The organism is Glycomyces sp. NPDC047010 (assembly GCF_040644205.1).
GTDB lineage: Bacteria > Actinomycetota > Actinomycetes > Mycobacteriales > Micromonosporaceae > Glycomyces.
The window spans coordinates 1-57,671 of the sequence record NZ_JBEYVY010000002.1 but is presented as its reverse complement, the minus strand read 5'-3'; the positions used below and the strand labels follow the sequence as shown (position 1 = coordinate 57,671).

52 protein-coding genes, 1 CRISPR repeat array and 1 riboswitch (1 of these 54 running past the window's edge) are annotated in these 57,671 nt (G+C 70.4%); of the genes, 30 read left to right on the top strand and 22 right to left on the bottom strand.

Translation table 11 applies throughout. The features are described from left to right. Positions 1–55: direct repeats of the CRISPR family, unit length 28 nt; it reaches 948 nt to the left of the window's first position. Positions 56–59: 4 nt separating this feature from the next. From AB0A65_RS03720 to AB0A65_RS03710, 3 genes are all read right to left on the bottom strand, one after another. Continuing rightward, on the bottom strand, positions 60–431 hold the full coding sequence (locus tag AB0A65_RS03720; protein ID WP_359945730.1) for an HXXEE domain-containing protein: 372 nt from the start codon (positions 429–431) through the stop codon (positions 60–62). A 686-nt stretch (positions 432–1,117) separates the two neighbouring features. Beyond that, complete coding sequence (locus AB0A65_RS03715) at positions 1,118–1,306, bottom strand: DUF397 domain-containing protein (protein WP_359945727.1); 189 nt, start codon at positions 1,304–1,306, stop codon at positions 1,118–1,120. Beyond that, positions 1,281–2,114, bottom strand: a complete 834-nt coding sequence (locus AB0A65_RS03710) for a Scr1 family TA system antitoxin-like transcriptional regulator (protein ID WP_359945724.1) — start codon at positions 2,112–2,114, stop codon at positions 1,281–1,283. The genes AB0A65_RS03715 and AB0A65_RS03710 overlap by 26 nt, the downstream gene beginning before the upstream one ends. A gap of 354 nt (positions 2,115–2,468) precedes the next feature. Here AB0A65_RS03710 and AB0A65_RS03705 point away from each other — a divergent pair, with 354 nt between their 5' ends. Beyond that, on the top strand, positions 2,469–2,759 hold the full coding sequence (locus tag AB0A65_RS03705) for a hypothetical protein (protein WP_359945721.1): 291 nt from the start codon (positions 2,469–2,471) through the stop codon (positions 2,757–2,759). Beyond that, positions 2,752–3,069, top strand: a complete 318-nt coding sequence (locus tag AB0A65_RS03700) for a hypothetical protein (protein ID WP_359945718.1) — start codon at positions 2,752–2,754, stop codon at positions 3,067–3,069. The genes AB0A65_RS03705 and AB0A65_RS03700 overlap by 8 nt, the downstream gene beginning before the upstream one ends. 68 nt (positions 3,070–3,137) lie before the next feature. On the opposite strand, the gene AB0A65_RS03695 is transcribed toward AB0A65_RS03700, so the two are convergent. Both AB0A65_RS03695 and AB0A65_RS03690 read right to left on the bottom strand, forming a co-directional pair. Next, on the bottom strand, positions 3,138–3,836 hold the full coding sequence (locus tag AB0A65_RS03695; RefSeq protein WP_359945715.1) for a hypothetical protein: 699 nt from the start codon (positions 3,834–3,836) through the stop codon (positions 3,138–3,140). 29 nt (positions 3,837–3,865) lie between these two features. Next, positions 3,866–4,711: a hypothetical protein gene (locus AB0A65_RS03690; protein WP_359945712.1), complete on the bottom strand. Its 846-nt coding sequence runs from the start codon at positions 4,709–4,711 to the stop codon at positions 3,866–3,868. A 148-nt stretch (positions 4,712–4,859) separates the two neighbouring features. Here AB0A65_RS03690 and AB0A65_RS03685 point away from each other — a divergent pair, with 148 nt between their 5' ends. Beyond that, the gene (locus tag AB0A65_RS03685; protein ID WP_359945709.1) at positions 4,860–5,261 is read left to right on the top strand and encodes a hypothetical protein; all 402 of its coding nucleotides are present in this window, start codon (positions 4,860–4,862) and stop codon (positions 5,259–5,261) included. A 157-nt stretch (positions 5,262–5,418) separates the two neighbouring features. Beyond that, on the top strand, positions 5,419–5,901 hold the full coding sequence (locus AB0A65_RS03680; protein ID WP_359945706.1) for a hypothetical protein: 483 nt from the start codon (positions 5,419–5,421) through the stop codon (positions 5,899–5,901). 23 nt (positions 5,902–5,924) lie between these two features. On the opposite strand, the gene AB0A65_RS03675 is transcribed toward AB0A65_RS03680, so the two are convergent. The 7 genes from AB0A65_RS03675 to AB0A65_RS03645 form a co-directional block, all read right to left on the bottom strand. Continuing rightward, a complete protein-coding gene (locus AB0A65_RS03675) occupies positions 5,925–6,494 on the bottom strand; it encodes a hypothetical protein (protein ID WP_359945703.1) in 570 nt (189 codons plus the stop codon). Between the two features lie 46 nt (positions 6,495–6,540). Then, on the bottom strand, positions 6,541–7,485 hold the full coding sequence (locus AB0A65_RS03670) for a hypothetical protein (RefSeq protein ID WP_359945700.1): 945 nt from the start codon (positions 7,483–7,485) through the stop codon (positions 6,541–6,543). A gap of 23 nt (positions 7,486–7,508) precedes the next feature. Continuing rightward, complete coding sequence (locus AB0A65_RS03665) at positions 7,509–7,955, bottom strand: hypothetical protein (RefSeq protein WP_359945697.1); 447 nt, start codon at positions 7,953–7,955, stop codon at positions 7,509–7,511. Positions 7,956–8,103: 148 nt separating this feature from the next. Beyond that, positions 8,104–9,006 (bottom strand): carbohydrate ABC transporter permease, encoded by a 903-nt coding sequence (locus AB0A65_RS03660; protein WP_359945694.1) that lies wholly within the window; start codon positions 9,004–9,006, stop codon positions 8,104–8,106. Next, positions 9,006–9,977, bottom strand: coding sequence for an ABC transporter permease subunit (locus tag AB0A65_RS03655; protein WP_359945691.1), 972 nt, complete (start codon positions 9,975–9,977; stop codon positions 9,006–9,008). Before AB0A65_RS03655 ends, AB0A65_RS03660 begins: the two co-directional genes overlap by 1 nt. Positions 9,978–9,979: 2 nt before the next feature. After that, a complete protein-coding gene (locus AB0A65_RS03650; RefSeq protein ID WP_359945688.1) occupies positions 9,980–11,632 on the bottom strand; it encodes an extracellular solute-binding protein in 1,653 nt (550 codons plus the stop codon). Between the two features lie 146 nt (positions 11,633–11,778). Then, positions 11,779–12,786 (bottom strand): hydroxyacid dehydrogenase, encoded by a 1,008-nt coding sequence (locus tag AB0A65_RS03645; RefSeq protein ID WP_359945685.1) that lies wholly within the window; start codon positions 12,784–12,786, stop codon positions 11,779–11,781. A gap of 350 nt (positions 12,787–13,136) precedes the next feature. On the opposite strand from AB0A65_RS03645, the gene AB0A65_RS03640 reads away from it, so the two are divergent. The 5 genes from AB0A65_RS03640 (at position 13,137) to AB0A65_RS03620 (ending at position 19,218) form a co-directional block, all read left to right on the top strand. Then, a complete protein-coding gene (locus tag AB0A65_RS03640; RefSeq protein ID WP_359945683.1) occupies positions 13,137–17,363 on the top strand; it encodes a putative Ig domain-containing protein in 4,227 nt (1,408 codons plus the stop codon). Positions 17,364–17,563: 200 nt separating this feature from the next. Continuing rightward, complete coding sequence (locus tag AB0A65_RS03635; RefSeq protein ID WP_359945680.1) at positions 17,564–17,968, top strand: hypothetical protein; 405 nt, start codon at positions 17,564–17,566, stop codon at positions 17,966–17,968. A gap of 60 nt (positions 17,969–18,028) precedes the next feature. Next, positions 18,029–18,424 carry a VOC family protein gene (locus tag AB0A65_RS03630; protein WP_359945677.1) on the top strand — a complete coding sequence of 132 codons (396 nt, stop codon included), beginning with the start codon at positions 18,029–18,031 and terminating at the stop codon, positions 18,422–18,424. A 75-nt stretch (positions 18,425–18,499) separates the two neighbouring features. Then, entirely contained in the window at positions 18,500–18,919 is a 420-nt protein-coding gene (locus tag AB0A65_RS03625; protein WP_359945674.1) for a hypothetical protein, read from the top strand. Between the two features lie 44 nt (positions 18,920–18,963). Beyond that, positions 18,964–19,218, top strand: a complete 255-nt coding sequence (locus AB0A65_RS03620; RefSeq protein WP_359945671.1) for a hypothetical protein — start codon at positions 18,964–18,966, stop codon at positions 19,216–19,218. Here the strand turns inward: AB0A65_RS03620 and AB0A65_RS03615 are convergent. Then, entirely contained in the window at positions 19,178–19,645 is a 468-nt protein-coding gene (locus AB0A65_RS03615; protein WP_359945668.1) for a GNAT family N-acetyltransferase, read from the bottom strand. The two genes, AB0A65_RS03620 and AB0A65_RS03615, sit on opposite strands and share 41 nt — an antisense overlap. 86 nt (positions 19,646–19,731) lie before the next feature. On the opposite strand from AB0A65_RS03615, the gene AB0A65_RS03610 reads away from it, so the two are divergent. Then, positions 19,732–21,408 (top strand): metallophosphoesterase, encoded by a 1,677-nt coding sequence (locus AB0A65_RS03610; RefSeq protein WP_359945665.1) that lies wholly within the window; start codon positions 19,732–19,734, stop codon positions 21,406–21,408. On the opposite strand, the gene AB0A65_RS03605 is transcribed toward AB0A65_RS03610, so the two are convergent. Then, a complete protein-coding gene (locus tag AB0A65_RS03605; RefSeq protein WP_359945661.1) occupies positions 21,405–22,946 on the bottom strand; it encodes an oligopeptide:H+ symporter in 1,542 nt (513 codons plus the stop codon). The genes AB0A65_RS03610 and AB0A65_RS03605 overlap by 4 nt on opposite strands. A 189-nt stretch (positions 22,947–23,135) precedes the next feature. Between AB0A65_RS03605 and AB0A65_RS03600 the strand changes: the two genes are divergently transcribed. From AB0A65_RS03600 to AB0A65_RS03570, 7 genes are all read left to right on the top strand, one after another. Continuing rightward, positions 23,136–24,089, top strand: a complete 954-nt coding sequence (locus AB0A65_RS03600) for a hypothetical protein (RefSeq protein WP_359945658.1) — start codon at positions 23,136–23,138, stop codon at positions 24,087–24,089. Between the two features lie 234 nt (positions 24,090–24,323). Continuing rightward, a complete protein-coding gene (gene groL, locus AB0A65_RS03595; protein WP_359945655.1) occupies positions 24,324–25,949 on the top strand; it encodes a chaperonin GroEL in 1,626 nt (541 codons plus the stop codon). A gap of 349 nt (positions 25,950–26,298) precedes the next feature. Next, positions 26,299–28,140: a right-handed parallel beta-helix repeat-containing protein gene (locus AB0A65_RS03590; protein ID WP_359945652.1), complete on the top strand. Its 1,842-nt coding sequence runs from the start codon at positions 26,299–26,301 to the stop codon at positions 28,138–28,140. A gap of 71 nt (positions 28,141–28,211) precedes the next feature. After that, entirely contained in the window at positions 28,212–28,412 is a 201-nt protein-coding gene (locus AB0A65_RS03585) for a hypothetical protein (protein ID WP_359945649.1), read from the top strand. 190 nt (positions 28,413–28,602) lie between these two features. Further along, a complete protein-coding gene (locus tag AB0A65_RS03580; RefSeq protein ID WP_359945646.1) occupies positions 28,603–30,897 on the top strand; it encodes an AAA family ATPase in 2,295 nt (764 codons plus the stop codon). A 369-nt stretch (positions 30,898–31,266) separates the two neighbouring features. Then, a complete protein-coding gene (locus AB0A65_RS03575; RefSeq protein WP_359945643.1) occupies positions 31,267–32,211 on the top strand; it encodes an NAD-dependent epimerase/dehydratase family protein in 945 nt (314 codons plus the stop codon). A 102-nt stretch (positions 32,212–32,313) separates the two neighbouring features. Then, a complete protein-coding gene (locus AB0A65_RS03570; protein WP_359945640.1) occupies positions 32,314–33,330 on the top strand; it encodes a glycosyltransferase in 1,017 nt (338 codons plus the stop codon). Between the two features lie 11 nt (positions 33,331–33,341). Here AB0A65_RS03570 and AB0A65_RS03565 read toward each other — a convergent pair whose 3' ends face one another. From AB0A65_RS03565 to AB0A65_RS03535, 7 genes are all read right to left on the bottom strand, one after another. Then, positions 33,342–34,367 carry a GNAT family N-acetyltransferase gene (locus AB0A65_RS03565; protein ID WP_359945637.1) on the bottom strand — a complete coding sequence of 342 codons (1,026 nt, stop codon included), beginning with the start codon at positions 34,365–34,367 and terminating at the stop codon, positions 33,342–33,344. A 377-nt stretch (positions 34,368–34,744) separates the two neighbouring features. After that, positions 34,745–36,007 carry a threonine synthase gene (thrC, locus tag AB0A65_RS03560; protein WP_359945635.1) on the bottom strand — a complete coding sequence of 421 codons (1,263 nt, stop codon included), beginning with the start codon at positions 36,005–36,007 and terminating at the stop codon, positions 34,745–34,747. Positions 36,008–36,021: 14 nt separating this feature from the next. Continuing rightward, positions 36,022–36,138: riboswitch (SAM riboswitch) on the bottom strand. 78 nt (positions 36,139–36,216) lie between these two features. Further along, a complete protein-coding gene (gene folP / locus AB0A65_RS03555; protein WP_359947160.1) occupies positions 36,217–37,014 on the bottom strand; it encodes a dihydropteroate synthase in 798 nt (265 codons plus the stop codon). 89 nt (positions 37,015–37,103) lie between these two features. Next, the gene (locus AB0A65_RS03550) at positions 37,104–38,186 is read right to left on the bottom strand and encodes a hypothetical protein (protein ID WP_359945632.1); all 1,083 of its coding nucleotides are present in this window, start codon (positions 38,184–38,186) and stop codon (positions 37,104–37,106) included. Positions 38,187–38,204: 18 nt separating this feature from the next. Next, entirely contained in the window at positions 38,205–39,110 is a 906-nt protein-coding gene (locus AB0A65_RS03545; RefSeq protein WP_359945629.1) for an HAD-IB family hydrolase, read from the bottom strand. A gap of 233 nt (positions 39,111–39,343) precedes the next feature. Beyond that, positions 39,344–40,495 carry a DUF5667 domain-containing protein gene (locus AB0A65_RS03540; protein ID WP_359945626.1) on the bottom strand — a complete coding sequence of 384 codons (1,152 nt, stop codon included), beginning with the start codon at positions 40,493–40,495 and terminating at the stop codon, positions 39,344–39,346. Between the two features lie 310 nt (positions 40,496–40,805). Next, a complete protein-coding gene (locus tag AB0A65_RS03535) occupies positions 40,806–41,609 on the bottom strand; it encodes an ECF subfamily RNA polymerase sigma factor, BldN family (RefSeq protein ID WP_359945623.1) in 804 nt (267 codons plus the stop codon). Between the two features lie 387 nt (positions 41,610–41,996). Here AB0A65_RS03535 and AB0A65_RS03530 point away from each other — a divergent pair, with 387 nt between their 5' ends. The 6 genes from AB0A65_RS03530 to hemB all read left to right on the top strand — a co-directional run bounded on the left by AB0A65_RS03530 (position 41,997) and on the right by hemB (position 48,221). Continuing rightward, entirely contained in the window at positions 41,997–42,242 is a 246-nt protein-coding gene (locus AB0A65_RS03530) for a glutaredoxin family protein (RefSeq protein ID WP_359945621.1), read from the top strand. Positions 42,243–42,509: 267 nt separating this feature from the next. Then, positions 42,510–43,214 carry a redox-sensing transcriptional repressor Rex gene (locus AB0A65_RS03525; RefSeq protein WP_106363160.1) on the top strand — a complete coding sequence of 235 codons (705 nt, stop codon included), beginning with the start codon at positions 42,510–42,512 and terminating at the stop codon, positions 43,212–43,214. Positions 43,215–43,230: 16 nt separating this feature from the next. Continuing rightward, complete coding sequence (locus AB0A65_RS03520; protein ID WP_359945617.1) at positions 43,231–44,640, top strand: glutamyl-tRNA reductase; 1,410 nt, start codon at positions 43,231–43,233, stop codon at positions 44,638–44,640. A gap of 16 nt (positions 44,641–44,656) precedes the next feature. Next, positions 44,657–45,589 carry a hydroxymethylbilane synthase gene (gene hemC / locus AB0A65_RS03515; RefSeq protein WP_359945614.1) on the top strand — a complete coding sequence of 311 codons (933 nt, stop codon included), beginning with the start codon at positions 44,657–44,659 and terminating at the stop codon, positions 45,587–45,589. 32 nt (positions 45,590–45,621) lie between these two features. Then, on the top strand, positions 45,622–47,202 hold the full coding sequence (locus tag AB0A65_RS03510; protein WP_359945611.1) for a uroporphyrinogen-III synthase: 1,581 nt from the start codon (positions 45,622–45,624) through the stop codon (positions 47,200–47,202). A 32-nt stretch (positions 47,203–47,234) separates the two neighbouring features. Beyond that, positions 47,235–48,221 (top strand): porphobilinogen synthase, encoded by a 987-nt coding sequence (hemB, locus tag AB0A65_RS03505; RefSeq protein ID WP_359945608.1) that lies wholly within the window; start codon positions 47,235–47,237, stop codon positions 48,219–48,221. Here hemB and AB0A65_RS03500 read toward each other — a convergent pair. Next, entirely contained in the window at positions 48,218–49,255 is a 1,038-nt protein-coding gene (locus AB0A65_RS03500; RefSeq protein WP_359945605.1) for a UDP-N-acetylmuramate dehydrogenase, read from the bottom strand. The two genes, hemB and AB0A65_RS03500, sit on opposite strands and share 4 nt — an antisense overlap. Before the next feature lie 47 nt (positions 49,256–49,302). Between AB0A65_RS03500 and AB0A65_RS03495 the strand changes: the two genes are divergently transcribed. From AB0A65_RS03495 to AB0A65_RS03465, 7 genes are all read left to right on the top strand, one after another. After that, positions 49,303–50,049, top strand: a complete 747-nt coding sequence (locus AB0A65_RS03495; RefSeq protein ID WP_359945602.1) for a hypothetical protein — start codon at positions 49,303–49,305, stop codon at positions 50,047–50,049. Between the two features lie 226 nt (positions 50,050–50,275). Continuing rightward, a complete protein-coding gene (ugpC, locus tag AB0A65_RS03490) occupies positions 50,276–51,370 on the top strand; it encodes a sn-glycerol-3-phosphate ABC transporter ATP-binding protein UgpC (protein ID WP_359945599.1) in 1,095 nt (364 codons plus the stop codon). Between the two features lie 91 nt (positions 51,371–51,461). Beyond that, positions 51,462–52,592, top strand: a complete 1,131-nt coding sequence (gene amrS / locus AB0A65_RS03485; protein ID WP_359945596.1) for an AmmeMemoRadiSam system radical SAM enzyme — start codon at positions 51,462–51,464, stop codon at positions 52,590–52,592. A 21-nt stretch (positions 52,593–52,613) separates the two neighbouring features. Continuing rightward, positions 52,614–53,414, top strand: coding sequence for an AmmeMemoRadiSam system protein B (gene amrB / locus AB0A65_RS03480; protein ID WP_359945593.1), 801 nt, complete (start codon positions 52,614–52,616; stop codon positions 53,412–53,414). Between the two features lie 117 nt (positions 53,415–53,531). After that, positions 53,532–54,986 (top strand): lysine--tRNA ligase, encoded by a 1,455-nt coding sequence (lysS, locus tag AB0A65_RS03475; protein WP_359947157.1) that lies wholly within the window; start codon positions 53,532–53,534, stop codon positions 54,984–54,986. 265 nt (positions 54,987–55,251) lie between these two features. Continuing rightward, a complete protein-coding gene (locus AB0A65_RS03470) occupies positions 55,252–55,611 on the top strand; it encodes an Lsr2 family protein (protein ID WP_359945590.1) in 360 nt (119 codons plus the stop codon). 284 nt (positions 55,612–55,895) lie between these two features. Next, a partial coding sequence (locus AB0A65_RS03465; RefSeq protein ID WP_359945587.1) for an ATP-dependent Clp protease ATP-binding subunit occupies positions 55,896–57,671 on the top strand: 1,776 nt, incomplete at its 3' end.

Here is a 57,671-nt window from a genome sequence, read left to right as displayed (position 1 = left end):
GGACCACTGGTTGCCGGTAAAGCCCCAGCAAGCCCCGCACCCGCGGGGAGTTGTTGGGGTTATTTGGGTTTGCGGTGTTTGGTTAGCCAGAGGAGGTCTATTGGGAGGTTGAGGAGGAGGGCGGTTGCGACTCCGGGGGCGTAGCCGTTGTTGAGGATTGCGAGGGGGAGGTGGGGGATGGCGACGTTTATGAGCATGACTGTGGCGAGGAGGGTCACGGGCCAGGTGCGGTCTCGGCGGATGGCGAAGAGCACCAGAGCGAGGCCGAGGAAGGTGACTACGGTGGTCGCGATTTGGAAGGCGGCGGGTGAAGGCCAGGGGAGGGGGAGGCTGGGCGGGAGGTTGTCGAAGAAGGCGGGGGCGGTGAGGGCTTCTTCGAGGTTGTGGAGCGCGAAGGCGCCGAATACCGTCCACGCCCAGCCTTTTCGCATGGGGCAAGGCTAACGGGGATGGGCGGGGGTTGGGGATGGGGCGCCGCGGAGGATTTTGACGGCTATGCGGAGGGCCCGGGTGAGGCGTTTACGGAGTGGGGGACGGGAGGGCCGGGTGGAGACGTGGGCTTGGGCCAGTGGGGCCGAGGATTCGAGGAAGCGGGACCAGGCAAGGTCGCGGATCACGACTACCTGGTGGTGGCTGGGTGCACCGGGGAGCGGGTCCGGGGCTTCGTCTCGTCGGTGACGGCCTGTGCGGGGGTCGCGCTGGTAGGCGGCGTCGGCTCGCCAGAGCCACGGGCCGGGGTCGAAGGCGTCGTACGGGGCGGTCCGGAATTGGTGCCCCGAAAGGGTCATCCGGGTGGGTGTCGGGCGGTTTTCGGGCAGCGTCGACTGCGGTACTGTCGTGAACGACATTGGAAGTAACTCTCCTTGTGTCATGCCGCCCGGTGGACAAAGTTGGTAGCTATGGGCCACTGGGCGGCGCTTCTGATGAACGCCTTATGTGAAGTTGGTGCGACATGTTCACGGAACGTGTCGGTGCAAGCATGAGGAGTGGTTCTTGGTTTTGTCAACCCCCAGTCGCGGCGTGTCTTCGAGTCTTATATGGACAATGCCATCTAGCAGGCACGAGTAAGGGGCCCATCCGGAAGGATGGGCCCCTTACTCGCGGAATGGGGGACGCGCTACCCGCGCCGGGCGGCGTCGAGGAGGCCGACGAAATCAGCGGTCGCGAGATCGAACACGGGGGAGACCTGACCGAGCTTCGAGTCGCGGACCTGGAAGGTGCCGGATTCGGAACGAGCCTCCACACAGTTGGAGTTGTTGGTGGCATCGCTGCGGGTGCTCTTACGCCAAGCGGTCGCGCTTTGCATCGAGATACTCCTCCAGTGGTGTTGCACGACGCCAGTTCGGCTCGATCGGCCCATGGTACAACTTCACACGCTCTGCTTCCTCGATGCATGAGGTTCGATCTCGGATTTCGGTGAACACGAAGGCCGGGCCTGCGGCCGGGTTTCCCGCTGGGAGAAAGAGCACGAAATGTCCGCGAAGGGTGTGCGGCCTTGCCATGACGCGGAGCTCGAAATTGGCAAGTGCGTTCCACTCGCGCAGGAGCTCCAGTTGGTCGCCTCGGTCGCCCGCTTCGAGCTCGCGCAGCCAGAGCAGAGCCGGTTCTCCGAGAACGATCTGAGATTTGAACGGGTCAGTACGCCCCCGGAGACCCGTGGCGCGGCGCTCTTTGACCTTGCGGCCGAACTTTGCCCTCTCGTCGGTCGTTCCATCGAGGGGCTGGAGAACCTTGAAGTGGAAGGCATCGGTCTGGAACGGGCCGGGGAGCGTATCAGGCTCCCACACAAAGGTGTAGTTGTAATGGCGCTCGCCCTTCTCCAACAGGATCATGTTGAACCTCGGATCGAACTCCAATCCCGTCTGGTCAGCCTTCTTGGTGCGGACCACCTTCTGCACGTGGAGGATCCGCTCCTCGTCCGCGCCACCGAACTGGGTGATGATCTCGCGGACGTCGCCGACTGATGGTTGCCCCTTTCCCTTCAGCCAGTTGGTGATAGTCCCAGGACTCATGTCGAGTGCCTGAGCGACCTCCGCTATCGACTTCTCGCTGTCGATGATGCAGTCGGTGAGGTCCCGGATTCCGTACCAGTTCGAGAGCGTCGGTTTGGCCATGAGATGTACCCCGCATTTGGTGGGAAAAGCGCTGCTGGCCAATCATGATGACATATGAGGTCCTATTGCGAAACCAGCGTCATTGCGGTAAGGGGCTGCGGCGCAAAGAATTTGAGGGGTAAGGGGCGCCGAAAATTTTTGGGAAAAATTTTGGAGAGGTGTTCCGGAAGAAGAAGTAGCAGGTCGTGTCGGGTTGCTACCAGCGGAAACGTCGCCTAACTTGGAGTCACGGGGGTCGCACAAGCGGCTCCTGTCTGGTGGGAAAAGCCGGGAGGCCGGGTCAACGCTCTTGTGAGCGGCGGCCTTCCGGCGCCGCTCGATCGGATATCCGACACTCCCGAATGGAGGGCGAGCATGGCTGAAGAGGCCGAATTGGTGCGGGGCTCGTTCCGAGACGACTATCGGAGCTATACGGTCCGCGCGTCGAGTGCGGACGCACCCGACTCGTTTCAGGTGATCGCCGGAGCGCGCGAGGACATCGTGCTCGTCATCTCCGGCTTGAACTCCGGCGACCTCAAGGCGAGCTGGGGGCAGTACTGGGCGCGGCTCAAGCCGCAGGACAAGATCTGGCTTGAGGAGCAGGCGTTCCGCGTCTTCTACCGCGGCAGGCGCATCGTGGGCGCGGCGCGGTTTTGCGATGGGTAGCGGCGATGAAGGGCCCTACAACCTCCGGTCCGACGGGAAGCCCGGCGTCGACGGGTACCTGGGGGACTTCCGGAGGGGGCCGGCGGTGTTCACGCTGTACCGGCTCGGGCCCGACCATCCCGGCCGGGCGCACAAGATGATCGCGTACCTGCTGGACGTCGATGACGGGGCCGGCGCCCGTGAATGCTGCCGGTTCACCGACGACCCGGAAGACCTCCCCGAATGGGCCGCGACCTGGCTCGGCGACTCGTGGTGCGACTGGATCATGGAGCGCTGCAAGGCCCTCATCGACAACCCCGATACCGGCTGACCTTGCCCTCCCCAACGGCCCGGTCGGGAGCAGGTGGGCTCCCGGCCGGGCCACTTCGTTTGGCTCCCTTAGGCGTTGGTTGCTGGAGGCGTGTCGAGCGGGGACTCGTCGAACTGCCGGAAGTCGGCGTAGGCGACGATGTTGCGCGTGCGCAGGATCCGCAAGGCCCGGTGGCGCACCTTCAACAGCACGTCGAGCTCGTCCGGGGACAACGAGTCGAGGTCGACCGCGGGCGGTTTGCCGGTGGTGCGGAACCGGACGTCCGCGACGATGGCGCCGATCGTGAGGAGGAGCAGCACGATCAGCGGTGCGAGCAGCGTCCACAGGGGCTTGTCCGGGATGTCCTTGAAGAGGACCGATCCGAGCGACAGCACCGCGGCCGCCATCATCATCACCGAGATGCCGCACAGCGTGCGGTCCCACTGCCGGTACGGCGTCAGCGCCCAGGGGACGAGGAAACCGAGCACCGCGACGCAGGTCAGGGCCGAGCCGATGTACGCGATGGGAAGCAGCACTTCGGCATCGGGAATGGAGAGCATCGCCAGCGCCAGCGCGACACCCGCCATGAGGCCCAGAACGGTGAAGATCCGCCCGATCACCGCGCACGCGCGGCCCAGGCCCGTACGCCGGTACCAGCGCTTGGCCAGCGTCAGTTCGACGTAGGCGTAGTCGGTGACGACGCGGTTCAGGCTCTCGATGTCGAAGCCCTCGAAGTTCGGGTGGGTGGTCGCCCACTCGTTGGGCTGTATCGCCGCGGCTTTCGGCATCGCCGGTCTCCCTTGGTATCCGCCGGTCGTCAGGTCTGCGGGCCGAAGTCGCGCCAGCCGGTGTGGCGGCGTTCGAGCACTCGGCGCCATTCGCGCTCGTCGAGGCCGTCGAGCTCGGACCAGTATCCGAGGGGGAACTCTCCGACGCGGATCAGGTCGGCCTCGTCGAGCTTGACCAGGCCGCGGTGGACGACGACCTCCAGCAGGCGCCCGCGTGCGCGGATCGCGCGGGCCCGCTTGTCGGAGCTGCGCGGGCCGCGGCGGGGCGGTTTGCGGGGCCGCTTGCGGTTGTTCGTGCGGCCCTCGGGTTTCGAGGCGAGGCCGAGCACCAGCGTGACGGCGCTGATCAGTGCCGACGCGGGCATCAGGACCGGGAGCCAGGACTCGGCCGTGGCAGGGGAGACGGCGAACATGATGATCGCGGCGGTCGAACCGACCATGTTGAGCGCGTTGACGATCAAGACCGGAGTGCTGCGGCGGCGCGTCTCCCACCAGAGGGTGAACGTCGTGATCGCGGAGAGCGTCGCGACCACGAAGGCGAAGTTCGACAGGGAGAACCAGCCCTGCGCGGCGTCCGTGCTGCTCTCGTTGACGCCGAACGCGACCAGGGCGAGTCCGATCAGCGGCGCCCCTGCCAGCGGGATCGCGAAGAGCACCACCACGGTCCAGCCGACGACGCCGAGCAGGCGCGCCACGCCGGAGCCGGGCAGGCGCCCGTACTCGCGCGAGAGCACGGCGGCCTCGGCCTCACCCCAGCTGAAGGGGTGCGAGAACTCGGCGGTGCGGGCCCAGGAGTCGACTTCCCGGCGTCCCCATTCGCGCTCGGCGTGATCGACCTTGCGCGCCCATTCGGCGAGCGGTCCCGGAAGTCCCATCGCTGGAGTGTATGCGAGCGGTGCCAGGCGTGAATTAGCAGGTCGTGAGGGATGTCAGTGCGGTGTCAGCGGCGTGTCAGGCGGTCGGCCGATAGTTCTCACATCAAGGCGAACCGCCGAGAAAACGAACCGCTTGAAGGAGCACGAAATGACCGTCGACATCACCGCCCAGGACGAGATCACCATCCGCACCGCCGCTTGGGGCACCGTCTCCCTCCTCGCCGCCGCCGGGATCGCCGGGTCGGCCCACAAGGTCGCCACCGACGCGGCCCTGGCGCTGAACGCCACCACCGGCGCCGTCGGCCACGTGGTCGCCTCCGCCAAGGGCGCCAAGCTGAAGGGCAAGTCCACCGCGGCCCTCGCCGACGAGGTCTTCCCCGCGCTGACCGAGTCCGTGAAGCTCCTGGAGGCCCAGGACCCGGCCGAGGCCGAGAACTTCCGCAGCACGATCGCGGTCGTCATCGACGCGGCCACCCGGGCGCACAAGGGCGAGCCGAGCCCCACCCTCGCCGAGATGGCCCGCAAGATCAACGAGGCCCTCGCCGCGTAACACCCCACGCCGAACCGCACCACCCGCCGCCGTGCCGCAGGACCCCCGGGTCCTCATGGCACGGCGGCGAAACGCGTATTCACCCTTTGGCGGGAGGGGTCCCGGTATCCGTGCCGCATTCTGGGAGAGTCGAAGTGCCCCAGGAACGGAGACGCACATGCCCGCCTTGCGAAGCCTCGCGGCCGCACTGCCCGCCCTCGCCTTCCTCGCGGGCTGCGGCGCGCCCGGCGAGACGACCTCCTGCGACGAACCCGGGGCCACGTACTCGCAGGTCCTGCTGGTCGACCTCGCCGACTCGGAGGACTGGGACGAGTCGGTCGTCTTCCTCGTCTGCACCGAGGAGCGCACGATCGCGATCGTCGACGAGAACGGCGACGACTACACCAGCCTTGAGGACTTCCAGCGCAACAACGAGCTGTTCGAGACGGGCGACGAGATGCTCGTCCCCGCCGACTTCCCTGCTGTCGACTCCGAAGCCGACTTCGAGACCGTCCCTGCCAAGACCCCGCCGCTCAGCCTGTGGCAGATCATCGGCATAGCCGCCGCCGGCCTCGCCGTCATCGCCCTCGTCGTCCTCCTCATCACCAGACGCCGCGGCCCTAGCCCGACCGGCCTCGGCAACGCCTTCAACGCGGAATGAGCCAAGGACGTCGCTCTTCCCGCTCACCGCGCAAACGTCTCCCGAACCAGCTCCCCGAGCTCGACCGTCAAGTCCTCCACAGATTTCCCGTTCGGGCCGAAGTACTTCGGTTCGTTCTCGGTGCCTTCAGAGAGGTTCCGATTCGAGACGGTGAGGAGCAGGTTGCTGTCGGAGGCGGTGCACTGGTACTCGGGGTGAGTGACGATGCCGATCCGCTTCTGGCAGGTGCCGTGCTCCCAGCCGTTCAGCGACTCGTAGTCGGTGCTCCAGCCATCGCCAGGGGGCCGCGGCTCGTACACGTCGTCATCGTTGACCTCGATCTCGATCGTGAGTTCCTGCTTGGATTCGCCTTCCTGCCACCTCCACTGGCACACATAGGAGTTGTAGGAGGGCTCAAGCCGGGAGACGTCCGGCGCAGGAGCTCCAGCATCCCCCCAATCCAGGTACTCGTCCGCGGCGTCGCCGCCGCCGAGGCACGACTCGGCCCAGGAGTCGGGGGCCGCGAACCGGTAGTCGATCTGGAGCCACTTGATCAGCGGATACGAGGCCAGCAGCAGGATGAACGCGATGATGATCGCCGCGACGATCAGCATTCGCCGGTTGGACCCGGGCTCCCATCCCTGCGGAACCGGCGCGGCGCTAGAGGCTTGACGCATGGTGGAAGCTCTCTATGTCCGCCTCGTCGGTGCCGGGCGGGGCCGGAATCGCCACCTCGCGCATCGTCCATCCGCTGCGGAGCGAGTCGATCGCGTCGTAGATCTCGTCGTCGGCATGTCGGATCGCGCTTTCGACCTTGGAGAATTCCGTGCAGACGTCGTTTAGCAGCGTGTTCAGGTTCTGCGCGGACAGTTCGACCTCGCTCACCTGGAACGAGTACATGCCCCCTGCGAGCGCGGAGACGCCGCCGCCGATGCTGCCGACGAGTGCCAGCGCGCCCACAGCGGCTCCAGCGCTCAGGCCCGCCGCGATCACGCCGAGCACCACGAGGGTCATGGTGTTCTGCATGGCCTCCTGGGTGTCCCAGTAGTTCTGGATCATCTTGTCGGCGAGGTCGTTCGCATTCGTGAGCAGGCTGCTCATCGACTCCTGGGAGACCTCGACGATCGAGGCCATCGAGCCGCACGCATTGACCGCCGCCGCGAGCAGCTCGGCCTGTCGTGCCTGGGCGCCCTCATATCCGGAGAAGTACTCCTCGAACGCCTCGGCGGCGTCGCCGTACCAGTTGCCGATCTTGGTCAGCACGTTGCCGGGCGCCCCTTGGAGGTCGGCCATGTCGCTGGCCACTCCGTCGAGGAGCTCGGTCGCCCCTCGGAACTGCTCGGCGTCGATGCTGAAGATGTTGCGGCAGAGCTCGGGGATGGTTCGCAGCTCGGGGTAGTCGCCGCTGGAGATGACCCCGCCCTGCGATTCGATCGCCGCGTCGTAATACGCCTGGAAGGGCAACCCTGTGCCTACAGCCGCTGCGGCGGCGGCCACCGGGTTCCAAGCGGCGACCGCCGCTTCGAGGGCCTGCAATTCGTTCGCCTTGACGGCGAGGTCGTACAGCTTCGCGTCGACCTCTTCGGCGGTCAGAACCTCGATCATTTCAATCTCCCTCCAGGATCGGGTCAGTCGCGGGAAACGGGGCCGCCGGACCGTTCGCCGCCCGGGTAGACCGGGTTGTGGGGCGGGCTCGGCGTCTCGCCGTCGGGGAAGTCCTCGGCAATGAACGCGTCGAAGTCCGATCGGGTCTCGTCGTCCGCATCGGCGTAGCTCTCCGCCACGCCGATGAGTGTCGATGCCGCGCTTTCGACGTTCTCGCTGCTCTTCGCCAAGGCGTACTGCACATCGTCGCGGAGGGCGAGGATCGCGGAGCCGGAGCGGAAGATGCCGATGCCTCCGAAGACGGTTCCCGCGACGGGAGCCGGATCCAGGTTGTAGCCGGAGGACTGCTGGAGCTTCGCGGAGAACTCGCTGTACTGCTCGGCCAAAGGGCGCAGGTCGTTCTGGGCCACTTCGTAGAGTTCGTAGAGGTCGGCGGCGAATTGGCCGCCGGAGCCGGGGGAGTCGGGCATGCGGGGGCTCCTGGGGGTCAGTCGGGAGTCGCGTTGTTGCTCGGTCACACCAGGTTACCGTAGAAATGCCCTGGTTAGGGGTATTGAGACGGGTATGCGGAAGGGGCCGGACGCGGATGCGTTCGGCCCCTTGGGGTCTCAGCCCTATTCAGCCTTTGATGGCTCCGGTGAGGACGCCGGAGGTGAAGTAGCGCTGGAGGAACGGGTAGACGACGAGGATGGGGACGGTGGCGAGGACGATGACGGCCATTTGGAGGGTGACGCCGGGCGGGGGCGGGGCGTCGCCGGGGAGGGTGGCGCCGGGGATCTGGACGCCGGCGAGGACGTACTGCTGGAGGACGACCTGGATGGGCCACTTCTCGGAGTCGTTGATGTAGAGGAGCGCGTTGAAGTACGTGTTCCAGTAGCCGACCGCGTAGAACAGGCCCATCACGGCGAGCACGGGTTTGGAGAGCGGCAGGACGATCTGCAGGAAGATCCGCCACTCGCCCGCGCCGTCGATGCGCGCCGCCTCGATCAGCTCCTCGGGGAGGCCCTGGAAGAAGTTCCTGATGACGATCATGTTGAAGGCCGAGATGAGGCCCGGGATGATCAGGGACCAGGTGGAGTCCAGGAGGCCGAGGTACTTGATGAGCATGAAGTTCGGGATGATCCCGGCGCTGAAGAACATCGTCGCCAGGATCATCACCAGGACGACCTTCGCCCCCGGGACCTGGCGGGTCCGCACCAGGCCCCAGGCCAGCATCGAGGTGGCCGTGAGGGACAGGACGGTGCCGACGACGGTGATGAAGAGCGAGTTCTGGAGGCCCTGGGTGACGGTGCCGCCGTTGAAGATCGCCCGGTACGCGTCGAGGGAGAACTCGGTCGGGAAGAAGACCCCGGCGCGGGCCTGGGCGGGGGAGGCGAAGCTCATCGCGATGACGTACACCAGCGGGTAGAGCATGGTGATGACGATCAGGGCGATGACCAGGGCCTTCACGGCTCGCACCCATGGGGAGGGCGGGCTCATCCACGGGGCGCCGTGGCGGCGCTGCTGTGCGAGTGCGGTCATCAGAAGATCCCCTCTCCGCCGAGGCGCTTGGCGATCCTGTTGGCGGACAGGACCAGGATGGTGCCGATCACTCCCTTGAGGAGCCCGGCGGCGGTCGCGATGCCCCACTGGCCGCCCATCACGCCGCGGAAGTAGACGAACGTGTCGAGGACTTCGGCCGCTTCGGCGCCGACCATCGGCTGCTGGAGGAGCAGTTGCTCGAAGCCCACGGTCAGGATCGACCCGATGTTGAGGATGAGCAGCAGCGTCGCGACCGGGACGAGCGCCGGCAGCGTGATGTGCCAGGTCCGCTGCCACGGGGTGGCGCCGTCGATCGCGGCCGCCTCGTAGCGCTCGGAGGGGATCCCTGCGATGGCCGCGAAGAAGATGATCGTGCCCCAGCCGCACTCCTTCCACACCACCTGCGCGACGACGAGGAGCTTGAAGGTGTCGGCGTTCGTCATCGCGTCGAACCCGCTCACCCCCATGTCCCCCAAGAGGTTCGCGATGAGGCCGCCGCCGCCGAGGACCTGCTGCCACACGGAGATGACGATGACCCAGGACAGGAAGTACGGCAGGTAGACGACGGTCTGGACCATGCGCTTGACGCGGTCCGACAGGAGCGAGTTCAGCAGCAGCGCAAGGGCGATCGGCGCGGGGAAGGCGAAGACCAGTTGCAGCACCGCGATGATGAGGGTGTTGCGCAGGGCCATGAGCACTTCGGGGTCGGACCAGATCGCGGTGAAGTTCGCGAAGCCGACCCACGGGGAGCCGTCGATGCCGCGGAACGGCGTGTACTCCTGGAACGCGACCACGTTGCCCAGCATGGGGACGTACGCGAACACCAGGAAGAACAGCGCGCCCGGGACGATGAACGTGTAGGCCCACCGCTCGCGCCAGATCCGCTGGCGCAGTGAGCCCTTCCGCTTCGGGAGCGGGGTGGGCCCCGGGGCCCGCGCGGTGCGGGCCTCGGGGCTTTCAGCGATGTTCACGCTCACTCGGACGCGTCCTTGAGCGCCTGCGTGTACTCGTCCCTCACCTGGGTGCCGCCCTGCGACATGTAGTTGGAGACGAAGGACTCCAGGTCGCCCGCGGACTCGCGGCCGGTGACCACGCCGCGCTCGTAGTCGTCCCAGAGGGTCTGGAGCTGCGCGCCCTTGGCGACGAACGTGTCGGAGGCGCCTTCGAGGCCCGTCAGCGGACGGTCGATCGAGTTCTGCGCCATGGACTCCATGACCTGCGAGAACGACTCCGCCCACGGCGTCTGGTTCGGGTGGCCGCGGTAGGAGTTGTCGCCGGAGACGACCGCGACGTACTGGACGCCCAGTTCGGTCGGGAAGTCGCCGGTGGCGATCGGGATGTGGTTCTCGTCGAAGTCGTAGTGTCGGCCCTCGATGCCGCTGCCGATGAACAGGGCCTCCTCGGAACCGTAAGGGGCCGAGAAGTAGTCGAGGACGTCGAGGATGCGGTGGAGCTGCTCCTCGTCTTCGGCGGCCTTCGCGGAGACGCACGTGGAGCGTCCGTAGGGGATGTTGCGGACCACGAGCTGCTCGGAGCCGTCGAAGCCCGGCAGGCCGAAGTAGTCCCAGGTCGCGCCGGGCAGGTCGTGCTGCTTGAGCGCCAGGCCGTCCGGGGTGGTGAACGTGCCGGAGACGGCCTCCCAGGCGAAGGCCGAGCCGGAGATGATGTCGGCGGGGTTGGTGGTCATCGCGACCGGGTCGAACACGCCCTCGGCCCACGCCTGCGCGAGCCATTCGAGCATCGCCTTGTAGTTCTCGGTCTCGGTGGCGTGCACCAGGTCCCCGTCGCCGTTCAGCTGCCAGTCGGGGCCGACTTTGAACAGGCGCCGCCACATGACGGGCTCGTACTTGTTGACGCCGTAGACCTGCTGGCCGCCGGGGCCGGTGCCGAGCGCCGTCACCTCCTTGAGCACGGTGAGCAGCTCGTCCGCGTTCGCGGGAGCGAGGCCGACGCTGGTCTGGCCCACCAGGTCCGTGCGCACCGTGGGGAGGTTGGTGAGCGCCCAGACGATCGAGGGGACCTGGTAGATGCGGCCGTCCTTGAGGCTCGCCTTCCAGATCTCCTCCTTGCGCGCGGCCAGGTTGGGCCACTTGAGGATGTTGTCGCCCGAGAGGGTCTCGGAGAGGTCGGCGAACGCGCCGTCCCGGATGCCCTGGAGGTTCACCGCGGACTGGTCGTTGACGAACACCAGGTCAGGGACGTCGCCGGAGGCGAGCATCGTCGCGAACTTCTGGTCGAACACCGGCTGCGGCACGAACTGCGGCTCGAAGGAGACGCCCAGGCGCTCGTTCAGCTCCTGCCAGTACGGGTTGTCCTCAAGCGGGGTCGAGGGGTCGCCCCACGTGAGCTGGAAGCTCGTGACGGTGCCGCCGGAGGCGGGCCCGCGCTCCACGGACTTGAAGAAGGTCTGCACCGGCTCGGTGTAGACCGACTCCATTCCCGCTGTCTCGCTGGTGAAGTACGGCTGCACGTCCAGTTCGGGGGCGGCCTGGAACGTGGGGATGTCGTAGTCGCCGCCGGTGGCGCCGCGCGCGTTGTCGGAGCAGGCGGCGGTGGAGCCGACGGTCGCGGCCGCGGCGGCGGCGCCGACGGCGCCGAGGAGCCGGCGGCGGGAGAATTCGGCCATGAGGGGCCTCCTTGATCAACGTTGATACTGGTGAGGGATATTGCTGGTCACGGGATAGAGAACGGTATCACTAGATATGGAGACCGGTCAATCTCAAGCCCTGTCTTACTGGAATGTTAAGAGAGATAACGATTTCTATGGATGGGTCACGCCTGCCGCCACAGCGTCGACGGGTCGACCCGGTGGGCCAGGTCCTCGCCCCGCGCCCACCGCTCGGCCTCCTCGACCATGAACAGCCCCATGCGGGAGAGCTCGTTGCCGTGGGAGCCCGCGACGTGCGGGGTGACGAAGGCGTTCGGCAGGTCGTAGAGCGGCGACTCGGCGGGGAGCGGCTCGGGGTGGGTCACGTCGATGACCGCGGAGAGGCGCCCGGCGGCGACCTCGGCGGTGAGCGCGTCGGTGTCGACCAGGCGGCCGCGCGCGGTGTTGACGACGACGGTGCCGTCCTTCATGGCGGCCAGGCGTTCCGCGCTGATGAGCTTCGCGGTCTCGGGCAGGTCGGGGGCGTGGACGCTGACGACGTCGCAGCGGGCCACGAGCGAGTCGAGGTCCACGAGCTCCGCGCCGAGCTCGGCGGCCTCGGCCTCGTCCAGGTACGGGTCGGCGACGAGCACGTCGAAGTCGAAGGGCCGCAGCAGTTCGATGACGCGGCGGCCGATCTTGGACGCGCCGACGATGCCGACGGTGCGCCCGAAGTTCCCGACCTCGGGGTGGACGTGCCCGAGCGTGAACGACCGCTGCGTCCGGAAGTCCTCGCGGAGGTTGAAGATCCCCTTGCCGGCCATGAGGATCGAGGCGAGGGTGTACTCGGCGACGGGGAGCGCGTTCGCGCCCGAGGACGAGGAGACCGCCAGGCCCCGCGCCCAGCCCTCCTCGGCGACGATCGACTTCACCGTCCCGGCCGCGTGCAGCACGGCCCGCAGCCGCGGCGCCTTCGCGAGCGCCTCGGCGTCGAGCCGCGGTACGCCCCAACTGGAGACGAGCACCTCGGCCTCGGCGAACACCGGCTGCACGGCCGGGTCGGCGAAGTCCTGGGCGACCAGGCCCGGGTCGAGGTCGAGGGCGTCGCGCAGGCGCCGCATGAGGGGGTCGGGGAACAGGAGGGGGAGGAACTCGGGGCTCATGGCGAGCAGCGCCCTCGGTCGGTCAGCCACGCGGGGTCCTTCTGTCGGCCGGATAGATATCGGTTTCTAGATTAGGGATCACTTGACGGCTTGTCGAGCCTCCGTCATCGACGAATCCCCATGCCCGGGCGTAGTCGTGCCGTAGTTAGGGCCTGATCTTCCAGCTAGCGGAGCCATTCAGGGAACATAACGATTCGATAACCGCACGAGTGGCATCTCCCGGAAACGCCCGATTGTGCAGAGACCGTTATCTGTCACCTCCTTGATTCGGGCCCGTGCAACCGCTATCGTCCGCATAGATGGATGCTGATATCCGGAAGGACAGTGCATTGGAAAGACGTGCATCGGGGCATGTCCCTCACCGAAAGCGCCTGCGCCTCTTGGCGACCGGCGCCGCCCTCGCCACGGGCCTCGGCATGCTCTCGCTGCCTGCCCAGGCGCAGGCGGCCGACTACGACGACCTCCTCACCGACCACGTGGTCGCGGTCAACGAGACGGTCAGCGACGCCGGGTTCGTCCACCCGGGCGTCGGCCTGACCGCCGACGACCTGCGCAACGCCCAGGAGATGGCCCGCGCGGGCCAGGAGCCCTGGGCCTCCTACTTCGCGGCGATGGCCGACACCTCGTTCGCGTCCACGACCTACCGGGCGTCGAACTCCAAGTCCGCCGCCGAACCTGACGCGCCGCTCGACCCCACCTTCGTGCAGGTCGGCATGCGCAACCGCGAGACCAACGACTCCTTCGGCGCGCTCACCCAGGCGCTCATGTGGACGATCACCGGCGACGAGGTGTACCGGCGCAACGCGATCCAGGCCCTGCGGACCTGGGCGAACATGGACCCCACGAAGTACGCGTACTTCGCGGACGCCCACATCCACACCGGGCACCCGCTGTACCAGTTCCTCATGGCCGCGGAGATCATCCGCGCCACCGAGCCGGTGGACGACGACACGCCCGGCGAGTACGGCGGGTACGACGTCGTCTGGTCCGAAGAGGACGACGCGGACCTGCTCACGAACTTCGCCGACCCCGTGGTGGAGACGTTCCTGTTCTCCAACGAGCGCTGGATGAACCAGCACAACTTCGGCCTGTTCGGGCGCATCGCGACCGCGATCTACGCCGACGACGCCGACGCGTACGCCACGGGCGTGGAGTGGTTCACCGTCAACTCCGGTGACACCGCGTACGACAACGGCGCCCTGGCGCCGCTGCTGCCGCTCATCGACGCCGACGACCCGCTGAACCCGTACGGCACCGACTTCGTGCAGATGCGCGAGATGGGCCGCGACCAGGCGCACGGCGAGTGCAACATCGACAACTTCACCGGCCTCGCCCGGATGCTCGAAGTGCAGGGGACCACCGTGGACCCGACCGCCGGGACGGTCTCCGACGACTCGGACGCGGTGTCCGCGTACGACTTCCTCGACCAGCGGCTCCTCGACGGCGCGGACGCGTTCTACGGCTTCATGATGGGCGCGCCCACGCCGTGGATCGACGAGACCGGCCAGGGCGTCACCATCGCCCAGGCGTACCGCGGGCGCCTGTTCAACCCCGTCAACGAGCTGTACTACGAGTACGCGCTCGAACGGGGCGTCGACGTCGCCGCCGAGGCCCCGTACCTCGCCGAGCTCTCGGACCGCATGACCGGCCCGTACTACTGGTACGGCACGGGAGTCGCGAACTTCTGGGCCCCCGGCGACAAGAACCCCGAGTACTGGGTGGCGTTCCCCGAGTCCCTCGCCGGGACCGAGCCCGCGCCGCTCCCCGAGACCCCGCAGCTGTCGTTCGCCGACGCCGGCCTGGCCCTCGACGCGGGCACCGAGCTTGTGACCGAGGACGGCGCGACCTTCGCGCGCGCCTCGCTCTCCGAGGACGGCACGACCAGCGTCGTCGGGCGCATGATGTACGGCGCGAACGCCCGCATCGGCCTGCGGTTCCGCAGCGACGGCCCCGCCGACCTGGAAGTGCTCTACAAGGAGGAGGCGAGCGGCCTCAACCCCGACGAGGCGCCGACGCGAACGCTCGCGGCGCTCGAACTCCCGGACACCGGCGGCGAATGGCGGTACGTCACGTACCCCGCGGGCGGCCAGAACGTCAACTTCTACCGCCTCACCGGCGCCGAGGGCACCACGGTCGACCTCGACTCGGTGACCCTCTCCGGCGCCACCGATCTCACCGCGCCCGTCTTCAATTCCACTCAGGACGCCTACTTCCTGACGGCCCGGGACGAGGCGGTCATCGACCTGTCCGCCACGGACGCCGAAGGGACCGTGGCCTACTCGGTCGACGGCCTGCCCCGCGGCGCGGACTTCAACGCCGCCACCGGGGTCCTCACCTGGGAGCCCGCCAAGCGCGAGACCCGCACCTACGAGATCCAGGTGGTCGCCGACGACGGCGAGTCCGTGGCCGCCCGCACCGTCGAACTCGTGGTGTCCCCCAACCGGAAGCAGACCGTCGACAACGCAGTCAAGCACGGCACCGACCGCCGCACCGAGTACACGACGGTCACGCACGAGCCGTTCGAGGCCGCCCGCGACGCGGCGAAGGACGCCGCCCGCCACGGCACCGAAGCGGAGTTCAACGACGCCATGGCCGTCCTGCTCGACGCGATCAAGGCGCTCGTGCCGCTCAACCCGCAGCTCGCCGACGACACGTTCGACTACTCCGACGCCGTGACCCCCAGCGGGATCAACGCCGCCGCGGTCGATGCGCTCGCCGACGGCGACAACACCTCCCACCACGGGGACCTGCGGTCGGGCTCGTTCACGCTCGACTTCGGTACCCAGTACCGGATCTCGGCCGAGTCGTTCGCGTTCCAGGCCCGCTCGCTGTTCCCGAACCGCTCGCAGGGCACCAACGTGTACGGCTCGATCGACGGCGTCACCTGGGAACTCCTCACCGAGCGCCCGACCACGGAGACGAGCCGCTGGGAGTCGATCCCGGTCGTCGCCGAGCACGCGGGCGAGGCCTACCGGTACCTGAAGGTCCAGCTCGACGAGCCCGGAATCCCGACCGACCCGGCCTACCCGGGCATCTGGTCGATCGGCGAGTTCCGCATCGGCGGCGAACGCAGCGAGGTCCCCGGGACCATCACCACCGCCACCGTCGCGTCCCCTGACGCGCTGGCGGGCAGGGTGACCGCGGGCGACACCGTGAACGTCGCGTTCACCAGCCCGACCGCGATCACCGGCGTCTCGGCTTCCCTCGCGGGCCAGCCGCTCACCGTGGCCTCCGAGGACGGTCGCAACTGGACCGCCACCGGCGTCCTCGGCGACCTCGACGGCGGTGGCGCGCTCGACCTCGCGATCGAGCACACCACCGCCGACGGCACCGCGGCCGCCACCGTGCACGGCTCCACCGACGGGACCGCCCTCTACGGCTCCGACGAGCGGAACCTCGTGGACCTGTCCGCCGCCCAGGTCGTCACGGCCGCAGGCGAACCGGACACCGCAAAGGCCCCGCACTCGGCGGCGATGCTCGACGGGAACGCCGCCACGTTCAGCGACGTGCCCGCCGTCGACGGCAAGTCGACGCTGATCTGGGACTTCGGCGACGGCGCGGGCCTCACGCTCGACCGCGCCGACTTCCTCGCGCGGCAGGACAACAACGGCATGATCCGCATGGCCGACCTCGTCCTGGAGGGCTCGAACGACCTCGACTCCTGGACGCGGCTCACCGACCCGACGGTCAAGACCCTGTCCTGGCAGGGCCTCGATGCCGAAGGCGCCGAAGGCTACCGGTACCTGCGGGTGTCGAACGGCGCGCTCATCGACATCGCGGAACTGCGCGTCTTCGGCAGCCTCGACCTCGACCTGGACACCATCACGGCCCGGGCCGAGGCCGTGGACCTCGAAGCGCACTCGCGGGCCTCGGCGATCCTGTTCGCCCGCGAACTCGACGCTGTCAAGACCGCCGCCGATGCCGAAGGCGCCGACGAGACCGCGCTCGCGCGCAGGCTCCTCGACGCCTGGGGCCTCCTCGAAGACCCGGCCGTCACCGAGGCGGCCACAGTGGACGCGTCGTGGGTCGTCGCGAGCACCGCCTCCTGGGACGGCACGAAGAACGCCGCCGCCAACGGTTGGGCGCTCTTCGACGGCGACACCGCGACGTACACCGACACCACGACCGCGAGCGGCTGGGTGCGGGTCCTGCCCGGCGCCGACACCGCGTTCACCGTGGAGACCGTGCGGTTCCACCCGCGCTCGACCCACGTGTCGCGGGCCGTCGGCGTCCAGTTCCAGGGCTCCAACGACGGCGGCGCGACCTGGACGACCTTCGCCACCGCCACCACGGCGAGCGCGGGCTGGAACACGATCGACCTCGCCGCGGCCGTCGAGTACGGGGCGCTGCGCGTCAACGCCCCCAGCGGGAACACCAACCTCGCCGAAGTCGAATTCCTCGTCGAAGTCGCCGACCGCACCGGCCTGGAACTCCTCCTCGACGAGACCGCGGACCTCGCCGAAGCCGACTGGACGCCCACGTCCTGGACGGCCCTGACCGCGGCCCGCGACACGGCCGCCGCGGTCGGCGCGGACGCCGCCCAGGCGGACGTCGACGCGGCAGCGGAAGCGCTCGCCGCCGCTATTGAGGGCCTTGAACAGGCATAACACTGCTCGACAAAAAGGGCCCCGGCCGCTGACAGCGGCCGGGGCCCTGCCGTGTCCTCGGTTCAGCGGGATGTCAGCGCCCTGTCAGCGGCCGCGCCGATAGTTGCGGACATGAGCGGAACACGACCGATGCCGACGACACCCGGCTTATCGTCGAAACCACCGCCGCCGAACGAAACCGCAACCAGGAGAGCAACACCATGACCGTCGAACTGACCGCCCAGGACAAGTCCACCATCCGCACCGCCGCCTTCGGCGCCGTCACCCTCATGTCCTACGCGGGCATCGCCGGATCGGCCCACAAGGTCGCCACCGACGGCTCCCTCGCCCTCACGGCCGCCACCGGCGCGGTCGGCCACGTCCTCGCCGAGAAGCAGCGCGACTTCAAGCTCCAGGCCAAGTCCTCCGCCGCCCTCGCCGACCAGGTCCTCCCCGCCCTGACCGACTCCGTGAAGCTCCTCGAAGCCCAGGACCCCGCCGAGGCCGAGAACTTCCGCCGCACCATCACGGTCGCCCTCGCCGCCGCCAACCGCGCCCACCGCGGCGAACCCAGCCCCACCATGGCCGACATGACCCGCAAGATCACCGACGCCCTCAACGCGTGACCGCCCCCGACGAGGCCCCGGACGCACCCGCGCCGGGGCCTCCGGCGTTACCCTCGGCCGATGACCGGGACACGACTCACGCTGACCTCCATCACCGTCACCGCCCCCGACCCGCGCGCCCTCGCCGACTTCTACGCCCGCCTCCTCGGCGTCCCCGTCGCCGTCAGCGAACCGCCCCGCCCCGGCGAACCCGACGAAGCCGGATGGGCCCAGGTCCGCACCGGCGACGGCCCCACCCTCAACTTCGAGTACGAGCGGCACTGGCAGCCCCCCGTCTGGCCCGCCCGACCCGGCCGCCCCCATGCCACCCAGCACCTCGACATCCACGTCGACGACCTCGACACCGCCGTCGCCCACGCCGTCGAACAAGGAGCCCGCCTCGCCGACCACCAGCCACAGGACGACGTTCGCGTCCTCTTCGACCCCGCCGGCCACCCCTTCTGCCTGTTCCTTTAGGGCTCTCCGGGCTGGACGGGGGGATAGCATCGGGGGATGGCGGGGTCCACAGTGAGCGCGGGAGGTGGGGCGGGCGTGGGGGTTGTCGTCGGTGTCGCGGTCGGGCTCGCCACGGTCGTCGTGCTGTGGCGGCTGTACCGGACCGGGACCCGTGGCGCGGCGTTGGGGCTCATGGGGGTCGGGGCCGTGGCGACCGTCGTCGGGGCGGCGCTCGTCGTCGCCGAGCCGTTCGGGAGCGCCGGGGCCCTGACGGTGCTCGCCGTGGTCGGCGGGCCCGTCGTCTACCTGGTGGGGAACCTGATCGCCGTGCGGGACGAGACCGGCCGCATCTCCCGCTCCCGCATCGCCGCCATGGTCGGACTCGTGGTCGTCGCGCTCATCGGATTGGTCCTGCCCGCGCTCGTGCTCGCCGCGCTGGCGTTCGCGATCCTGCTGCTGCTCGCGCTCGGGGCCTCCGGGTGGTTCAAGCCGCCGTCGTTCAGCGTCGAGGACTGAGGCCCTTGCGCTTTCCTCTGCTTGTCTTCGGATGTCTCGCAGCCTTGCTGCTGTACGGAATCGTCACCGGAGTCGGGACCGGTGGGCCCGTCGAGGCCGACTGCTTCCACGTCGACGCGACAGGGGACGTCGGCACCTGCGCCGATGCCCCCGAACCCTCCCTCACCGGCGCGCTCGCCGCCGCCAACTGGGCGTGGTGGGGACCGGCCGCCGCACCCGTCGCGTTCGGGGCCCTCGTGCTGTGGATCTGGTGGCGGATCAGGTCGACAGCCGCATCGCGGGCTCGTCGGACACCGTGAACCCCAGCTGCTCGTACAGGCCCAGCCCCTTGTCGGTCGCCAGCAGCTCCACCGTCCCGACCCCGTTGGCGCGGAACCACTCGATCAGCGCGTCCATGCACGCCCGGCCGTACCCGCGCCGCCGCCACTCGTCCTCGGTGACCACGTTGAACACCCAGCCGTACAAGCCCGAAGGATTCCGCGGGTTCGGCAGCCGCTCGCTCACCGTCCCGATCGCGCACGAGGCCAGGCGCCCCGAGCCGTCCGGGGCGTCCACGACCACGGCGTGCATCGTCGGGGAGGGCTCCACGAGCCGCCGGGCCAGGGCCGCCGCCGTCATCGCGCGCCACTCCGGATCGGACGTGTCGAACCATTCCGAGAGCAGGACCGCCCGGAACCGGACGAGCTCGTCGATGTCGCCGGGGCCGGCGCTGCGGGTCTCAGTCATGGCGCGAGTCTAGGCCGACACGCACGGTCACCCGAAACGGTTCACGCGGGTACCGTTGCGCCCCAAACCATGCCATGATGGGACCTATGTCCCGCCGCCCCAAGGACCTCACCCCGCAGCAGCTCCGCTTCGTCCCCCAGAAGCCCGTGCGCTGGCTGTCGCCGCGCACCCTCATCGACACGAGCATGCGCTTCGGCCTCGCCCGCGTGTTCGGCGGCTACGTCGACAAGCGCGAGATCATCGGGGGCCGCCCGCAGCCGGTCTACGACCACTCCGGCGCCGAGGAGCTGTGGATCGACTACGTCGCCGACATCGGCGACGGGTTCAACGCCACCTACTCCGTCGCGTACCTCATGGCCCAGGACGAACTGGACGTCGGCGGCGAGCGCCTCCCGCGCGGCTCCGTGCTCGTCATGGGCGGCGACGAGGTGTACCCCGCGGGGGACTGGGTCGAGTACGAGCAGCGGATGAAGGGCCCGTACGAGGCCGCGAACCCGGGGAGTCCCGTTGCGCTGTACGCGATCCCGGGGAACCACGACTGGTTCGACGGCCTGACCGCGTTCGCGCGGCAGTTCACCGAGGGCCGCACGATCGGCGGGTACCGGACCTTCCAGAAGCGGTCGTACTACGCGCTGAACCTGCCGCACCGGTGGTGGCTGTTCGCGCTCGACGCGCAGTTCGACACCCACCTGGACCAGAACCAGATCGAGTACTTCCAGCGCGCGGCCGAGCGGATGCAGCCCGGCGACCAGGTGATCCTGTGCGTCGCGCAGCCGTCGTGGCTGTGGACCGCGGAGGACCCGCGCTCGTTCGACCGGATCGACCACTTCATCCGGGACGTGATCGGCGCGAGGGGCGGGCGCGTGCCGCTCATCCTCACCGGGGACCGCCACCACTACGCCCACTACTCCGAAGTGGACGGCGTGCGGCACCTGGTGGGCGCCGGGGGCGGCGGGGCGTACCTGTCGCCGACCCACACGCTGCCCGAGTCGCTGACGGCGCCGCGCAAGTCGGTGCCCGAACCCGATGCGCCCGAACGGGAGTACCGGCTCACCCAGACGTACCCGTCGAAGGCGAAGTCGCTGAGCTACGCGTTCGGGATCTTCGCGCGGCTGCCGTGGCTGAACAAGGGCTTCGTGGCGCTCATGGCCGTGGTCTCGCTCATCGCGACGGTGTCCATCCTGGAGGGTACCGGGACCACCGTGGCCGCGGCGGCGGTGCTCCTCGGTGCGGGCGTGGGCTTCGCGCACCCCGGGCAGGGCAGCCGCACCGGCAGGCACTACATCCTCGGGGGCCTGCACGGGCTCGCGCAGGTGGCCCTGTCGTGGACGGGCGCGCAGATCATCAAGCAGTTCGACGACGTATCACTGTGGACGTACCTGGTGTACCTGCCGCTCGCCGGGCTCGCGGGGACATGGCTCGTGGGCCTCTACCTCGTGGTCGCGAACCGCCTGGGCGTCAACGCCAACGAGCTGTTCGCGGGCATGTCGGTGATCGACCAGAAGTGCTTCCTGCGCATCCGCGTCGACGCCGAGGGCGCCACGGTCTACCCGATCGGCGTCGACCGCGTCGGCCGCCACTGGGCCGCCGACCCCGAAGGGGCCGAGACGGACTCGTGGATCAAGCCGGTGTACCCGCTGAAGCCGCGGCTCATCGAACCGGGCTTCGCCGCGTCCCACGCCGGGCCAACCGCCGCGTCGCTGCCGCGCCAGAACCCGGTGCGGCGCATGATCGCCCAGGCCGAGGAGTGGCTGCGCCGCTAGTCCTCTCCGCGCGGCTCGGCCGGGGTCTCCATGACCGCGTCCGGGCCGTGGCCGCCGCGGCCCATGAGCCGGTGCAGCGCCGGGCTGAAGACCGCGAGCACCACCGCGGTGAGGATCGCGATCCCCGCGAGGATGTAGAAGAACGCCTGCTCGCCGACCTTCGGCACCATGAACGCGTACGCCTGGCCGCCGAGCGGCGTGCCCACGGCCGGGCCGAGGAACCACACGCCCATCAACTGGCCCTTCAGGTTCGAGGGCGCCAGCTGCGTCGTCACCGACAGGCCCACGGGGGAGACGCACAGCTCGCCCCACGTCAGCAGCAGGTACACCACGACCATCCACCCGAGCGCGACCAGGATCCCCGAGTCGGCGCGCCCCTGGAGCCACCCCAGGAACACCCACGACAGGCCCGTCAGGCCCACGCCGAGCGCGAACTTGTACGCCGTGCCGAAGCCCGACCCGGTCTTGAGCCAGATCGCGCCGAAGATCGGCGAGAACACGAGGATGAAGATCGTGTTGAAGTTCTGCACGCCGCCCGCGGGCAGGTGGAAGCCCCACGAGTCGAGGTCCACGGAGTTCGACGCGAACGCGGTGAGGATCGAGCCCATCTGGAGGTACAGCATCCAGAACACGACCGAGGCGATGAACAGGCCGACGTACGCGCGCAGGCCCGCCTTCTCCGCGGGCGTCACGTCCTTCGCCTCGCCGAAGATGTAGATGAAGTACCAGACCGCGGCCGCGATCGACAGGATCGTCACGACCGTGGGCACCGTCGAGAGCGTCAGCGTCCCGGTCGCGGCCCAGATCGCGATGGCGACGGCGGCGATGACCAGCGAGATCACGATGACCCGCACGACCTTGCCGCGCTCCTCGTCGGCGAGGGGCCGCGAGGGCCCGATGCCGGTGCCGGTCAGGCGCGACCAGCCGCGCACGTACCAGAGCAGGCCGAGCGCCATGCCGACCGCGGCGGCGCCGAAGCCGAGGTGCCAGCGGTCGTCCCCGGCGAGGTACGGCGTGAGGAGGATGCCGAGGAACCCGCCGAGGTTGATGCCCATGTAGAACACGGAGAAGCCGGAGTCGCGGCGCGCGTCCGAGTCGCCGTCGTAGAGGCGCCCGACCATCACCGAGATGTTCGGCTTCAGCAGGCCCGAGCCGAGCACGACCAGGAACAGGCCGAAGAACACCAGGCCCGGCCCGCTCACCGGGATCGCCATGGAGATGTGGCCGCACATGATGATCACGCCGCCGATGAGGACCGCGCGCCGCGCGCCCAGCACCCGGTCGGCGAGCCACCCGCCCGGCAGCGAGGTCAGGTACACGGCGCCGGAGTACAGCGACGCGATCGGGATGGCGACGGTGTCGCTCAGGCCCAGGCCGTTGTGCAGGATGCTCGCGGTGAGGAACGTCAGCAGGATGCCCTGGAGGCCGTAGAAGCTGAACCGCTCCCACATCTCCGTCCCGAACAGGACGGCGAGGCCGCGCGGATGGCCGAAGAAGGTCTTCTCGCGGCCGGCGGCCGGGTACTCGCGATGGGACATTCCGGTCCTCCCCATGTCGATGGCGCTGCACTGCGCTCTCCGGTACCCGGCGCGACCGGCGCCGACACCTGCCGACGCTAACCTTTCGCAGGCCCGGAGGCGGTCGGAACGGGCGAACCGGCGTCCCCGAACGGATGCGGTGCGGTCATTTGTCTGATATGCGCGTTTACGTGGTCTACGATCCGGCCTATGAGCGACGATCCTTACTGGAACCCCGGTCAGACCGACGAGCCGTCCGGCCGCTTCTCCGGCGGCGACCCGCTCGTCACCGACACGTTCGAGGGCTGGTGGCACGCCTCCTTCGACGTCGTCCAGCGCTCCTGGCGCACGGTCGGCCTGATCCTCCTCATCGGCGTGGTCCTGCCGCGCTGGATCTTCGGCGCCTACAACAACAACGTGCGAACCCCCGAGAAGGACGTCGTCGTCACCGACTGGGGCGCGTTCGTCCGCGAGTACTCCCCGGGCGTGCTCGCCGGGATCATCGGGCTGATCCTCACCCTCGCGGTCCTGTACGTCTCGGGCTCGGCCGTCCTCGGCGCCGTGCGCACCGCCGCGGCCGAGGCCGCCGGGGGCTTCCTGTCCCTCGGGGAGGCGTTCTCCTTCGGGTTCAAGCGCGGCGGCCGGTTCTTCCTGTGGCTGCTGCTCGCCTGGGTGACCATCGGCGTCGGCCTGGTCCTGTGCATCCTGCCGGGCCTGTGGGCGATCTTCGCGCTCAGCCTCATGGCCCCCGCGGCGGTCTTCGAGGCCCGCCGCAGCCCGTACGCCCGCTCGATCCAGCTGACGCACTCGGCGTTCTGGCCCGCGCTCGGGCGCCTGTGCATCGTCGTGCTCGTCGCCATCGCCGCGAACATCCTCATCGCGATCATCGGGCTGCTGCTCGCGGGCGTGTGGCACGCCATCTTCGCGGGCTGGCTCGCCGCGGTCCTCACCGTCATCACCGAGGCGGTCATGGCGCTGCTGCTCCTGGCCCCGATGATCTGGGTCCTCTCGGCGTCCCTGTGCACGTACGCATGGCTGCGCGGGCGCACCGAGTCCGTCTCCGCCACGTCCCTCTCGGCCGAAGCCTCCGGCGCGGCGGCCCCCGGCGGCTACACCGGCCCCGGCGAGCCCGGCCACCCCGGATCGCCCTCGCCGACACCGTAGGAATCGCCGCCATGCAGTGGACGCCGGGGCGATCGCCCCGGCGTCCGCGCTTTCCACCACTGGTTCCGTGCCCCGGATTGGCACTCTCACGGCGAGAGTGCTACAACTGGGTTTGGCACTCGCCGCTGGGGAGTGCTAAACACGCGATGAGGTGGTCGGGTCCTCAGGGCTCACCGTCGCGGGTACGCCGCCTCACCGTCGACCACGAACGTTATCCGAAAGGAAGCCATCCACATGGCGAAGATGATCGCATTCGACGAGGAGGCTCGCCGCGGGCTGGAGCGGGGCTTGAACACCCTCGCGGAGGCCGTCAAGGTGACCCTCGGCCCGAAGGGCCGCAACGTCGTGCTGGACAAGAAGTGGGGCGCCCCCACGATCACCAACGACGGCGTGTCCGTCGCCAAGGAGATCGAGCTCGAGGACCCCTACGAGAAGATCGGCGCCGAGCTCGTCAAGGAGGTCGCCAAGAAGACCGACGACGTCGCGGGCGACGGCACCACCACCGCGACCGTGCTCGCGCAGGCCCTCGTCAAGGAAGGCCTCCGCGCGGTCGCCGCCGGCGCCAACCCGATCGGCATCAAGAAGGGCATCGAGAAGGCCGTCGCGGCCGTCGTGCAGCACCTTCAGGACTCCGCCAAGGAGGTCGACACCGAGGAGCAGATCGCGAACACCGCGTCCATCTCCGCGGGCGACACCACCGTCGGCGCCATCATCGCCGAGGCGATGGAGAAGGTCGGCAAGGAAGGCGTCATCACCGTCGAGGAGTCGAACACGTTCGGCCTCGACCTTGAGCTCACCGAGGGCATGCGCTTCGACAAGGGCTACCTGTCCGGTTACTTCGTGACCGACCAGGACCGCATGGAGGCCGTGCTCGAAGAGCCGTACATCCTCGTCGCGAACCAGAAGATCTCCGCGGTCAAGGACCTCCTCCCCACGCTGGAGAAGGTCACCCAGACCGGCAAGCCGCTCCTGATCATCGCCGAGGACGTGGACGGCGAAGCCCTCCCGACCCTGGTGGTCAACAAGATCCGCGGCATCTTCAAGTCGGCCGCCGTCAAGGCCCCCGGCTTCGGCGACCGCCGCAAGGCCATGCTCGGCGACATCGCCATCCTCACCGGCGGCCAGGTCATCTCCGAGGAGCTCGGCCTCAAGCTGGAGAACACCGACCTGTCCCTGCTGGGCCAGGCCCGCAAGGTCGTCATCACCAAGGACGACACCATCATCGTCGACGGCGGCGGCGACGAGGACGCGATCCAGGGCCGGATCAACCAGATCCGCGCCGAGATCGAGAACTCCGACTCCGACTACGACCGCGAGAAGCTCCAGGAGCGCCTCGCGCGCCTGGCCGGCGGCGTGGCCGTCATCAAGGTCGGCGCGGCCACCGAGGTCGAGCTGAAGGAGCGCAAGCACCGCGTCGAAGACGCCGTGCGCAACGCCAAGGCGGCCGTGGAAGAGGGCATCCTCCCCGGCGGCGGCACCGCGCTCGCCCAGGCCGACTCGGCGTTCGAGAAGGTCGAGGCCGAGGGCGACGAGGCCACCGGTGTGGAGATCGTGCGCCGCTCGCTCGGCGCGCCGCTCCGCGCGATCGCCGAGAACGCCGGCCTCGAAGGCGGCGTCGTGGTGGAGAAGGTCAAGGGCCTCCCCAAGGGCCACGGCCTCAACGCCGACTCCGGCGAGTACGTCGACATGCTGGCCGCGGGCATCCCCGACCCGGCCAAGGTCACCCGCTCGGCGCTCCAGAACGCCGCGTCGATCGCCGCCCTGTTCCTGACCACCGAGGCCGTCGTCGCCGACGCCCCGGAGAAGGAAGGCGCCGGCGCCGCCGGCGGCGGCATGGGCGACATGGGCGGCATGATGTAAGCAGCCCTTCGGGACTGCTCACTCAGGCCGACTGAGTACTGCAAGGGAGGACCCCTCACTGTAAAGTGAGAGGTTCTCCCTTTCTCTGTACTGGCTGCCAGTGCAGACGGCGCAGCCGCTGCGCAAGCGGCATACCGCCCCAACCACGGGCGGTATGCCGCATCGCCCGAAATGTTTGCGGCCCAGCCGATTCGCGGCTCTTCACACCGTGTGCGACGCGGGCTAACCTGTGCACGTGCCCCCACACCCGTCGCCCCACCCGCACCCCGAACCGGAGCGGCTTCGCCGCGCTGTACCAAAAGGGCCCCGCCCGCACCGTTCGGACCGCCGACTCGCAGCGCTCGCATTCATGACCGGCATCCTCGCCGTGCTCGTCTTCACCTGCTACGTCGGCGGCACCGCCACGGAGTCGCGGCTCGCCGAGCCCGACCCGTTCCCCGCCGTGCCCGAACCCGAGGCGCCCGCGTACCGCGAGGACGGCCCGCTCCTGCTCGTGTGCACCGACGACGTCGAGGACTTCGCCGAGCGGAACGAAGGCGTCGTCTACAGCGAGCGCATCGCCAACGAGCGCCTCCAGGACGACTGCCTCGCCGACGGCTTCCGCGACCTGACCGCCGCTGTCGCCGCCGCGGAACCGAACGCGCGCATCCAGATCCTCCCGGGCCACTACACCGTGGACGCCACGATCGTCGTCGAGACCGAGGGCCTCCAGATCGAGGGCGTCGGCGACAGCCCCGACGACGTGCAGGTCTCCGCGCACTTCGCCGCCGACACCGTCCTCACCGCCCACGCCGCCTCCGGCCTCTACGTCAAGGGCGTCTCCTTCGGCCAGGCCCGCGGCGCCGCCCTGCGGCTCACCGCCGTCGAGTCCGCGACCCTCGACGAGGTGGGCGCCTTCCAGAGCGACGGCGCCGGCATCCACGTCGCCGACTCCTCCGGCGTCGAAGTCCGCGACTGCCGCGCCGAGGCCGCCGACACCGCCGGGGTCCTCATCGAGAACTCGCACGCCGACGTCATCGGCTGCGAGGCCACCGGCAACGCCGCGGGCATCGAGATCCGCGGCACCGAGACCACCGCCAGCGCCGTCGGGAACCGCCTGCACGCCAACACGACCGGGCTCGTCGTCGCCGACTCCGGGCCCGCCGCCGACATCGCCGTCAGCGACAACACCGTGTACGGCAACAACGCCGACCACTACGCCCTCCTCGGCACCGCCGCCTGCGAAGCCGATGCGGCCGAACGCGACTGGACCGGCGGCGTCCTGTGCCCCGACCGCACCTACCCCTCGGGCGTCGGCATCCTCGTCGCGAACGGCACCGGCACCGCCGCCACCGGGAACCTGATCTGGAACCAGCAGACCGCCGGGATCGCGACCTGGGGCACCCCGGGGCAGGACGCGGGGCTCGGCGGGGACCGGAACACGTTCAGCGGGAACACGTTCGGCGTCCGCGAGGACGGCGCCCGGCACCGCAACCGGCTCGACGTGTGGTGGGACGGGACCGGCGCCGCGACCTGCTTCGACGAGCCCGGCACCCACCGCACCACCCCGGCGGTGCTCCCCGCCTGCGGCGGCGACGTCGCGCGGATCGCCGGAGACCCGTTGCGCACCTTGAAAGTCTGGGAGTGCGGGCTGGGGAGCAGCGACGACCCGTCGGCGACCTGCGACTGGCTCGGGGCGCGCTTCACGGACCGGCTGGAGTTCCAGACGGCCGTCGCGTTCGCCGCGGTCCTGCTGTTCCTCGCGGGCGCCGGGTGGCTCGGCGCCGCGAGGTCGCCGAATCCGCCGCGGGCCGGCGCGATGACGTTCTCCGCCATAGCGACCGGGTGCGGGGCGCTCCTGTTCGTGCTCGCGGTGTGGTCGGGCCGCGCCGACTACGAGGCGCTCGCGGTGGCCCTGTGGGGCGGCGGGTGGCTGCTCGCCGGGCGGTCCTGGTACCGGTCGGGGGTGCGGTTCCTCGGCGGGTTCACGGTGATCGTGGGCGGGCTGGCGGTGCTCGACGCGATCGACCGGGGGCTCGTGACGCTCGCACCGATGCCGGTGTCCCCGGCGTGGCTGTGGCTCGGGCTCCTGCCCTTGTGGACGCTGTTCGCGCTCGGCGCGGCCTTCGGGCCGCGGCGCCGGGAGGAGGAGCCGGTGCAGGTCGAGCGCACTCCGGTGACCGCGCCGATGAGCGACCGCTGGGACTGGTGAGCGCCCGGGCCGGGGAAAACCGGCTCGGATTCACGGAACCGGCGCGGGGCCCGATCGCGTACTGTTGCCCCATGACTTGGACCTGGAAGCTCGAAGACGCCGACGGCAACGCCATCGAAACCCCCGACAGCGACCTGGGCAGCCAGGGCGACGCGGAGTCGTGGCTGGGCGAGCGGTGGCGCGAGTTCGCCGACCAGGGCGCCGCGGTCGCGGTCCTCGTGGAGGACGGCGCCACGGTCTACCGCATGGACCTCACCCCCGCCGAGGAGTAGCCCGCACCCCCGCGACCTGTCCGGGCCGGGCGGCTCGCGTCGACCGGCCGTCCCGCCCCGCCGCCGCGTCCCGTTGTCGCACCCCGCAGGCACTCTTGCAGCCGGGGGCGACCGCGAACCGACACCCCCGACCGCGGGGGCCGGAGGCGAGCGTCGCCGACCGGCCCCGGTCCGTAATAGGCTGGGCCGCGTGACCACAGCCGGCACCCTCACTCTGACCGCCACCCGCGCCCGCGCCGCGCTCGACGCGCGGCGCGGCATCGTCCGCCTCCACCCCGAGGCCCTCACCGCCCTGGGCCTGCGCCCCGGCGACGCCGTCGGGATCACGGGGCGGCGCACGACCGCCGCGATCGCCCTCGAAGCCGACCGGTACGCGTCCCGCCGCGCCCTCTACGCCGACGACCTGACGCTCGGGAACATCGGGGCCCGCGACGGCGACCCCGTGCGCCTCGCACCGATCGCCCTCACCGCCGCCGACCGGGTGGTCCTGTCGGGCCCGGCGTCCGCGGTCGCCGTGGTCGACCCGGACACGCTGCGGCTCGCGCTGCTGTCGAAGGTCGTGTGCGAGGGCGACGACGTGTCGCTCCTGCCGATCGAGCTCGGCGCCTCCGCGCGGGACGCGGTCACCGCGACCCGCCGCACCCTGAACAACACGCTCGGCATGGGCTGGACCACCATGGTGCTCAACGTGGTCGAGGCCGATCCGGCCCGCGGCGCGATGATCACCTCGGACACCCGCGTGGAGTGGGCCGGCGAGGTCCGCACCGCCGTCGACCTCCCCGCCGACCTGCCGCTGCCCGCGGGCCGCACGCCCGGGGAGCGGATGCCGACCTCCTACGGCGGCACCGCGAGCGCGGCCCGCCCGCGCACCGAGTCCCGCGGCCCGGTCGCCGAGGCGCCTGCGCCGCAGGCGGTCCCGGGCGTCGCCCCGATCCCGTACGACGAGCTCGCGGGCGCGAAGATCCCCGCCGAGGAGCTGCGGGAACTGCTCGACCTGGGCTTCAACCACCGCGAGGTCCTGAAAGTCGTGGGCACCGACATGGCGCTGGGCGTGCTCGTCTCGGGCCCCTCGGGCGCCGGGAAGGCCACGATCGTCCGCTCGGTCGCCGAGGCGGTCGGCGCGCGCGTCAGCGAGGTCTCGGGCTCCGACCTGGCGGCCCTGGAGGCGAACGCCGCGGCCGACCGGCTCCGCTCGGCCGTCGCCGCGCTCGCCGTCCCCGGGGTGCTGCTCGTCCGCGGCGTCGAGCACCTGGCGCCCGCGGGGCGCCGGACCCCGTTGGGCACCATGTTCTCCCGCCTCGTGGAGGAGGTCCTCGCGGAGGCGGGGGAGCACGCCGTGGTGTGCACGACCGCGCGCGTCGAGGACGTCGACGCGACGCTTCGCTCGCGCCTGGAGCACGAGGTCGTCGTCCCGATGCCGGATGCGGAGGCCCGCCGCGACCTGCTCGTGTACTTCACCCGCTCGATGAAGGTCGCCGAGGATGTGAAGCTCGAAGGGGTCGCGCACCGCGCCCCCGGCTACGTCGCCTCCGACCTCGCGGTGATGGTCCGCGAAGCCGGGGTGCGGGCCGCGCTGCGCGCCAAGGACGGCGGGGCCACCGCGCTCCAGAACGCCGACTTCGACGGCGCGCTCGAATCGGTGCGGCCCACCAGCCTCGCGGGGGACTCCGTGGAGCTCGGCGGGCTCACGCTCGCCGACGTCGGCGGCATGGAGGACCTGAAGCAGACCCTCACCGAGACGGTCCTGTGGCCGCTCACGTACCCGGACGCGTTCACGCGCTTGGGGATCGAGGCCCCGCGCGGCATCCTCCTGTACGGCCCGCCCGGGTGCGGGAAGACCTACATCGTGCGCGCGGTCGCGGGGGAGGGCCACGCGAACGTCATGAGCGTCAAGGGCTCCGAGCTGCTGAACAAGTGGGTCGGCGAGTCGGAGAAGAACGTCCGCGAGCTGTTCCGCCGGGCCCGCCAGGCCAGCCCCACCCTCATGTTCTTCGACGAGCTCGACGCCCTCGCGCCGGTCCGCGGGGGCGGGACCGACGGCGGCACCGCCGACCGGGTGGTCGCCGCGCTCCTGACCGAGCTCGACGGCGCTGAGGCCCTGCGCGACGTCGTGGTCGTGGGCGCCACCAACCGCCCCGACATGATCGACCCGGCCCTGCTGCGCCCCGGCCGCCTGGAGCGCCTCGTCTACGTCCCGCCGCCGGACGCGCGCGGCCGCGCGGACATCCTGCGCGCCAACGCGAAGAACGTCCCGTTCGCCGAGGACGTGGACCTCGACGCCGTCGCCGACGAGCTGTGGCTCTACTCGGCGGCCGACTGCGCCGCCCTGGTCCGGGAGGCCGCCCTGACGGCCATGCGCGAGTCCCTCGACGCGAGCATCGTCACCGCCGGGCACGTCGAGCAGGCCATGGAGCGGGTCCGGCCGAGCCTGGACCCCGAGCAGCTGGAGTACCTGGAGAACTACGCCCAGAACCGCGAGGGCTGAGCGCTCGGCCTGTGTGTCTTGCGGGCGGTCGGCCTCGTCAGGCCGGCCGCCCGCTTGCTCCGCGCGGAGCGTGTGCTTTCGGCGGGGACCCGAGCGCGGGTGGTTTCCCGCGCTCGGGTCTCGGTATGGCGACGTTCGCGAATTCCCCTCTGTCGCCGCCATCCCGCCGAAAGCGGATGACGTTTTTGCTATCTACTACAACATGTGGGGTAGAGAAGTGACGAATGTGAAGATCGTACTTGTGGATAACTCTGTGGATGAGTGCGGGTGCTCATAAAAGAGAGCACTGCTCTTGTTTTCTCGGCGAGGGTGTGCGATCGTTGTTCTCAACAGAGAGCAGTGCTCTCGATTGAGAGATAGGGAACTCCCATGACCGACCACGTCATCCTCGGCAAAGGCCAGATCGGCTCCACCGTCGCCTCGATCCTCGCTGAACGCGGCGAGCGGGTCCGGGTGCTCAGCCGCTCCGGCGGCCCCTCGCGGCCCGGCATCGAACACGTCAAGGTCGACGCCCGCGACGCCGCCGCCCTCACCGCCGCCACCAAGGGCGCCGACGTCATCTACAACTGCGCCAACCCCGCCGGGTACCACCAGTGGGCCGACGAGTGGCCGCCCATGTTCGCCGCCATCCTCGCCGCCGCCAAAGCCCACGGCGCCGGCCTCGTCAACACCGGCAACCTCTACGTCTACGGCCCCGTCACCGAGCCCATGACCGAGCGCAGCCCCCTCGCGTCCCCCGGGCACAAGGGCCGGATCCGCATCAAGATGTGGAACGACGCCATGGCCCTCCACGAGAGCGGCGACCTCCGCTTCACCGAAGCCCGCGGCTCCGACTACTTCGGCCCCGGCGCCCTCGCCGACGCCATGCTCGGCGAGCGCGTCGTGCGCCCCGTCGTCCAGGGCAAGCACACCGTCACCGTCCTCGGCGACCGCGACGCCCCCCACTCCTTCACCTACATCCCCGACGTCGCCCGCGCCCTCATCCGCCTCGGCGGCGACGACCGCGCCTGGGGCCGCCCCTGGCACGTGCCCACCGCCCCCGCCGCCTCCCAGCGCGAGATGATCCAGGCCATGGCCCGCCTCCTCGGCCGCGGACCCGTGCGCGTCGCCGCGATGCCCTGGTGGTTCCTCATCCACGTCGTCGGCACCGTCGCGCCCGCGATGAAGGGCATGGCCGAGACCCGCCACCAGTGGGACGGGCCGTACGTCATGGAGTCGGCGGACTTCACCGACACGTTCGGGGACAAGGCGACCGACACCGACACGGCGCTGGCCGAGACCCTGGAGTGGTGGCGCCGCCGCCTGGCCGCCTAGCACCGGTTGTTTGTGGACAGTTCACCCGAGCGCAAGCAACCGGCCACGGGGCCGGAGCGTTCTCACGGCATAGTCACGCTCCCGCCCAGAGGAAGTGAGCCCATGCGACTGTCGCCCCTCGTCCCTGAAGCCCTCAAGCGCCGCCTGCGCTGCCCCGCCCCGCGGTCCAAGGAGTTCCTGCACGTCATCGCCACCCGCCACGGGATCGGCGTCTTCGACGAGCAGTGGTTCGCCTACCGCCAGCTCATGATGGAGCACCTGACGCTCGCCTCGCTCGACGCCCAGGCGGACCGCGACTTCGTCTGGGTGATCGGGGTCGACCGGGACATGCCCCCGGCGGCCCGCAAGCGCCTCGACGGCCTCGCCGAGGGCCGCCCGTACATCAGGATCGCCGAGACCGAGCTCAAGCGCGACTTCGTGCCCGACCTCGCGGCCTGGGTCCGCCAGGAGGCGAAGGCCCGCAAGAAGGGCTGGGTCCTCACCACCCGCCTGGACGACGACGACGCGATCCACCGCGACCTCACCGGGCGCCTCCACGAGGAGGCCGCCGCGTACCTCGCCTCCGGCGCCGGCCAGCCCGCGATCCTCTCGCCGGTCCTGGGCTGCAACTGGGTCCCGTCCCGCGCCGCCGGGCACCGCGCCTACCACCACAGCCCCTCGATCGGCCTGAGCCTCCTGGAGCGGGCCGGGGACCCGGGCACGGTGTACCGCAACAACCACCGCACGCTCGCGCAGGTCCTCGCCCCGTGGAACTACAACGTGCGCCACCTCGACGGCGAGACCATGTGGTGGCTGTACGCCCACACCGGCCTCTCCCACATGCAGAGCGAGGGCAGCGACCGGATGGACAAGGTCGCCGGCCACCGCCGCGCCTTCAAACTGGACGCGGCGAGACTGGCCCCGTTCGGCGTCACCGCCGCCGGGGCCAGGATCATCCGCGAGACCCCCGAGCCGGAGGTGGGGGGGACGCTGTTCGAGCTCAACCGCCGGGGCCTGGACCTGGAGGACGAGATCCACTCGCTGCGCGACGCGGCCCGCGACGGGGACGCGGCCGCGAGCGAGCGGATCGCCGAGCTCCACGCCCAGCGCCGCGCGATCCACGAGGACCTGATCCGCTAGCTCAACTTCTTCTAGCCGAGTTTCTTCTGGAAGACCGTCTCGTGGCCCGCGAGGCGGTACCCCACGGACTCGTTGATGCTGATCATCTGCGAGTTCGACTCGGCGTTGCCGGTCCACACGTACCGCATCCACGGCCGCATCGACTGGAGCCGCCGCTGGTTCGCGATCTTGAGGACCGTGCCGAGGCGGTGCCCGCGGAAGCGCGGGTCGACGATGGTGTTGCCCTGCATGCAGTGCCGCTCGTCCCCGCCGACGAGTTGGATCTCGGTGAGCCCGGCGACCTCGCCGCTCTCCTTGTGCACCACGGCGGTCTGGAGGTTGACCTGGCCCTTCTGGAGGCGCTGACGCTCCCACAGGCGCAGGGTGTCGGCGGTGATGCGCCCCTCCTGGAGGTCCCAGTCGCCCAGCGGCATGTCGGTGTACATGCGGGCCTGGAGGTACGCCAGGCCCTCGATGACGCGCTCGGGCGGGACGCCGTGGAAGGACACGAGCTCGAAGCCGTCGGCCTTCTCCCAGGACGCGTCCCAGAGCCGGTCGATCTCCTCGTCGTCGACCGCGGCGAGCTCGCAGACGCGCACGGCCGCTTCGAGGGACCGCTTGTAGCCGTTGTCGACCAGGAACGGGCCGCCGTCGCCGCGGACGTCGGGGGAGCTCTCGTGGGGGACGGCGACCCACGTCGAGATCGTGGAGCGCCCGTCCTCGGCGGCGCGCTCCTCAGCGTGCCGCAGCAGGGCCGAGCCGATGCCGCGGCGCCGCGACTGGGGTAGGACGCCGATCTCGAAGCCCGCGAGGTGGGTGTTGTCGCGATCGGAGAGGCTGAGGCCGAGGTAGCCGAGGACCTCGCCGTCGCAGACGGCCGCCCACTTCTCGCGGCGGCCGTCGGGGTCGGGGAGGACCAGGCCGACGAGGGGGCCGAGCGGCAGCCACGGGCGCAGGCCCTGGAAGTCGTGCGCGTCCACCTGCTCCTGCGCGTCGAGCCAGGACTGGACGAGCACGTGGTCAGAGGGGTCCACCGGGACGATGTCGAAATGCGTCATGGCCTGAGCCTGGCAGAGGGGTGCGGCGCGGGCAAGCCGATAGCGGCGGCTTCTGCCGGAAAGGTTTGGGGGAGCGGGGATCCGGTTACGGGAACACGGGGGGAGCGTGGTCGGGAGACCGCAGTTCCTGACACCGGCTGGCGCTGCTCGACACGTTCTAGCCCCAGGACTCGCAGTCAACCGGGTGAGTGGCGACAGGACATCTGCGGCCTCCCGCACCAAGAATTCTTGCTCATTCAGTGAATACGGTCAAGACCCGAAGTTCTCTTCTTTTTGTCGGGTACCCGACACTCCACTTCACAACGGTCACTGTGAGTGATAATTTCAGGAGTTCGGAAAGCGTTTGACGAGCCCGAATTCCGAACTCCCGACTCCACTTAAGAAACTAGAATACCCGCGTCCTTCGCCGCTTTCAACGACGGCTTCACGGTATGCGTCGGCCCCACCAGCGACGACACCGCGTCAAGTGTCTTCAGGCCCTCACCGGTGTTGTAGATGACGGTCTCCGCCTCCGGGTCGAGGCTCCCCGCCTCCAAGAGCTTACGGAGCGTAGCGACGACGACCCCGCCGGCCGTTTCAGCGAACACGCCGGTGGTCGAAGCGAGAAGCTTCACTCCTTCGCGGATCTCGTCGTCGGAGACCTTCGCCATCCCGCCGCCCGTCGAACGGCACGCCTCGATCGCGTAAGGCCCCGCCGCCGGGTCGCCGATGTTCAGGCTCTTCGCGATCCCGGTGGGCTTCACCGGGGTGATCACGTCGGTGCCCGCACTGAACGCGTCGGCGATCGGGCTGCACCCGGCCGACTGCGCCCCGAACACCCGGACCTTCCCCGGGGCCGTCAGGCCGATCTCCGCGGACTCCTCGAACGCCTTGTGGATCTTGGTGAGCAGCTCGCCCGAGGCCATCGGCACCACGACCTGCTCCGGCAGCCGCCACCCCAGCTGCTCGGCCACCTCGTACCCGAGGGTCTTCGAGCCCTCCGCGTAGTACGGGCGGATGTTCACGTTGACGAACGCCGTCGACTCGAAGTCGTCGGTCTCGGTCAGCTCCGAGCACAGGCGGTTCACGTCGTCGTACGAGCCCTCGACGGCCACGAGCGTGCCCCCGTAGATCGCCGACTGCACGATCTTCCCCGGCTCCAGGTCCGAGGGGATGAACACGATCGACGGGACGCCCGCGCGCGCCGCGTGCGCCGCCACCGAGTTCGCCAGGTTCCCCGTGGACGCGCACGCGAACCGGTCGAACCCGAGCTTCACGGCCGCCGACACCGCGGTCGACACGACCCGGTCCTTGAACGAGTGGGTCGGGTTCGCGCTGTCGTCCTTGACCCACAGCTTCCTCATGCCGAGGGCCTTCGCCAGGTGCACCGCGTCGACGAGCGGGGTCAGGCCCGGGTTCAGGCTCACCCGGTCCCCGGGGTGGACGCCGACCGGCAGCAGCGGCGCGTACCGCCAGATGTTCTGGGGGCCCGCCTCGATCTGCGCCCGCGTCACCTTCGCGAGCTCGTCGAGGTCGTAGTCCACTTCGAGCGGCCCGAAACACTGCCAACAGGCGTGCTGGGCGACCAGGTCGTAAGTGGCGTTGCAGTTGCGGCAGACCAGTCCCTTGGCCGGACTGTCGGCAAAAAGGGCATTCGACATACGAGAAGGCTCCTCCCTCATCTTCCCCGCTCGTGGCGGGCCGGATTTGGCACCTGCCGCGACGCCCTCGGGCGTGTCGGTGGTTGCCGCAGCTTCGCAGGGCCGGACCCCTCAGCTGCTCTGGATGAAGTACGAGCGAAATGCTACGGGCGCGCCACCGGAATCGGCAACACCCGTTCCAACTTCCGAGACGAGACGCGCAGCACCGTCTAACGGCCCGCCCGGGTCGCCTCCCACACCGCGCGCGCGTCCGCCGTCCCGGCCACGTCGTGGACCCGCACGCCCCACGCGCCCGCCTCGAACGCCAGCACGGACGTCGCCAGCGTCGCGGCCTCCCGCTGCCCCACCGGGCGCGGCTTCCCGCTCTCGTCGCCCAGGAGCCGCCCCAGGTACGACTTCCGCGAGGACCCGAACAGCACCGGGTACCCCAGCGCCACGAACTCGTCCAGGTGCGCCGACAGCCGCCAGTTGTGCTCCGCGGACTTCGCGAACCCCAGCCCCGGGTCCAGGATCAGCCTGTCCCGCTCCACGCCGTTGTCCAGGGCCGCCTCGGCCCGGTCCTCCAGCTCGGCCTTCACGTCGGCCACCACGTTCTCGTACTTCGCGAGCTGCTGCATGTCCGCCGAGTGCCCGCGCCAGTGCATGAGCACCCACCGCACGCCCGTGTCCGCGACGACCCGCGCCATGTCCGGGTCCGCGAGCCCGCCCGACACGTCGTTGACGACGCTCGCGCCCGCCTCGATCGCCGCCGCCGCGACCGCCGCGCGGGTCGTGTCGATCGAGACCGCAAGGCCCCGTTCGGCGAGCGCCGCGATCACGTCCACCACGCGGGACGTCTCGGTCGCCGCGTCCACCCGGTCCGCGCCCGGGCGCGTCGACTCGCCGCCGACGTCGATCAGGTCCGCGCCGTCGGCGCCCATCTGCTCGCCGTGCGCGACCGCGTCGCCGAAGTCCAGATAGCGCCCGCCGTCGGAGAACGAGTCGGGGGTGATGTTGAGGATCCCCATGATCTGCGGGCGGATCGGCCCGGTCCCGGCGCTCTGCGGTGTGGTCACGGACTCGACGTTACCCGCGCCCGGAGCGGGAACGCCTCGCATTAAGCCAGGTCCGTGAGGTCGAGCACGTGCCACACCAGGAGCTCCCCGGTGCCCGTCGACCACCACAGCCGCCGCGCGTCCGCCCCGGCCCGCCCCGCACTGGACGCGACCAGGAACGCCTCGCCCGCTTCGAGGTCGAACAGCGTCACCTCCGTCGCGTCGCCCGCGGCCACCGCCCGCTCGGCGAGCGGCTCGAAGCGGTCCACCAGTCCCACATCGGGGGACACCGCGGACGTGAACCCCTCCGCGACCGTTACCCTCCCGGTCCCGTCTGGACGGACGAGGTCCGTGCGGGCGCCGTCCTCCGCGTTCACGATCAGCCGGCACCATGTCGCCGAGCACAGTGTCAGCTCCTCCGACCCGGAGAAGACCTTCACGCCCGCACCGGTGTCGGTGCGCACCAGCTGCGCCCCGCCCAGCGAGTCGGACCCGGCGCTGGCGAGCCACGGCCACGCGGCCGCCTGCCACGCGCCCCGGTGGCCCGTCACCGTCACCTCCCCGCCCTCGACGGGGACCGACCGGTGCTCGGTCACGAGCGTCTCGGAGCGGGCCGTGGCGAGCCAGTGGAGCCCTTCGGCCGCGAACTGGAGGTCGTACGCCGAACCGGACGCGATCACGTCCCCGGTGTCGGCGGTCAGCAGCACCGCCTCACCGGGCTCCCCGTCGGCGCCGCGCGGCGCCGTCCACAGCTCGGAGGCCACGCGGCCCTGCGCGTCCGGCACGGACGTGAGCCACGCGAGCCGCTCGTCCGTGGCCGCCGCGGCGACCACTCCGGGGACGGTCCCGGGCTCGGCCAGCACGGTCGCCGCCGCGTCGCCGGCCTCGCCCAGCTCCACATAGAGCAGGCTCCCGGCGCCGTCCGTGGCGAGCGCCTGGTCGTCGTCGAGGATCTTCAGCGGCGTCCACGCCCGGCCGTCCGCGGTCCCCGGCCAGTCGACCGGCTCGGCGTCCCACCTCTCCCACACCGTCGGCACCGCCACGGGCGCGGCGGCGGTCTCGGGGCGGTCGGGCGAGGGCCATGCCAGCCACGCGAGCGCGAGCACCGCCGTCCCGGCGAGTGCGAACCGCTGCGCGTTGTCCAAGCCCTGGTCGTCCCAGCTCTAGTCGCGTTCGCGCGACTTGTACAGGTAGAGCAGGCCCGCGCCGACGCCCGCCGCGGTGGCGGCGGGCAGCGCGAGCTTCGCGGCGCGTCGGCCGCGCCGGTAGTCCAGGACCGGCCAGCCGTGGTGGCGGGCCTGGCGTGCGAGGCGCGTGTCCGGGTTGACGGCGATGGCCCGGCCGACCTTCCGCAGCATCGGCAGGTCGTTCGCCGAGTCGGAGTAGGCCGTGCACTGGGTCAGGTCGAGGCCGCGCTCGGCCGCGAGCTGGGCGATCCCCTCGGCCTTCGCGGGGCCGTGCATGAGGTCGCCGACGAGGCGGCCGGTGTAGCAGCCGTTCTCGATCTCCGCGATCGTCCCGAGCGCGCCGGTCAGGCCCAGGCGCGCGGCGAGGACCCCGGCCAGCTCGACCGGGCTCGCGGTCACGAGCCAGACCTCCTGCTCGGCTTCGAGGTGCCGCTCGGCGAGGCGCCGCACGGGCGCGAGGATGCGCGGGGAGATGTCGCGGTCCACGACCTCCTCGCACAGGGCCCGCATCTCGTCCACCGGGTACCCGGCGACGAGTTCGAGCGCCGAGGACTTGATCTGCGAGATGTGCCCGTGGTGCTCGACGCCCTGGAACTTGAACCGCGCCTGCTTCCACGCGAAGCCGAGGATGTCGCGCCCGGAGAGCACGCCGTGGCGGGCCAGCGCGCGGGCCAGGTAGTACGTGGACGCGCCGTGCATGAGGGTGTTGTCGACGTCGAAGAACGCCGCGGAGGGGGTGTGGGCGAGCTCGTCCTCGCCGGGCGCACCGGGCTCGACGACGACGGAATGGGGGTTGGGCTGGGTGCGAGCGACGCCGCCGCCCCGCACTGCCGTGGAACGGGGTGTGGCGGAGGCGCTGGAGGAAGCCTCGATCTCTGACACCCTGAAAGCCTACAAGCCCAAGGCAGACGGCCTGTAACGCGAGGACGCGAGCCCGGTGAATTTCCAGTGTGGCCTTGTTCATGTATGGCCCCGGTCGCGTGCCTCGGCTACGGGTGGGCGGAAATGCGGCCTTCGCCCCCGCCCCGGTCGGGGGCGTGAGGAAGGGCCGGGTCGCCTCGCGGCTCCCCGGCCCTGCTCCGCACCTTTTCCCGCCACCTTGCGGTGGCGGGTGATCAATTGAACAGGTCCGAGATGATCCCGGTGAGTTCGCCGAGGACGTCGTCGTCCTCCTCGGCGCCGGTGGTCGGCCCGTCGGAGGCGGGGCTGGTGGCCCCGCCGCTGGTCGGGTCGGACGCGGGCGCGTCGGTCTGCTCGGCAGGGTCGGTCCCGGTGGTCGCCCCGGCGTCGGAACCGGTGGCGTCGCCGTCCGACGGCTCGGTGCCGCCGGTCTCGGCGGTGCCGCCCGTGGACCCGGGCGAGGCCGGCTCGGTGGCGTCGACGTTCCCCTGCGCGCAGGTGCCGGGGATCGGCCCGAGGTCGTCGGCGCTGCCGCCGGCCTCGGTGCAGTCGAGCGACTCGCGCAGCTCGACGGACCTGACGGCCGCGGCCTCCAGGACCGACGCGAGCTCTTCGCCCGCGCTCCGCGCGTCCCCGCCGAGGTCGCCGACGAGGTCGTCGAGGACCCAGCGGTGCTCGTTGGCGAACAGGTCGAGGTAGTCGAGCGGGGCGGGGTCGCCGTTCGCGACGGCGAGCTCCCCGAGGAGCGCGCTGGCGCTCTTCAGCTCCGAGGTGGCGTCGGTGAGCGCGTCGGCGGCCGCGTCGTCGTCGTCCGCGACGAGCTGGGCCTCCTGGATGCGGGTCCGCGCGAACTCCAGGTAGAGCTGCGCGCGGCCGAGGTCGTTGCCGGCGAGCGCCAGCTGCGCCCGCTCGGTGGACCGCTTGACGTTGTAGAGCGTCTCGCCGGGGAGGGCGTCGCCGGAGGCCGCGGAGACCCCGGATATGGCGACGGTCCCGGTGAGCAGTGCCGCGACGATCGCGATGCGCCTGCCGCCGCGGGGGCGGCGGGGGAACATCTCGTCGAGGACGGGCGCGCGTTTCGTCTCGGGGACGGCGGCGCTGGCGCGGTGCCTGGCGGTGACGCCGATCCCCTCTTCCTGGGCGACGGCCATGAGCCGCCTCCTGGTGGCGTCCTGCCAGTCCCTTGACGGGCGCGCGGCGTTGAAGAGCTGGTCGCCCAGTCCTCCGAGCCGCTCGGTGACGCCGACGAGTTCGGCGAGTGCTTCTGCCGACGCACCCGATGCGTCCGCGCTGCGGCGCGAGTGAGGGAGGGTGGGTCCTTGGGAGTCAAGCAGCCGCGCGAAATCCTCCGCGCGTCGGCGCTCCATAGGGTTCAATGTCACCGGGCACACCCCCTCTCACTGCATGGATCCTGCTCCTGTACTGAGAACAACGCACGAGTAGCCCCTGAGGTTACGGTTCGCCGCGAACCTTGCGTTTCGGACCACATCGTCCTCGTCGCGGAAGGGTCTCGCGGCGGTATCGGGCCGGTAAAGAGCCCTGACCTGGCAGTTCCGGTCCGCCGTGAGGAGGCGGATCGTCGATTACGGGATAGGGGGCCGGAGCCCTTGGGAACGGGTGGTGTCGGGTTCCCGACGCATGCGGCCGGGAGGGGGCGGTCGGGGATCGGACGGCCTCTCAGCCTCGGAAGCCGTCGGGGAGGAGCCGGGCGAGCGTGCGCACCGCCCGGTACTGGAGCGCTTTGACCGCGCCCTCGTTCTTGCCCATGGTGCGGGCGGTCTCGGCGACGGTGAACCCCTGGAGGAAGCGGAGCACGATGCACTCCTGCTGGTCGGGGTTCAGCTTCTTGACGGCCGTGAGGAGCGTCGCGTTCGTCAGCTTCTCCAGCGCGGCGGTCTCCGGCGACGTGCTCGGGTCGTGGTCCTTCTCGTCGGCGCCGAGGACGTCGGGCTTGACGATCTCCAGCCGGTACCGGCCGGACTTGAAGTGGTCGACCACGAGGTTCCGCGCGATGGTCACCAGCCACGCGCCGAACGCCCTGCCCTGCCAGCTGAAGGAGGAGATGCGCCGCAGCGCCCGCAGGAACGTCTCGGACGCGAGGTCCTCGGCGAGCTGGGCGTTGTTGACGCGGAAGTAGATGTAGCGGTAGACCGTGTCGTTGTACCGGTCGTAGATCTCCCCGAAGGCGCCCGGGTCGCCGTCCTGGGCGCGTGCGACGAGGTCGGCGACCTCGTCGCCGTCGACCTGGTCCTCGTGCTGGTCGGTGCCGCGGTCGGCGGTGCCGCCCGCGGAGCCGCCGGCCGCGCCGGGCCCCGTGCCCCGGCCGGGCCGCACCTGGTGCTGCTCGGCGGTGCCGGTGTCCAGGCTGAGGACCGTCCACACGGCCTGCTTGAGGCGCGCGAAGGTCGGAGCCGGGTGCTGCGCGAGCAGCGCACTGATCGATCCTGGGTTGAAGAAAGGGGCGATGTCTGCTGTGAGCACTGCCGAGTCGTGGCTTGCCACAGCCAAGGTCGGTGCAATACCGGGCACTATTGGCCTCCTCGTGTGAGGGGTCGTCGGGCCGAGTGGAGCGAACGGATCCCGCAGGGACTGACCCGCCTGAGTCTAGAAATCCGCGGGGTCGGCGACGCGTATTTGCGTTCGGCGTGTCGCGCTCGGTGACGGGTGTGCGGGGGTCGATGTCGGCGCGCGCCCGATGCGCCGGCGTACCCTTCGTTGCGGGGGCGGAATCCCACCATTACCTCCCCAAACGTTCGGTGGTCCGCGGCCGCGGACCGGTTGTGCCTCAATAGTGATCGAGGAATGACGGAGGGTGTCGCACAAGCTGTGCGATCCGGGCCGACTTCTTGGAATGGCGGATGGAGCAGGGTGAACAGGCTGACGCTGCTGACTACAAAGGAATGCCATCTCTGCGTCGCGGCGCGCGAGGCGCTCGACCTGGTGGCGGCTCGGACCGGCGAGGAGTGGACGGAGGTGGACGTCGCCGACGACGCTGCGTTCGCGCGCGACTACGGCGACCGGCTGCCGGTGCTGCTGCTCGACGGCAGGGAGCACGGGTACTGGGACGTGGACGTCCCGCGCCTGCTCAAGGACCTAGCCGCGCCGCGGGCGTGAGGCGCGCCGCGGGGCGACACACCGACAATTATCTGAAATACCGTCCCACAACGGTCTTTTAGGGCAAAATTCTGGCAGACGGCGGCTCGCCGGGACGTCTGCAATTTCGGTACAGCCGGGCCTCGCCCGGTGATACGGGGGTGTACCGCGCAGCGACCGCGAGCCGCCGAGTCCGTTCACCCCTCCGTTCCCCCCGCGACACCCGCCTCCTTAAGCTGAGTGGCGCGCCGGTGCACGGCGGCGCGGATCGGACCTGGAGCTCCAGCATTGACGACCACCGGTGAAGGCACAGGCCAGCGGGCCGCAGCGGTCCCGCCTGCGGCGGCGGCCGACCTCCCCGCCGCGACCGTCAGGCGCCTGCCCGAATACCTCCGCGCCCTCGGCACGCTCTCCGAGTCCGGCGTGGACACCGTCTCCTCCGAGACCCTCGCGGCCGCCACGGGCGTGAACTCCGCGATGCTCCGCAAGGACCTCTCCCAGCTCGGCGCGTCCGGGATGCGCGGCGTCGGCTACTCCGTCGCCAACCTCGCCACCCACATCGCCGGTGTGCTCGGACTCACGAAGGACTCCCGGGTCGCGATCATCGGCCTCGGCCACCTGGGGCAGGCGCTCGCCCGCTACCCCGGATTCTCCGAACGCGGCTTCGACATCGTTGGCCTCTTCGACGCCGACGCGGGCATCATAGGCAAGGACCTCGACGGCCTCCAGGTGCGCGACGTGGCGCTCCTCGCCCGGGCCGTACGTGACGAAGGCATCAACATAGGGGTGATCGCCACACCCGGCGCGGCCGCCCAACACGTGGCCGACCTCCTCGTAGATGCTGGTGTCACAAGCATTCTCAACTTCGCCCCGTGCGTCCTCGCCGTCCCGCAGGGAGTGGCGGTCCGCAAGGTCGACCTGGCCGTCGAGCTCCAGATCCTCTCATTCCACGAACACCACAAGACGCTCAGCAGGCCGGAAACAGACGTCTAGAGACGGGAACGGTGCAGTGAACCTCCTGGTTGTCGGCATCTCGCACCGCAGCGCAGCGGTCGAGACACTGGAACGGCTCGCGGTCGGCCCCGACGCCGCCGCCGCCCTCGCGCGCGCCCTCCTGCGCGGCGGCGAGGTCCGCGAGGCCGTCGTCCTCTCCACCTGCAACCGGGTCGAGGTCTACGCCGTCGCCGCGTCCTTCCACGGCGGCCTCTCCGCGATCGTCGACGAGCTCCACCGCATCTGGGGCCTCACCGAGATCCAGGCCGACCTCGACTTCGCCTCCTGCGGGTACGTGCGCCACGGCGCCGACGCCGTCGCCCACGCGTTCCGCGTCGCCGCCGGACTCGACTCCATGGTCGCGGGCGAGCCGCAGATCCTCGGCCAGCTCCGCGACGCCTACGACACCGCCCGCGAGGCCGACCAGGTCGGGCGCCACCTGCACGAGCTGTTCCAGCAGGCCCTGCGCGTGGGGAAGCGCATCCACGCCGAGACCGACGTGGACGCCGCCGCGCCCTCCATCGTCACCGCCGCCCTCGACCTCGCCGAGCGCGCGCTCGCCGCGGCCGGGTTCGCCAACGGCCTCACCGAGACCCGCGCCGCCGTCGTCGGCGCCGGGTCCATGGGCTCCCTCGCCACCGCGACCCTCGCCCGCGCGGGCGTCAAGTCCCTCGCCGTCGCCAACCGCGACCGCGCCAAGGCGCAGCGCCTCGCCGACGTCTGGGACGCCGAGGCCGCCGACTACGCCGACCTGCCCGGCCTCGCCGCCGGAGCGGACCTGCTCGTCTGCGCCACCTCCTCGCCCGAGCCGGTGCTCCGCGCCGCCGACCTCGCCGGGCGCACCCGCCCGCTCGTCGTCTGCGACCTGGCACTGCCCAAGGACGTCGCCGAGGACGTGGCGCTCCTGCCCGGCGTCACCGTGGTCGACATCGCCGAGATCCAGCGCGCCGACGCCGCCGGGGCCGCCGCCGACACCCTCGCCGAGGTGGAGCGCCTCCTCGCCGAGGAGATCGCCGCGTTCAACGAGAGCCTGCGCGCCGACGCCGTCACCCCCACCGTCGCCGCCCTGCGCTCCGCCGCCGCCGACATCGTCGACGCCGAGCTCGCCCGCGTGGCCCGCCGCGGCGACTTCACCGACGACCAGCGCGCCGAGGTCGCCCGCACCGTCCACCGCGTCGTGCAGCGGCTCCTCCACGAGCCCACCGTGCGCGTGCGCGAGCTCGCCGGGCAGCCCGGCGCCCCCGACTACGCGCGCGCCCTGCGCGACCTCTTCGCCCTCGACGCGGCCGTCCTCACGGCCGCCGAGGGCGACCACCTCATCGAGGCCCTGAAGATCAGCCCCGCGTCGGCCCCCGTGGCCGAGGCCCTGGGGACGGTCCCCTCCGCCCCGTCCGAAACCGGAACGGCTGCAACGCAGCAGTCTTGAGAAGGGAAGCACGCCCGTGATCCGAGTCGGGACCAGGGGATCGAAGCTCGCATTGGCGCAGAGCGGCATGGTCGCGGACGCGATCGGCCGCCTCACCGGCGAGCACGTCGAACTCGTGGAGATCAAGACCACAGGAGACGGGACCACGGTGCCCGTCGCGGAGCTCGGGGTCGGCGTCTTCGTCAACCAGCTCCGGGAGGCCCTGGAGCGCGAGGAGATCGACATCGCGGTCCACTCGTACAAGGACCTGCCGACCGCGCAGCCCGAGCACCTCGTCATCGGCGTCCCGCCGCGCGAGGACCCGCGCGACGTGCTCGTCGCCTCGGACGGGCGCACCCTCTCCGACCTGGGCCCCGGCGCCCGGATCGGCACCGGTTCGCCCCGGCGCATCGCCCAGCTGAACGCCCTGGGGCGCGGCTTCGAGTGCGTGCCGATCCGCGGCAACGTCGACACGCGCATCGGCCGCGTCGGCAAGGACCTCGACGGGGTGATCCTCGCGGCCGCCGGCCTCAAGCGGGTCGGCCGCCAGGCGGAAGTGACGGAATACCTGGACCCGTTGGTGATGCTTCCCGCTCCCGCACAAGGGGCATTGGCGGTCGAATGCCGCAAAGCCGACATGACATCTGCGCTGATCTCGGCTAAGCTCAACGACCGGTACTCCCAGGCCGCCGTCGCCGCCGAGCGCGCGCTGCTGCAACGGCTCGAAGCCGGTTGCAGCGCTCCCGTCGCCTCGCTCGCCGACGTCGCCGAAGGCGCCGATCCCGGCGAAGTCGACCTGTATCTGCGCGGCGCCGTGGGCGCCGTCGACGGCTCCGTCATCGAACGGCTCTCGACCACCGCCGCGCTCGCCGACAACGGCGGCCCGGAGCTGGCCGAGCAGGCCGCGGCCGCGGGCAGGCGGCTCGCCGAGGAACTGCTCGACGCGGGTGCCGCACAACTGTTGAAGTAGACGTATCTCAGACGATTGCTGATGGAGAGAACATGACCAGTGCCCGTAAGCCGGTGGGCCGCGTGCGTTTCGTCGGGACCGGCCCAGGCGACCCGGGACTGCTGACCAAGCGCGCCCTCGACGCGATCCGCGAGGCCGACCGCGTCTACTACGACCGGTCGCTGCCGCAGTCGCTCGTCGAGGCCGCCAAGGAGATCAACGGCGACGACGCCAAGCTCAAGCTGATCGAGTCCTCCCCGTCCGACCAGGGCAAGCTCATGGCCGCCGCCGCGCGCGAGGGCGAGAACCTCGTCCGCCTCATCGTCGGCGACGCCTACCCGAACCGCCTCGCGCGGGCCGAGATCCGGGCCGCCTCCGCGGAGCAGGCCCGCTTCGAGGTCATCCCGGGCATGAGCCACGCGCAGGCCGTCGCGGTCTACGCTGGCATGCCCCCCGGGGAGATCCGCACCGTCATCGAGATCGACGACATCGCCTCGGTCGAGCCGCTCGTCATCGCCGACGCGATCAAGCGCGGCTCGCTCACCGTCACCGCCGACGTCTCCGACCTCTCCTCACTGCGGGACATCCTCCTCTCCGGCGGCGTCTCCGGCGAGACCGCCGTGGCCGTCACCGGCGACGCGACCGGCGAGACCGAGTACACCACCACGTCCTCTGTGGACACGTTCGTGGAGGCCGCGCTCGGCTACGCCGGGCAGGTCGTGCTCACCATCGGCCCCGGCGTCGACGACCGCCACGAGCTCGCGTGGTGGGAGGGGCGCCCGCTGTACGGCTGGAAGGTCCTCATCCCGCGCACCAAGGAGCAGGCCGGCGTCATGTCCGAGCGCCTGCGCGCCTACGGCGCCATCCCGTGCGAGGTCCCGACCATCGCCGTCGAGCCGCCCCGCACGCCCGCCCAGATGGAGCGGGCCATCAAGGGCCTCGTCGACGGCCGCTACGCGTGGATCGTCTTCACCAGCCAGAACTCCGTGAAGGCCATCTGGGAGAAGTTCAAGGAGCACGGCCTCGACGCCCGCGCCTTCGGCGGCCTGCGCATCGCCTGCATCGGCGAGGCCACCGCGAACGCCGTGCGCGAGTTCGGCATCGAGCCCGAGCTCCTCCCGACCGGGCAGCAGTCCTCGGAGGGCCTCCTGGAGGTCTTCCCGCCGCACGACCCGATCCTCGACATGGTCGGCCGGGTGCTCCTGCCCCGCGCCGACATCGCCACCGAGACGCTCGTCCAGGGCCTCTCGGAGCGCGGCTGGGAGGTCGACGACGTCACCGCCTACCGCACCGTGCGCGCCTCGCCGCCCGCCGCGGACATCCGCGACGCCATCAAGTCCGGCGGCTTCGACGCGGTCCTGTTCACCTCGTCCTCCACGGTCCGCAACCTGGTGGGCATCGCCGGGAAGCCGCACCAGCGCACCGTCGTCGCGTGCATCGGCCCGGCCACCGCGGACACCGCGACCGAGTTCGGCCTGCGCGTGGACGCCAAGCCCGAGAACGCCTCGGTGCCCGACCTCATCGAGGCGCTCGCCGAGTACGCCACGGAGCTCAAGCAGCGCCTGGCCGAGGGCCCGATCAAGACCCGCCGCGGCCAGAAGGTCCAGGGCCCCACGGCCCTGAGGTTCCGCTAAAGAGTTGTTACGCAAGAAGGGAAGTGGCCGCAGTGCCGCACAGCTCCGAATACCCCGTCATCCGGCCCCGGAGGCTGCGCCGCACTGCGGCCCTTCGCCGTCTCGTCGCCGAGACCCGCGTCCATCCGAACGAGCTCGTACTCCCCGTCTTCGTCAAAGAGGGCCTCCACGAGCCGGTCGAGATCGCGACGATGCCCGGCGTCTACCAGCACACCGTCGACTCCGTGCGCAAGCTCGCGGTCGAGGCCGCGCGCGCCGGGCTCGGCGGGCTCATGCCCTTCGGCGTCCCCGCCGTGCGCGACGCCGTCGGCTCCGCCGCGACCGACCCCGACGGCATCCTCAACCGCACCACCCGCGCGATCCGCGAGGAGGTCGGCGACGACCTCGTCGTCATCCCCGACCTGTGCCTGGACGAGTTCACCGACCACGGCCACTGCGGCGTCCTGCGCGAGGACGGCTCGGTCGACAACGACGCCACCCTCGACCGCTACGCCGAGATGGGCCTCGCCCTCGCCGAATCCGGCGCCGACCTCCTCGGCGCCTCCGGCATGATGGACGGCCAGATCGGCTTCGTGCGCTCCGCACTGGACGAGGCCGGGCACACCGACACCGGGCTCCTCGCCTACGCCGCCAAGTACGCCAGCGCGTTCTACGGCCCGTTCCGCGAGGCCGTCGAGTCCCAGCTCCAGGGCGACCGCCGCACCTACCAGCAGGACACCGCGAACGCCACCGAAGCTCTCCTGGAGATCGACCTCGACATCGAGCAGGGCGCCGACATCGTCATGGTCAAGCCCGCCCTCCCGTACCTCGACGTGGTCCGCGCCGCCGCCGAACGCTCCCCCGTTCCCGTTGCGGCCTACCACATCTCCGGCGAATACGCCCAGCTCGTGGCGGCGGCGGAACGCGGCTGGATCGACCGTGACGCCGCCATCCTGGAGTCCCTCACCTCGATCAAACGAGCGGGAGCCAGGATCATCGCCACCTACACCGCCCTCGAAGCGGCGGCGCTCCTCCGCTAGAGGGCCATCACGGGTTCGGGGTGGAGGCGGACGCCGAAGTCGGCCTCGACCTTGTCGGCCACTTCGGTTGCGAGGGCGAGGAGTTCGGTCGTCGTCGCGCCGCCCCGGTTCGTCAGGGCGAGGGTGTGCTTCGTGGAGAGGCCGACGTTGCCGCGGCCGTAGCCCTTCTCGAAGCCCGCGGCCCCGATGAGCCAGGCGGCGGAGATCTTCACCCGGCCGTCGTCGGTCTTCCAGTGCGGGGGTTCGCCTCCGGTCCTGGCCGCGATGTCGTGAAGGGTGCCGGCGGGGACGATCGGGTTGGTGAAGAACGAGCCGGCGCTCCACGTGTCGTGGTCGGACTCGTCGAGGACCATGCCCTTGCCCCGGCGCAGTTCCACGACCGCCGCACGCGTCTCGGCGAGGGGCGCGCGGTCGCCGATGCCGACGGCGAGGCGCTTCGCGAGCTCCGCGTAGGCGATCGGCCCGGACAGCGCCGACGCCTCCAAGGCGAAGTCCACGCTCAGGACCAGGTACCGGTCGGAGTGCTTGAACACGCTGTGCCGGTAGGCGAAGCCGCATTCGGCCGGGGTCCAGTCGCGGATCTCGTCCTTCTCCCGGTCCCAGACGCGCACGGACTCGATGGTCTGGGCGACCTCCTGGCCGTAGGCGCCGACGTTCTGGATCGGGGTCGCGCCGACCGAGCCGGGGATGCCGCTGAGGCACTCGACGCCGGAGCGGCCGCTGGCGACGGTCCACGCCACGAAGTCGTCCCACACCTGGCCCGCCTGGACCCGCACGGTCCGCCCGCCGAGCTCCTCGATGCCCCCGCCGCGCAGGAGCACGACCGTGCCGTCGAAGCCCGCGTCGCCGATGACGATGTTGCTGCCCCCGGCGAGGACCAGCGTCGGGCCCTCGGCCGCGCGCAGGGCCGCGACCGCCTCCTCCGAGGACGCGGCCTCGACCAGCTCGCGGGCGGGGCCGCCCAGGCGGAGGGTCGTGTAGGCGCCGAGGACATTCCGATCGGCGGCGCGAGGCGTCGGACTGGCGTGTGTCACGCCCGAAAGCCTAGACTTTTCGCAGGCTACGAGGAACGGCGGTCACCATGGCTAAGCTGCGCATCACCGACTACCTCACCGAACTGAAGACGGAGGCCGCGGGCCTGCGGTCGGTCTGCGAGCCCGGGGTGCTCGACCGGGTCGCGCCCTCGCGCCCGGACACCACCGTGGCCGGGATCCTCCTGGACCTCGTGCGCCTGTACCGGTGGACCGTGGACGCCCTGTTCACGGTGCCCTCGGAGGACCGCGAGGTCCCCGAGCCCGCGCGCCCCGAGGCCACCGGCCCGGCCGTCCTCGACCTGTTCGACCAGTCGCTCGCCGCCGTCCTCGACGCCGTGGAGGCCCGCGGGCCCGAGTCGCCCGCATGGACGTGGGCGCCCGTGGAGTGGCGGGCCGAGTTCTGGCACCGGCGCGCCACCGTCGCGACCGGGCTGGCGAGGTGGGACCTCCAGATGGCCGTCGGCGCGACCGCGCCCGTGCAGGTGGCGCTCGCGGCGGACGCCGTGACCGAGGCGTTCGAGGCGTTCCTCCCCGTCGGCGCCCGCAGGGGCGCGCACCCCGACGCGAGCGGGCTCGTGCAGCTGTTCGCGCAGGACGCCGACTCGACGTGGTTCGTGCGCCTGCGCGAAGGCCGGGTCGCGCTCCTGGACCAGCCGGACGCGCGGACCGAGCTCCAGGCCCGCGCGGCGGGGTCGGCGTCGGACATCGCGCTGGCGCTGTGGGGGCGGCTGCCGTTCGGGATCTGCGACGTCGTGGGGGACGAGCGCCTGCTCCAGGCGCTGCGCGTGGAGTAGCCGGGGCCGGGTAACGGTTCGGTAAAGCACACCGATAAACCGGACAAACGTTCGGAGCCGACTTGGCAAAGGCATTCACCCGAGGCTAGGCTCACACCACGCTCCGCGGTGCTCGCACCGCGCTGCGCGCGTCCCAGCGCGGGGACCTGGTGTTCCCGTCCTGCGACGGACAACCGCCTTTTACCACGGATCGTCTGGCACGTGCCTGCCAGTGAAAGGGAACATCATGGCAACAGTGACGTACGCGGGCGCCACCCGCATCTACCCGGGCACCGAGAAGCCCGCGGTGGACAAGCTGAACATCGAGATCCAGGACGGCGAATTCCTCGTCCTCGTCGGCCCCTCGGGCTGCGGGAAGTCCACCTCCCTCCGGATGCTCGCCGGCCTCGAAGAGGTCGACGAGGGCTCGATCTTCATCAACGACACCGACGTGTCGAACCTCCCCCCGAAGTCCCGCGACATCGCGATGGTCTTCCAGAACTACGCGCTCTACCCGCACATGTCCGTCTTCGACAACATGGCGTTCGCGCTCAAGCTGCGCCGCATGCCGAAGGCCGAGATCAAGCAGCGCGTGGAAGAGGCCGCGAAGCTCCTCGACCTCCAGGACTACCTGGGCCGCAAGCCGAAGGCCCTCTCCGGCGGCCAGCGCCAGCGCGTCGCGATGGGCCGCGCGATCGTGCGCGAGCCGCAGGTGTTCCTCATGGACGAGCCGCTCTCGAACCTGGACGCGAAGCTCCGCGTGCAGACCCGTTCGCAGATCGCCTCGCTCCAGAAGCGCCTGGGCATCACCACCGTGTACGTCACCCACGACCAGGTCGAGGCGCTGACGATGGGCCACCGCATCGCGGTCATGAAGGACGGCCTGCTCCAGCAGTGCGACACCCCGCGCACGCTGTACGACAAGCCGAAGAACACCTTCGTCGCGGGCTTCATCGGCTCCCCGGCCATGAACATCAAGACCGTGTCCCTGACCGAGGCCGGCGGCCTGTTCGGCGACGTGACCCTCCCGCTCTCGCGCGAGGTCCGCGACGCGGCGACGGCCGAGGGCGGCGACCAGCAGGTCACCATCGGGATCCGTCCCGAGCACTGCAAGATCGGCACCGAGGGCTCCGGCGGCATCCCGATCGAGGTCGACCTCGTCGAGGAGCTGGGCTCCGAGGCGTACGTCTACGGCCACGCCGCCTACAACGGCTCCTCGGAGCGGTTCGTGGTGCGCACCGAGTCGGCGAAGGTCCCGCGCCTGGCCGAGACCGTGTACGTCGTGCCCGAGCCGGGCCACGAGCACGTCTTCCACGCCACCACCGGTGAGCGTCTGAACTAAGGCTGTACGAAAGGGGGCCGCGCACTGGCTGCGCGGCCCTTTTTCGCTGCCCGTAACGCGAAGGCAACCCTCCGAGAGCTACCGTGGACGCATGGCCGCCCTCACCCCCAGGCCGAGAGTGGAAGGCGCCGACGAGTTCACGGTCGGCACCGGGTTCCACCGCGCCCTGGACGACGGGCGCGTCGAGTGCACCGTCTGCCCGCGGGCCTGCCGCCTGCGGGAGGGCCAGCGCGGGCTCTGCTTCGTGCGGGCCCGCATGGGCGACCAGATCGTCCTCACCTCCTACGGCCGCTCCTCCGGCTTCTGCATCGACCCCGTGGAGAAGAAGCCGCTCAACCACTTCCTGCCCGGTACCCCGGTCCTGTCGTTCGGCACGGCCGGGTGCAACCTCGCGTGCCGGTTCTGCCAGAACTGGGACATCTCCAAATCGCGTGAGATCGACACCCTCTCCTCGCAAGCGGATGCCGTGACGCTCGCCGCCACTGCGAAACGCCTGGGGTGCAACTCCATAGCGTTCACCTACAATGACCCCACGGTGTTCTTGGAGTACGCGGCCGACTGCGCCGACGCCGCCCGCGACGCGGGGCTGAAGGCGGTCGCGGTGTCGGCGGGGTACATCAACGGCCCCGCCCGCCGGGAGCTGTACTCCCATATGGACGCCGCCAACATCGACCTGAAGGCCTTCACCGAGGACTTCTACAAGCGGATCGCCTTCGCGTCACTGAGGACGGTCCTGGACACACTCGAATACCTGGTGCACGAGACCGACGTGTGGACCGAGATCACGACGCTGCTGATCCCGGGGCACAACGACTCGGACGCGGAGATCGCGGCCGAGTCGGCGTGGATCGCCGAGCACCTGGGCCCCGGAGTGCCCCTGCACTTCACGGCCTTCCACCCGGACTTCAAGATGCGGGACGTGCCGCCCACGCCCCCCGCGACCCTCAGGCGCGCGCGCCGGATCGCGCTCGACGCGGGCCTGCGGTACGTCTACACCGGCAACGTGCACGACCCGGAAGGGCAGACCACGGTCTGCCACGACTGTGGCGAAGCCCTCATAGTGCGTGATTGGTACCGGATTGACCGGTATGCAGTGTCGGATAGCGGACAGTGCGTACGTTGCGGGGCGCGCGTTCCCGGCATCTTCGAGGGACCGGCGGGAGACTGGGGTCCCAAGCGGCAACCGATCCGCATCGCCGCACCGTCAGTCAGTCAGCGATAACCCACCACCGGAAGACCTGCGATGCCTTCGACGAAATCCGAAACCGTGCGGCCCCCGGCCGTCGCCGGCCGCTTCTACCCGGCCGACCCCGGGCAGCTCCGCCGCGACGTCCAGCGCCTCATCGACGCGGCCGGGCCCGTGAGCGAACCGCTCGCGGCCGCCTACATCGTGCCCCACGCCGGATACCGCTACTCGGGGCCCGTCGCGGCCCACGCGTACGCGCGCCTCGCCGCCCACCGCGGCCGCGTCAAGCGCGTCGTCCTCGTCGGCCCGTCCCACCACTACCCGCTCCGCGGCCACGCCGCCGCGCCCTACACCGCGTGGCAGACCCCGCTCGGGCAGGTGCGCGCCGCCGCCACGAACGTCGTCGGCTCCTCGCGCCTCCCGCACGAGGCCGAGCACTCGCTCGAAGTGCAGCTGCCGTTCCTCCAGGTCGCCCTCGGCGACGACATCGAGGTCACGCCCGTCGCCTGCGGCATGAGCCAGACCCCGGACACCGCGCGGATCATCGCCGCGCTCCTCGAAGAGGCAGGGGAGGACGCCGTCCTGGTCTGCTCCACCGACCTGTCCCACTACCACGACCTCGCCACGGCCCAGCGCATCGACGCCGCCACCGCCGAGGCGATCAAGAGCCTGCGGCCCCGCGAGATCGCCCCGCAGCACGCGTGCGGCGTGTTCGCCCTGCGCGGCACGCTCGCCTGGGCCGACGCCACCGGCCGCCGCCCGCGCCAGCTCGCGCTCGCGACCTCCGCGGACACGGCCGGCACGCCCGACCGCGTCGTCGGCTACCCGGCGTTCGCGATCGAGCGCCCCGCGCTGTGACCTGCGCTCGCGGGGGCGAAACTCGCACGACCGCCGCAAGGGGCGGCGTTTACCCTGTAAGACGTGACCGAGCACGAGCAAGACAGCACTGAGACCGGCGACGACCTTCCCGAGCAGATGAAGATCCGGCGCGAGAAGCGCGCCGCCCTCCTCGCGGAAGGCAAGGAGCCGTACGCGCTCGGCTACCCGCGCACGCACTCGCTCGCGGAGCTCCGCGGGCTGTTCGGCGGGCTGGCCGACGGCGAGTCCTCGGGAGTCACCGTCTCCACCACCGGACGGGTGATCTTCGTGCGCCTGGCCGGGAAGCTCGCCTTCGCGCGGCTGCGCGACGGCGACGGCACCGAGTTCCAGGTGATGCTCTCCCAGGGGAAGATCGGCGAGGAGGCCCTCGCCGAATGGAAGCGCCTCGCCGACATCGGCGACCACATCGGCGTCACCGGCGAGGTCGTCTCGTCCAAGCGCGGCGAGCTGTCGGTCATGGCCGACTCGTTCCAGATCACCGGCAAGGCCCTGCGCCCGCTCCCCGTGGCGCACAAGGCCCTCGCCGAGGAGACTCGCGTGCGCCAGCGCTACGTCGACCTCATCGTGCGGCCCGAGGCCCGCGACACCGTGCGCAACCGCGCCCGCGTCGTCAAGTCCCTGCGCGACCAGCTCGACGCCGAGTCGTTCATCGAGGTCGAGACCCCGATGATGCAGGTCCAGCCGGGCGGGGCCACCGCGCGGCCGTTCGTGACGCACATGAACGCCTACGACATCGACCTGTACCTGCGGATCGCGCCCGAGCTCTATCTGAAAAGGTGCGTCGTCGGCGGGATCGACCGCGTATTCGAGATCAACCGCAACTTCAGGAACGAGGGCGCCGACTCGTCGCATTCGCCGGAGTTCGCGATGCTGGAGGCCTATCGCTCCTACGGCGACTACCGCACGATCGGGGCCCTCACGAAGTCGCTCATTCAAGGCGCGGCGCGATCGGTCTTCGGGACCGAGACCGTCGAACTCGCGGACGGGTCGAGCTACGACCTGGGCGGCGAGTGGGCCGAGATCACGCTCTTCGGGTCCCTTTCCGAAGCGCTCGGAGAAACCGTGACGGTCGACACGCCGTACGAGGAGCTGCGCGCGTACGCGGACAAAGTCGAACTCGGCGTCGACCCCAAGTGGGGTCCCGGGAAACTCGCCGAGGAATTGTTCGAGCACCTCGTCGTGGACGACCTGCACGCGCCGACGTTCGTCCTCGACTACCCCGAGGAGACGTCCCCGCTCGTGCGCGGCCACCGCACCACTCCCGGCCTCACCGAGAAATGGGACCTCTACGTGCGCGGCTTCGAGCTGGCGACCGGCTATTCCGAGCTGATCGACCCGGTGGTCCAGCGCGAGCGCATGGAGGCCCAGGCCAGGCAGGCCGCGAAGGGCGACGACGAGGCCATGGGCGTCGACGAGGACTTCCTGCGGGCGATGGAGTACGGGATGCCGCCGCTGTGCGGCATGGGCATGGGAATCGACCGGCTCCTTATGGCGCTCACCGGACTCGGCATCCGCGACACCATCCTCTTCCCGCTGGTGAAACCCGAATAGCAAAGCAAAGGGACCGCATCGGGACCCGCGGAGCCGCTTGCGCGGCCGACTGCGGATAACCCGATGCGGTCCCTTTTCGCCCACCTCCCGGGCCCATTCCCCGATGATGTTTGCCGAGCGGTTTGCCACGCTGCGAGCGGCGCGGTAGCGATCCATTCACAAATCTTTCGCTCCACCCTCTTTCCTTTCTCTTAGGGACTCGTATATGCTCTGGCACTAGTAAGAGCGAAAAGCACTGTTGGGCCGGGTCCGAGGGGAATTTGCCATGGCGAAGAAGACACAGGTCATCCTGATCGACGATATCGACGGCAGCACCGCTGAGGAGACGGTCAAATTCGCCATCGACGGGCAGGCCTACGAGATCGACCTGTCGGCGTCGCACGCGAAAGAACTGCGCGACGCGCTGGAGAAATTCCAGGAGGCGGGCACCCGACTGGGCCGCTACACGCTCGGCACCCCGCGCGGGCCGGTCCGCGGCGCCGTCGCGCCCCCGCGCCGCCAGTCCGTGGACCGCGAGCAGAACAAGGCCATCCGCGAGTGGGCCTCCCGCTCCGGCAAGAACGTGTCGCCCCGGGGCCGCATTCCGGCCGCCATCGTCGAGGAATACAACGCCGCGCACAACTAGTAGTCCGGCGCCCGATCGCACCGCCCGCTTCCCCCGCCCGGGAAGCGGGCGTTTTCTCATGTCCCGGAACGGTGCGGCCTCGCCATTGATTGGGACGCGGGGGCGCGGGTATTGCGCTCAGAGCGAACCTGTTATCACGGGGAATGGCTTAGGGTGCACGCTTGTTGTCACCCACGTGGCACCCGCCGTCCGCGGACCCGGGGGATAAGGTGTACCCACAGGGTTTTGCAAGCCACGACCAGTAACGACGACGAAGTAGCGGCGGACGCGAGGAGCAGAAGCGCATGTTTGAACGGTTTACGGACCGTGCCCGACGCGTGGTCGTCCTGGCTCAAGAAGAAGCCAGGATGCTGAACCACAACTACATCGGCACGGAGCACATCCTGCTCGGCCTCATCCATGAGGGCGAGGGCGTGGCGGCGAAGGCCCTGGAGAGCCTGGGGATCTCGCTGGAAGGCGTGCGCCAGCAGGTCGAGGAGATCATCGGCCAGGGGCAGCAGGCGCCCTCCGGGCACATCCCCTTCACCCCCCGGGCGAAGAAGGTCCTGGAGCTGAGCCTGCGCGAGGCGCTCCAGCTCGGCCACAACTACATCGGCACGGAGCACATCCTGCTGGGCCTGATCCGCGAGGGCGAGGGCGTCGCCGCCCAGGTCCTCATCAAGCTCGGCGCGGACCTCAACCGGGTCCGCCAGCAGGTCCTCCAGCTGCTCTCCGGCTACCAGGGCAAGGAGCCCGCGGGCGCGACCGCCGGCGGCACCTCCCAGGAGTCGCAGCAGTCCGGGTCGCTCGTGCTGGACCAGTTCGGCCGCAACCTGACCCAGGCCGCGCGCGACGGCAAGCTGGACCCGGTCATCGGGCGCCAGCGCGAGATCGAGCGCGTCATGCAGGTCCTGTCGCGCCGCACCAAGAACAACCCGGTGCTCATCGGCGAGCCCGGCGTCGGCAAGACCGCCGCCGTCGAGGGCCTCGCGCAGGCGATCACCAAGGGCGAGGTCCCCGAGACCCTCAAGGACAAGCAGCTGTACACGCTCGACCTCGGCGCGCTCGTCGCCGGGTCGCGGTACCGCGGCGACTTCGAGGAGCGGCTCAAGAAGGTCCTCAAGGAGATCAAGACCCGCGGCGACATCATCCTCTTCATCGACGAGATCCACACGCTCGTCGGCGCGGGGGCCGCCGAGGGCGCGATCGACGCGGCCTCGATCCTCAAGCCGATGCTCGCCCGCGGCGAGCTCCAGACCATCGGCGCGACCACGCTCGACGAGTACCGCAAGTACCTTGAGAAGGACGCCGCCCTGGAGCGCCGCTTCCAGCCGATCCAGGTGGCCGAGCCGTCGCTCGCGCACACCATCGAGATCCTCAAGGGCCTGCGCGACCGCTACGAGGCGCACCACCGCGTGTCCATCACGGACGGCGCCCTGGTGCAGGCCGCGACGCTCGCCGACCGCTACATCTCCGACCGGTTCCTGCCGGACAAGGCGATCGACCTCATCGACGAGGCGGGCGCGCGCATGCGCATCCGCCGGATGACCGCACCGCCGGACCTCCGCGAGATCGACGAGGAGATCGCCGAGACCCGCCGCCAGAAGGAGTCCGCGATCGACGCGCAGGACTTCGAGGCCGCCGCGCGCCTGCGCGACACCGAGAAGCGCCTGCACGAGAAGCGCGCCAAGCGCGAGCAGGAGTGGAAGGCCGGCGACCTCGACCAGGTCACCGAGGTCGACGAGGAGATGATCTCCGAGGTCCTCGCGAACTGGACGGGCATCCCGGTCTACAAGCTGACCGAGGAGGAGACCTCCCGCCTGCTCAAGATGGAGGAGGAGCTCCACAAGCGGATCATCGGCCAGGAGGACGCCGTCAAGGCCGTCTCGAAGGCGATCCGCCGCACCCGCGCCGGCCTCAAGGACCCGAAGCGGCCGTCCGGCTCGTTCATCTTCGCCGGCCCGTCCGGTGTGGGCAAGACCGAGCTGGCGAAGGCGCTCGCGGAGTTCCTGTTCGGCTCCGAGGACTCGCTCATCCAGCTCGACATGTCCGAGTTCCACGACCGGTACACGGTGTCGCGC

Bases quoted from the DNA above. Each gene is read 5' to 3' on its own strand.
- AB0A65_RS03720 (WP_359945730.1), bottom strand. From the start codon at position 431: ATGCGAAAAGGCTGGGCGTGGACGGTATTCGGCGCCTTCGCGCTCCAC.
- AB0A65_RS03715 (WP_359945727.1), bottom strand. From the start codon at position 1,306: ATGCAAAGCGCGACCGCTTGGCGTAAGAGCACCCGCAGCGATGCCACC.
- AB0A65_RS03710 (WP_359945724.1), bottom strand. From the start codon at position 2,114: ATGGCCAAACCGACGCTCTCGAACTGGTACGGAATCCGGGACCTCACC.
- AB0A65_RS03705 (WP_359945721.1), top strand. From the start codon at position 2,469: ATGGCTGAAGAGGCCGAATTGGTGCGGGGCTCGTTCCGAGACGACTAT.
- AB0A65_RS03700 (WP_359945718.1), top strand. From the start codon at position 2,752: ATGGGTAGCGGCGATGAAGGGCCCTACAACCTCCGGTCCGACGGGAAG.
- AB0A65_RS03695 (WP_359945715.1), bottom strand. From the start codon at position 3,836: ATGCCGAAAGCCGCGGCGATACAGCCCAACGAGTGGGCGACCACCCAC.
- AB0A65_RS03690 (WP_359945712.1), bottom strand. From the start codon at position 4,711: ATGGGACTTCCGGGACCGCTCGCCGAATGGGCGCGCAAGGTCGATCAC.
- AB0A65_RS03685 (WP_359945709.1), top strand. From the start codon at position 4,860: ATGACCGTCGACATCACCGCCCAGGACGAGATCACCATCCGCACCGCC.
- AB0A65_RS03680 (WP_359945706.1), top strand. From the start codon at position 5,419: ATGCCCGCCTTGCGAAGCCTCGCGGCCGCACTGCCCGCCCTCGCCTTC.
- AB0A65_RS03675 (WP_359945703.1), bottom strand. From the start codon at position 6,494: ATGCTGATCGTCGCGGCGATCATCATCGCGTTCATCCTGCTGCTGGCC.
- AB0A65_RS03670 (WP_359945700.1), bottom strand. From the start codon at position 7,485: ATGATCGAGGTTCTGACCGCCGAAGAGGTCGACGCGAAGCTGTACGAC.
- AB0A65_RS03665 (WP_359945697.1), bottom strand. From the start codon at position 7,955: ATGCCCGACTCCCCCGGCTCCGGCGGCCAATTCGCCGCCGACCTCTAC.
- AB0A65_RS03660 (WP_359945694.1), bottom strand. From the start codon at position 9,006: ATGACCGCACTCGCACAGCAGCGCCGCCACGGCGCCCCGTGGATGAGC.
- AB0A65_RS03650 (WP_359945688.1), bottom strand. From the start codon at position 11,632: ATGGCCGAATTCTCCCGCCGCCGGCTCCTCGGCGCCGTCGGCGCCGCC.
- AB0A65_RS03635 (WP_359945680.1), top strand. From the start codon at position 17,564: ATGACCGTCGAACTGACCGCCCAGGACAAGTCCACCATCCGCACCGCC.
- AB0A65_RS03630 (WP_359945677.1), top strand. From the start codon at position 18,029: ATGACCGGGACACGACTCACGCTGACCTCCATCACCGTCACCGCCCCC.
- AB0A65_RS03615 (WP_359945668.1), bottom strand. From the start codon at position 19,645: ATGACTGAGACCCGCAGCGCCGGCCCCGGCGACATCGACGAGCTCGTC.
- AB0A65_RS03610 (WP_359945665.1), top strand. From the start codon at position 19,732: ATGTCCCGCCGCCCCAAGGACCTCACCCCGCAGCAGCTCCGCTTCGTC.
- AB0A65_RS03605 (WP_359945661.1), bottom strand. From the start codon at position 22,946: ATGTCCCATCGCGAGTACCCGGCCGCCGGCCGCGAGAAGACCTTCTTC.
- AB0A65_RS03600 (WP_359945658.1), top strand. From the start codon at position 23,136: ATGAGCGACGATCCTTACTGGAACCCCGGTCAGACCGACGAGCCGTCC.
- groL (WP_359945655.1), top strand. From the start codon at position 24,324: ATGGCGAAGATGATCGCATTCGACGAGGAGGCTCGCCGCGGGCTGGAG.
- AB0A65_RS03590 (WP_359945652.1), top strand. From the start codon at position 26,299: ATGACCGGCATCCTCGCCGTGCTCGTCTTCACCTGCTACGTCGGCGGC.
- AB0A65_RS03585 (WP_359945649.1), top strand. From the start codon at position 28,212: ATGACTTGGACCTGGAAGCTCGAAGACGCCGACGGCAACGCCATCGAA.
- AB0A65_RS03575 (WP_359945643.1), top strand. From the start codon at position 31,267: ATGACCGACCACGTCATCCTCGGCAAAGGCCAGATCGGCTCCACCGTC.
- AB0A65_RS03570 (WP_359945640.1), top strand. From the start codon at position 32,314: ATGCGACTGTCGCCCCTCGTCCCTGAAGCCCTCAAGCGCCGCCTGCGC.
- AB0A65_RS03565 (WP_359945637.1), bottom strand. From the start codon at position 34,367: ATGACGCATTTCGACATCGTCCCGGTGGACCCCTCTGACCACGTGCTC.
- thrC (WP_359945635.1), bottom strand. From the start codon at position 36,007: ATGTCGAATGCCCTTTTTGCCGACAGTCCGGCCAAGGGACTGGTCTGC.
- folP (WP_359947160.1), bottom strand. From the start codon at position 37,014: ATGGGGATCCTCAACATCACCCCCGACTCGTTCTCCGACGGCGGGCGC.
- AB0A65_RS03540 (WP_359945626.1), bottom strand. From the start codon at position 40,495: ATGGAGCGCCGACGCGCGGAGGATTTCGCGCGGCTGCTTGACTCCCAA.
- AB0A65_RS03510 (WP_359945611.1), top strand. From the start codon at position 45,622: ATGACCAGTGCCCGTAAGCCGGTGGGCCGCGTGCGTTTCGTCGGGACC.
- AB0A65_RS03495 (WP_359945602.1), top strand. From the start codon at position 49,303: ATGGCTAAGCTGCGCATCACCGACTACCTCACCGAACTGAAGACGGAG.
- ugpC (WP_359945599.1), top strand. From the start codon at position 50,276: ATGGCAACAGTGACGTACGCGGGCGCCACCCGCATCTACCCGGGCACC.
- amrS (WP_359945596.1), top strand. From the start codon at position 51,462: ATGGCCGCCCTCACCCCCAGGCCGAGAGTGGAAGGCGCCGACGAGTTC.
- amrB (WP_359945593.1), top strand. From the start codon at position 52,614: ATGCCTTCGACGAAATCCGAAACCGTGCGGCCCCCGGCCGTCGCCGGC.
- lysS (WP_359947157.1), top strand. From the start codon at position 53,532: ATGAAGATCCGGCGCGAGAAGCGCGCCGCCCTCCTCGCGGAAGGCAAG.
- AB0A65_RS03470 (WP_359945590.1), top strand. From the start codon at position 55,252: ATGGCGAAGAAGACACAGGTCATCCTGATCGACGATATCGACGGCAGC.